Below are 55,689 nucleotides of genomic sequence, written 5' to 3' on the forward strand. Positions count from 1 at the left end.
GGGTCACGCCGACGCGCTGGCCTAGGGCGCTCGCGACGTCCTCGCCGAGGGCGAGGAGGTTGAGCCGGTGCGCGAGGAAGAATGCGAGCACGGCGCCGACGAGCAGGAACGGCCAGAGCACGCCCACGGTCCCGAGCTCGCGCCCCGTCAGCGAGCCCACCGCCCAGAAGCGGTACTGGTTGAACGCCTCGGTGTCCTGCAGCAGCACGAGCGCGATGAGCGGGGTGATGAACGCCGTGACCGCGGCGCCGACGAGGGCGAGCCGCACGGGCTCGCCGCGGCCGATCGAGAACACCGCGACAGCCGCGAGCCCGGCCCCGGCGAAGGCGAGCCAGATGTAGCCGAGCGGGTCGACGATCCCGACGAAGGAGATGCCCAGCACGACCGCCAGCGAGGCCCCGGCGTTGATGCCGAGGAGGCCAGGGTCGGCGATCGGGTTGCGGGTGACGCCCTGGATCACCGTGCCGGCGAGGCCGAGCGCGACGCCCGCCGCGAGCCCGATGACCGTGCGCGGCACGCGCAGCTGGAGCACGACGAACTGATCGGGGTCCGCGGTGTCGGGCGAGAAGATCGCCCGCCAGACCTGCGCGGGGTCCATCGCCCGCACGCCGAAGGCGAGGCTCGCGAGCACCATCAGCACGAGCACGACGGCCGCGACGGCGAAGACGAGCGCAACCCGGCCGGGCCGCGAGCGGCTCGCCCGGCGCGCGGCGGGCTCGTGCTGGTCCGTGGTGACGGCACCGACGGCGCGCATCACTCCAGCTCGGCGCGACCGCGCCGCCAGTAGCCCATGAACGCGACCTGGCGCCGGTCGAGGCCGGCGTCGCGCACGAGGAAGCGGCGCAGGGCCGTGATGACGGATGCCTCGCCCGCGAGCCACGCGTAGCAGGCGCCGTCGAGGCTCCGCCCCTCCGGCACGTCCCAGAGCGGCACGTCGTCGCCGTCGGCCCGCTCCGCTGCGGCGAGCGCGGCGGCGGCCGAGGCATCCGTCGCGGGAGCCGAGGCACTCGGCGTCGTGGCCCGCGCGACCCAGTCGCGCACCGCCGGCACCAGGCGCTCGCCGTGCACCGAGTCGGCCGCCGAGCGGGCGAGCCAGCGCACCTCGACCGCGGCGGGCGCGGCGACCGGGAGCACGTCCTCAGCGCTCGGCACCTCGATGAGGGCGGCGCCCGAGGCGTCCGCAGGAAGCTGTTCGAGGATCGCGCAGATCGCGGGCGCCGCGGTCTCATCGCCGGCGAGCAGCACGGTGTCGACGATGCCCGGGCGGAAGTCGATGCCCACGGCGCGGTCGGGGCTGCGCTCGTCGGGCCCGATGATGATGAGCTCGTCGCCGGCGGTCGCGCGGGCGGCCCAGGCCGAGGCCGGTCCGAGGTCGCCGTGCAGGGCGAAGTCGACGTCGACCTCGCGGAGGTGCGGGCGCACGGCGCGCACCGTGTAGGTGCGGAACACGTTGCGCCGATCGGCGGGCAGCTCACGCCAGGCGCGGTACCAGTCCTCCCCCTCGGGGAAGTCCGCGAAGCCGCGGCCCTCGATGGGGAACACGAGCTTCACCCGCTGATCGAGGCCCGCGGTGCCGAAGTCGGCGAGCTCCTCCCCCGCGAAGGTCACCCGGACGAAGTGGGGCGAGAGGCGCTCGGCGCGCGCGACGGCGGCACGGAAGCTGCGGTACGCCGGTCGCGGCCGGATGATCGGCTCTGCCACTGAGGTAAGCATTACCTAAGTCTGACACACGACGCCGCCGGCGTGAAGCGATGTGTCGGGATCGGGTGCCGCGACCCGCTCACCAGACCGGCGGGCGCCGTCCCACGACGCCGGCACGGCGCTCGAACTGCGCCGCGATCGACAGCAGCACCGCCTCGCCGCCCGGCCGGCCGATCAGCTGGACCCCCATCGGCAGCCCTTCTTCGGTGAACATCACCGGCACGGTGATCGCGGGCAGCCCCGTGACGTTCACGAAGGAGGTGAACGGCGTGAACGCGACCTGCTGGGCGAAGTTGCGCTCGCCGTCATCCGCGTCGTACCAGCCGACGGGCCGCGGGGTCATCGCGAGCGCGGGGGTGAGCACCGCGTCGTAGCTCGCGAGGCGGCGGATGACGCGCTGCTCGTAGTCCGAGAGCCACGACAGCGCCGCGACGAGCTCGGTCGCGGGCAGGGCGCGGCCGCGGCGGAGCAGCCAGCGGGTCAGCGGCTCGAGCAGCTCCTCCCCCTCGCCCTGCACCGGAATGCCGCCGGCGCCCGCCTGCCAGACGGCGCGGAAGGCCTCGGCGTAGCCGGGCTCCGACGCCGGGGGCACGGCCTCGACGCCGTGGCCGAGCCGGTCGGCGAGCTCGATGCCGCGCTCGAGGGCCGCGTGCGCCTCCGGCTCGACGACGATCTCGGTGAAGTCGTCCCACGGCGTCTCGGTCATCACGCCGAGCTGATAGCGCCCCTCGCCGCGGATGGCCGCCCCGAGGAAGGGCCCGTCGGAGCCGGGCGCGCGGAGGGCGAAGGGATGCTCCGCCGGGTAGCCGGCCGGGGCCACCAGCCCGTCGAGCAGCAGCGCGGCGTCCGCGACGGTGCGCGCGATCGGGCCGGCCACGCCGAGTCCGGCCAGGCTGCCGATCCCCGAGCCGCCCGGGACCCGCCCGCGCGAGGGCTTCAGCCCCACCAGCCCGCAGGAGGCGGCGGGGATGCGGATCGAGCCGCCGCCGTCCGAGCCCGGGGCGAACGACAGGAGCCCCGCCGCGACCGCCGCCGCGGCGCCGCCGCTCGAGCCGCCGGCACCGCGCGAGAGATCCCAGGGCGTGCGCGCGGGCGGGAAGGCGATCCCCTCGGTGTACGACGGCAGCCCGAACTCGGGCGTCGCCGTCTTGCCGAGACTCACGGCGCCGGCCCGGTCGACGTCGCGCACGAGCGCGTCGGACTCCACCGGCACGAAGTCGGCGAAGGCGCGGGAGCCGAAGCGGGCCGGCATCCCCGCGCGCAGCTGCAGGTCCTTGTCGGCGAGCGGCATGCCCCACAGCGGCGCGGTCTTCGGCATCTCCCGCTCGACGTGGCGCGCACGTTCGAGCGCGGCATCCGCGTCCACATGGGCGAAGGCGCCGAGCTCGGGGCCCAGCCGCTCGATGCGGGCGAGGAAGTGCGCGGCGAGCTCGCTGGGCGAGACGTCGCCGCGCTGCAGCAGCTGGTGCAGTTCGAGGGCGGTCGCGTCGTGCAGTTCCACCGGGTCGCTCATCCGTCGAGCCTACGACCGTCCGCGGCGCTCGCGCTCAGCGCAGGTTCTTCTGCAGCAGCACCGTGCCGAGCCAGCGGTCGAACTTGAAGCCGACCCGACCCATTCGGCCGATCTCGACGAAGCCGAACTTGTCGTGCAGGGCGAGCGAGGCCTCGGCGCCCTGATCGGCGATGACCGCGATCATCTCGCGAAGCCCCGCCGCTGTCGCGGCGTCGATGAGGGCCGTGAGCAGCGCCCGCCCGAGGCCCTTGCCGGATGCCGCGGGGCCGAGGTAGATCGAGTTCTCGACCGTGTAGCGGTACGCGCGCCGCTGCCGCCAGGGCGCGGCGAGCGCGTAGCCGAGCAGCTGACCGGACGGCGACTCGGCGACGAGGAACGGCAGGCCGAGCTTGTCGAGCATCGCGTACTTCTGCCGCCACTCGCGCAGGCTCATCGCGTCCTCGTCGAACGTCACGGTCGAGTTCGTGACGTAGTAGTTGTAGATCTCGCGCACGCTCGGCAGATCGGCCGAGGTCGCCGGCCGAATGACGTACTCGAACGGCGGCTCGGCGGGCTCCGCCGGACGCAGGTGGGGCGGCGGCACGCGCCGCTGCTGGTATTCCTCCTCGAGCATGGCGGTCAGCCTACGCGCTCGGTGTTGCGGGCGCGTTTCGGCGGCTGAGTCGCCTGAGGCGGCCGAGGCCGACGAGGCGGCGCGGCTCAGTCGGGCAGCGACCAGTCGACGGGGGCGCCGCCCTGGGCCTCGAGCAGCGCGTTCGCCCGGCTGAACGGCTTCGAGCCGAAGAAGCCGCGCGAGGCGGAGAGCGGGCTGGGGTGCACCGACTCGATGGTCGGGGTGTCGCCGAGCAGCGGCTTCAAGGATTGCGCGTCGCGGCCCCAGAGGATCGCGACGAGCGGCGTTCCGCGGGCCACGAGGGTGCGGATGGCGTGGTCGGTGACCGCCTCCCAGCCCTTGCCGCGGTGCGAGGCCGGCGTTCCGGGGCGCACGGTCAGCACCCGGTTCAGCAGCATGACGCCGTTGCGGCTCCAAGCGCCGAGGTCGCCGTGCGCGGGCGGCTCGACGCCGAGGTCGTCGCGGAGCTCCTTGTAGATGTTGCCGAGGCTCCGCGGCACCGGTCGCACGTGCGCCTCGACGGCGAAGCTCAGCCCGATCGGATGCCCCGGCGTCGGGTACGGGTCCTGCCCGACGATGAGCACCCGCACGTCGCCGATCGGCTGGGAGAAGGCGCGCAGCACGCGGTCGCCCGCCGGGAGGTAGCCGCGACCGGCGGCCTGCTCGGCGCGCAGGAAGTCGCCGAGCTCGGCGATGCGCGGGGCGACCGGCTCGAGGGCGGCAGCCCAGCCCGGGTCGATGAGCCCGGCCTCGGCGAGCTCCGGCAGGGTCTTCGCGGGGGGCATCAGGCGCCGATCGTCGAGACGAGGACGCCGCCGTCGCCGGGCAGCACGCGCCACACGCTGCCGTCGCCCTCGACGCGCAGCCCGCCCTCGCCGACGATGAGCACCGTGCGCTCGTCGATGCCGAGGGCGCCGTCGATGAGCCCGGACTCCACGGCGGCCACGAGCCGGGACAGCGTGCCGCGCTGCGCGACGTGCGCGTCGATCGCGACGTCGACGAGGCCGATGCCGGCCTCGACTTCGAACTCGGGGCCGGGCTCGGCCGGATCCTCGGGCGCGACGAGCACGCCGTCGATGCGCGAGCCGCCGCCGAGCGCGCCCTCGGCGGCGATCATCGCGCCGGCGGAGACGCCGAGGTAGGGCACGCCGCCCGCGACCTGGCGCCGCAGCTCGCCGAAGAGCGGCTCGAGCCCGGCGCGCACCTGCTCCACGATGCCGCCGCCGACGAGGATGCCGTCGACGTCCGCGATCGCGGTGAGCGCGAGCGGCTCGCCGCCGAGCGAGCTCGTCACGTGTGCCTCGACCTCGCCTGCGGCGGCCAGCACCCGGTGCAGCACCTCGGCGCGTTCCGGGCCGCCCGGGTGGATCGACACGATCGCGACGCGGGGCGCGGTGCGGCCAGCAGCGCGGGCGCGCGCCGCCGCCTCGGCGAGGAACGGGGCGTACAGCGGGGCGTCCACCGACTCCAGCGCGCCGCCGCCCAGCAGGTGCACGCTCACGCGGTGACCTGCACCGGCGGCTGCGCCGACCAGGGGAAGACGATCCAGTCGTCGGTCGCCCGGTAGCTGTAGTCCGGCACGAGCACCGTGCGCGACTTCGTGTAGAGCGTCGCGGTGCGCACCTCCGAGCCGACGTCGGTGAGCAGTTCGAGCACCTTCGCGAGCGTGCGGCCCGAGTCGGAGACGTCGTCGACGAGCAGCACCTTCAGGCCGGCGAGCGCCGGGGCGTCGAGCATCGGCGGGTGCACGATCGGCTCGGGCAGCACCTGCTCGATGTCGGTGTAGAACTCCACGTTGATGGAGCCGCACTGCTTGGTGCCGAGCGCGTAGGAGATCGCGCCGGCAAGCAGCAGCCCGCCGCGCGCGATCGCGATGACGACGTCGGGCCGGAACCCCGAGCCGAGCACGTCCGCGGCGAGCGTCCTCGCCGCTTCGCCGAACTGGTCCCAGCCGAGGATCTCGCGACGCACATCGGGTTCGCCGATGGCCGCGTCATTCGCGTCGAAGGTCATCCTGCAAGGGTACGGCGTCGGGGGCCGCCCCGGCATCCGCGGGCCGCCGCTCGCCCGGGGGCTCGCGCTCCTCGCGCGGGTGCTCGCGCTCCTCGCGCGGGTGCTCGCGCAGCTGCCCGAGGCGCTCGGTGAAGAGCGACACGATCGTGGCCGAGGCGGTGCCGACGATCGCGATCCCGCCGATCATCAGCATGACGGCGAAGATGCGACCGGGCACGGTCACCGGGTACATGTCCCCGTAGCCGACGGTCGCGATGGTGACGCAGGCCCACCAGATGGCGTCGCCGAAGCTCTGAATCGTCGCGCGCGGGTCGTCGCGCTCGGCGTTCAGCGTGGCGAGCGCGATGAAGACGATGAACACGACGGCGTAGACGAGCATCGAGGAGACGATCCGCGCCCGGAACGCGTCACCGCCGTGGCCCCGGAAGTAGCGCACGCGGTGCACGAGGCTCACCACCCGCAGCGCTCGGAACACGGGCAGCACCGCCGAGAGCACATCGAGCGGGTGGTGCACGAGGAAGGCCGTGCGGTGCCCGCGCGGGGTGAGCGCCCAGCGCACGACGACGTCGACGACGAAGGTCGCCCAGGACAGGATGAGCAGCAGCTGCAGCGTCAGCACGAGCCAGGACGGCAGCGCCTCCGCGAGCACGAGGGTCGCGTAGGCGACGAGGAAGCCGATGCCGAGCACCACGAGCGGTCCGGTCGTGCGGTCCTCCCAGGCGCGGCGGCGGGCGGTCTCCTCGTCGCGCTCGCCCCCGCCCGTCCCGCTCATCGCCCGGTCCGCACCTCGAGCGGGCCCCGCGCCAGCAGGTGCGGGGCGGCCTGCGCCACCGGCTTCACGACGACGAGGTCGAGGTCGACGTGCCGCGGCTTGCCCATCGCGTCGGCGATGACCGCGGCGACGTCCTCGGCGGCGAGCGGCTCCGCGACCCCGGCGTAGACGGCGTCCGCCTTCTCCCGGTCGCCGCCGTACCGCACGAGCGAGAACTCCTCGGTGCGCACCATGCCCGGCGCGACCTCGACCACGCGGATCGGTTCGCCGTTCAACTCCAGCCGGAGCACCGCGGTCACGGCGTGGGCGGCCGACTTCGCGGCGTTGTACCCGCCGCCGCCCGCGTACGGCACATGCCCGGCGACCGAGGTGACGTTGACGAGGTCGGCGACCCCGCGCTCCGCCGCCCCCTGGCGCAGCAGCGGCAGGAGCGCCGCGGTGACGCGCTGCAGCCCGAGCACGTTCACCTCGAACATCCAGCGCCAGTCCTCGGGATCGGATGCCTCGACGGAGGCGACGCCCTTCGCCCCGCCCGCGTTGTTCACGAGTCCGTGCACGGGCCCGCCCCGGGCGAGCTCGGCGGCGAGGGCGTCGACGTCGTCCTGCCGGGTCACGTCGCAGACCGCGAACGCGCACCCCGTCTCCTCGGCGAGCGCGCGCAGCCGGTCCTCCCGCCGCGCGACGGCGACGACCTCCCAGCCTTCGGCGCGGAGCGCCCGCACCGTGGCCTCGCCGATGCCCGAGCTCGCCCCGGTGACCACTGCCCGCCTGCCGTTCATGCGCCTATTCTGCCCGTGCTGGGAGAATGGGGCGATGCCTTCCACGCCGACGACGCCGACGAAGTCCCAGCCGCACGCGAAGAAGCGGGTGCCGCTGTGGGACAACGCGAGGTGGATCGCGATCGTCCTCGTCGTCGTCGGCCACGGCATCCTGCCGCTCATCGGCGAGTCGAACTCGGCGTACAGCGTCTACCTGTTCATCTACTCCTTCCACGTGGCGGTGTTCGTGACCGTCGCCGGCTACTTCGCGAAGTCGGGGCCGCCGACGGCGCGCTCGATCCGCCAGGTGATCACCGACATCGTGCTGCCGTACCTGATCTTCGAGACGATCTGGACGGCGCTGCGGTTCCTGCTCGGCACAGGCGTCGGGCTCGACTACGCGACGCCGTCCTGGACGCTCTGGTTCCTCATCGCGCTCGCGGTGTGGCGGGTCGTGCTGCTGTACCTGGTCCTGCTGCGGGCGCCGCTGCTCATCGCGATCGCGATCTCGGTCGCCGCCGGCTACTCCGAGACGATCGACTCGACGCTCGCCCTCAGCCGCACCTTCGGCATGCTGCCCTTCTTCGTCTTCGGCTGGAAGCTGCGTCAGTGGCGCATCACGGGGCGCTGGCTGGCCCTGCCCGCCCGGGTGGCCTGGCGCTGGCGGGCGGGGGCGATCGCCCTGTTCGCCGCGGTCCTGATCGCCATGCCGACCGCGATCGAGTGGTGGCGCGACGTCAAGCTCCGACGATTCCTGCTCTACGACGAGTCCTACCCCGACCTCGGCTACGACGAGCCGTGGACGGGCGCCATCCGGCTCGGCCTGCTCCTCAGCGCCATGGTGCTCGCCATCGCCTTCCTCACCCTCATGCCGCGCGGGGCGCACTGGTTCACACCGTTCGGAGCGGCCACGATGTACATCTACCTGCTGCACAGCTTCGTGCTCTTCCCGCTCCGCGAGTCGGGCGTGCTCGAGGGCGATCAGCCGTTCTGGGTGCTGCCGGCGATGATCGTCTTCTGCGTGGGCATCTCGATCGTGCTCTCGCTGAAGCCGGTGCGCCGCCTGTTCCGTCCGCTCGTGGAGCCGCGCGCCCGGTGGCTGTTCCGCCCCGAGTCCTCGACGGCGACCGGCACGATCGTGCTGCCGCCGGAGGCGCTCCCGCCCGGCGCCGCCGGCCCGAGCGGCACCGCCCCGCCCCCGACGCCGCCCGCGCCGCGCGACTGAGCCACGCGACCGAGCCGACCGGCCAGCGGTTACGCCGTGTGTCGGGTCGCGTTGCCCGGCCTGCGCGCCCCGCCTAGCGTGGTCGCAACACGGCCGGGCCACCCGAGCCGGCCGAACCGAAGGAGAGCTCGATGAGCAACGCAGCCGACTGGCGCTTCGAGACCAAGCAGGTCCACTCCGGCGCCGCCCCCGACCCGATCACGAAGGCCCGCGCGACCCCGATCTACCAGACGACCTCGTACGTCTTCGACAACGCCGAGCACGCGCAGAACCTCTTCGCGCTCGCCGAGTTCGGCAACATCTACACCCGCATCCAGAACCCGACCCAGGCGGTCGTCGAGGAGCGCGTCGCCGCGCTCGAGGGCGGCACGGGCGCGCTGCTGCTCGCCTCCGGCCAGTCGGCGGCGACCTTCTCGGTGCTGAACATCGCGCAGGCCGGCGACCACATCGTCTCGTCGAGCTCGATCTACGGCGGCACCTACAACCTCTTCAAGTACACCCTCGCGAAGCTCGGCATCGAGACCACCTTCGTCGAGAACCAGGACGACGCCGAGGAGTGGCGCCGCGCGGTGCGCCCGAACACGAAGCTCTTCTTCGCCGAGACCATCGGCAACCCGAAGATCAACGTGCTCGACATCGGCCTCGTCGCGGGCATCGCGCACGACGCCGGCATCCCGCTCGTCGTCGACAACACCATCGCGACGCCGTACCTCATCCGCCCCTTCGAGCACGGCGCGGACATCGTCATCCACTCGGCGACGAAGTTCCTCGGCGGCCACGGCACCACCATCGGCGGCATCATCGTCGACGGCGGCAAGTTCGAGTGGTCGAAGAACGTCGAGAAGTTCCCGGGCCTCACCGAGCCCGACCCCTCGTACCACGGCGCGAGCTACACGGCCGCGGTCGGCGACGGCCTCGCCTACATCATCAAGGCCCGCGTGCAGCTGCTGCGCGACCTCGGCGCCGCGATCTCGCCGAACAGCGCATGGCTGCTCATCCAGGGCATCGAGACGCTGTCGCTGCGCATCGAGCGCCACGTGCAGAACGCGCAGGAGATCGCCGAGTGGCTCGACGACCACCCGGACGTCGCGAGCGTGAACTACTCGGGCCTGCCCTCGAGCCCGTGGTACGCGGCCGCGAACAGCTACGCTCCCAAGGGCGTCGGCGCGGTGCTCTCCTTCGAGCTGAAGGGCGGCGTGGACGCCGGCCGCGCGCTCGTCGACAGCCTCTCGCTGTTCTCGCACCTCGCGAACATCGGCGACGTGCGCTCGCTCGTGATCCACCCGGCCTCCACGACGCACTCGCAGCTCACGCCCGAGCAGCAGCTCACGAGCGGCGTGACGCCGGGCCTCGTGCGCCTCTCGGTCGGCATCGAGAACATCGACGATCTGAAGGCGGACCTCGAGGCCGGCCTCGCCGCCGCCCGCGCCGCCTCGGAGGCGCTGCGCGCGTAACGCGAAGCCCAGCACGACCCGGATGCCGCAGGCCGACGCCTGCGGCATCCGTCGTCTCCGCGGGATTCCCGTTCCAGCGGATGCCGCGACCGTAACAATGCCCGCGCGCCCCGACCGCTCGGGGAGAATCGAAGGCATGGACTGGCAGACGCAGGCGGACGTCGTCCCGGCGAGCATCGTGCCGGAGGCGCGGGCGCACAGCCTGCTCGGCCGGGCCCCGGCGACCGGCGCCTGGCGCATCGGCGACCCGGTCGGCGACCGCCGCTTCGCCGAGATCGGCACGGTCCGGCTCGAGTCCGGCGAGACGCTGCCCGAGGTCACGATCGCCTACGAGACGTGGGGCGAGCTCTCCCCCGCCCGCGACAACGCCGTGCTCGTGCTGCACGCCCTCACGGGCGACAGCCACGTCCTCGGCTCGGCGGGCCCCGGCCACCCGAGCGCCGGCTGGTGGGAGGACGTCGTCGGCCCGGGCCGGGCGATCGACACCGAACGCTGGTTCGTCGTCGCGCCGAACGTGCTCGGCGGCTGCCAGGGCTCGACCGGCCCGGCCTCGCTCGCGCCCGACGGCGTGGAGTGGGGCGGGCGCTTCCCGTTCCTGACGATCCGCGACCAGGTCGCCGCCCAGCAGGCGCTCGCCGACGAGCTCGGCCTCGACCGCTTCGCCGCCGTCGTCGGAGGCTCGATGGGCGCGATGCACGTGCTCGAATGGGCGATCACGGCGCCCGAACGCGTCGAGCGGATCGCCGTGCTCGCCGGTCCGCCCGCCGCGACCGCCGACCAGATCGCCCTGAACTCGGTGCAGCTCGAGGCCATCCGCTCCGACCCGGCCTTCGCCGGCGGCGCGTACTACGACGCGGCCGACGGCGAAGGCCCGAGCCGGGGCCTCGCGCTCGCCCGCCGGATGGCGATGCTGAACTACCGCACGGCGACCGAGCTCAACGACCGCTTCGCGCGCAGCTGGCAGTCGGGGCTCGACCCGCTCGGGGGCGGCGGCCGTTTCGCCGTCGAGTCGTACCTCGACTTCCACGGCAACAAGTTCACCCGCCGCTTCGACGCGAACAGCTACCTCGTGCTCACCGAGGCGATGAACTCGCACGACGTCGGGCGCGGGCGCGGCGGCGCGGCGGCGGCACTCGCCGGCATCGAGGCGAAGAGCCTCGTGCTCGGCATCGAGAGCGATCGGTACTTCCCGCTCGCCGGACAGCGCGAGATCGCGGCGCAGCTGCGCGGCAGCGTGCACGGCCCGGATCCGGTCGTCCTGGACTCCGAGTACGGGCACGACGCCTTCCTCATCGAGTCCGACGCCGTGGGCCGCGCCATCGCGGCGCTGCTCGCCGCCTGAGCCGCCGGCCGGCGTGCTTCGCCGCTCGAACGAGCGCCGCCGGCCCGCTCTGCACTAGGGTTCGACTATCGGGCTTCCGTCGCGGGCGCCCTTGTTCGGCTGAGGAAGATCGTGCATCGCATCCACAACGAACGCGACCGGCTCCTCGCCCGGATCGCGCGGCTGACCGGCCTGTCCGGGTGCGCCGGAGCGGTGCTGTGCCTGCTCGTCCCCGACTCCACCGGGCTCGTCGCCCGGATCGCCGCCATCGTGCTGAGCCTGCTCGTGGCCGGCGCGATCGTGCTGCACACCGAACGCGGCGAGCTCGGCCCGGCGCTCGGCGCCGCGGCCGCGGGTGTCGCCGCCATCCTCCTCGTCGGCCTCGACACCCCGGGGCCGGCCGGGTCGACGGCGATCGCCGCGATCGCGGGAGCCGCGACCGCCTCGCTCGCGCTGACCCTCGTCCCACGACGGCACGGGCAGCTCATCGTCGCGAGCCTCGCCGCACTCGTCGTCGTCGCCGTCTGGATCGGCGCCGTCGCCGGCCGCGGCTCGCTGCTCCCCATCGTCGCCGCCGTCGCGGGCTGGGCGGCGTGCGGGCTGCTCGCGACCTGGACGGCGCGGGCGATCGACCGGGCGGCGGACCGCATCTCCGAGGTGGGCCGCGCGCACGAGGCGGAGCGGCTCGCGAGCGAGGCGGAGTCGCAGCAGCGCCAGGACGCCCGCCTGCTGCACGACACCGTGCTCGCGACCCTCAGCCTGCTCGCGCATTCCGGCGTGGGCGTCGGGCAGGCCGCCCTGCGCGACCAGGCACGCGACGACGCCCGTCTGCTGCGCCAGCTGCGCCTCGGCGTGCCGCTGGAGGTCGGCTCGCACCCGATGTACGCGCCGGAGGCCGACGAGGACGCGCTCGGTTCGACGTTCGAGTCGGTGCGCCAGCGCTTCGCCCGGATGGGGCTCGACGTGAACTGGCACGGCGCCGGCCAGCTGCTGCTCCCTCGGGACAGCCTCGACGCCCTGCTCGGCGCGCTCGGCGAATGCCTCGAGAACGTGCGCCGGCACTCCGGGGTGAACGAGGCGGACGTCACGGTCACCGACGACGAGCGCGCGGTGCGCGCGATGATCACCGACGCCGGCAGCGGCTTCCAGACCGACGCGGTCGAGCCCGGCCGCCTGGGCTTCGCCGAGTCCGTCGTGGGCCGCCTGCACGCCGTCGGCGGCCGGGCCCGGGTGTTCTCCTCCCCCGGCGCCGGCACGACCGTCATGCTCGAGGTGCCGAAGCCGTGAGCGGACTGCACTCGACCATCGAACGCTCGTTCCGGCGTCCGGCGCGCTCGGCCCGCGCCGCCGTCGACATGCGCGAGCGGCACGGCGGGCGGCGGATGTCGGCCGGCATCACGATCGCCGCCGCGGTGCTCGTCGCCGGGCACTTCGCGCACCTCCTCGTCACCGCCGGCGCGTATCCGGCCGGTCGCGACCCGTGGGCGGCCTGGATCGCGCTCGCGGTCGTCCTCGCCGGAGGGGTCGTCTCCCGGCTGTTCTCGCCGCGCATGCCGAGCTGGGTCTACCTCGCGCTGTTCACCGCGCTCGCGGTGCCCGTGGGCCTCGATCTCGTCGCGACCCAGGGTCTGCTGCACCTCGGCGTCACGCCGACGGCGGCCGCGGCCTCCGCGGTCGTGCTGATGCCCGTCACGACGCTGCGCGGTCATCGCGTGCCCGTCGTGGTCGCCGGGGTCGTGGGCGCCGCGATCGCGATCGCGGCCCTGGTGCAACTGCCCGCCGCGGGCTCGCTCGTCGTCGTGGGCGTCGCGGTCGCCGTCTCCGCCGTGCTCCCCGTCGTCGTCGCCGCGCTCGCGATCGTCGGCTTCCGCCGACTCGTCGGACGCGAACTCGACCTCTCGCTCGTGCAGAGCACGGTGCAGACCCCCCGCAGCGCCGTCGGCATGCGCGCCTCGGAGGAGCTCGCGCGCCTCGACTTCGACGCCGAGTCGCTGCTCGAGGACGTCGGCTCCGGGCGGCTGCCGATCCCGCTGCCGACCGATGCCGCGCTGCGGGCCGGCGCGCTCGCCGCGAAACTCCGCGTGCGCCTCATCGAGGGGCGCAGCGACACCTGGCTGAAGCACGCCGTCACCGAGTCGGCGTACCTCAGCCGCCGCGTCACGATCGACGACCCCGACGGCGACGCGGGCGTGCTCGCTCCGGCGCAGCGGGATGGGCTCCTGCTCGCGCTCTGGCTGATCGCGGGCGAGCGCCGCCCGCGCCGCGCCGCCGGTGCGAGGGTCGTCGTGCGGGTGCGCAGCGAGCCGTTCGACGACGACGAACGGGGTCCGCTCGCGATCGAGATCGAGGTCTCCGGCGTGGCGCGGCGTCATCTGGACCCCGCCATCTGGGATGCACTCGGTAGTCTCGGAAGTCACGAGGTCGTGTCCGCGTCGGATTCGATCAGGATCGAACTCGTCTGCCCGGTCGACCCGAACGCCCCGGCAGCCGCTTCGGCGCCCCGTAGCGCCCGAACGAGGGGAAGATGAATGCCTGAACCGGCCGCACCGATCCGCCTGGCGATCGTCGACGATCACCGCATGCTGCTCGGCGCCCTATCCGAGTGGCTGCGGGGTGCAGCGCCCGACATCCAGCTCGTGGCCGCGGTGCCGTCCTGGTCGGAGCTGCTCGCGCATCCGGAGTTCCCGGCCGACGTCGTGCTCCTCGACCTCGATCTGCGCGACAACATCCCGGTCTCGCTCAAGCTGTCGATGCTGAAGTCGGCCGGCGTGCAGACGATGCTGATGAGCACCTACTCGGAGCCCGCGGTGGTCCGCGAGGCGCTGAACGCGGGCGCGCTCGGCTACCTCGTGAAGTCGGAGCCGGTCGAGACGATCGTCGAGGCGATCCGTGCGGCGCGGCTCGGCGACTCGTACATCACGCCCGAGCTCGAAACGACGCTCGCCGACGCCGACGCCGTGCAGGCGCCGAAGCTGTCGGCGCAGGAGCGGCGCGTCATGGCGCTCTACGGCGCCGGGCAGCCGGTGAAGGCCGTCGCGTTCCAGCTCGGCATCTCCGAGGAGACCGCGAAGAGCTACCTCAAGCGCATCCGCGAGAAGTACCGCGTCGCCGGCTACGACGTCGGCACGAAGGTCGCGCTCCGCAAGCGCGCCATCGCCGACGGCATCCTGCTGCAGACCGACTGACGCGAGTCGCGGCCGGCGTCGCGCGAGCGGTCCGCGCCGCGCGACCGGCCCGCACGGCGCCTCAGTCCCGATCGGCCGCCGCGACCGCCCCGGTCGCGTAGGGCACGTCGACGCCGCGGCCGATCCGCCGTCGGTCGAGCGCGAAACTCGCGAACGCGAGAGCGATACCCGCGAGCGTGAGCGCGAAGCCGACCCAGATCGGGGCGAGGTAGCCGAGGCCGCCGGCGATCACGAGGCCGCCGAGCACGGCGCCCATGCTGTTGCCGACGTTCAGCGCCGAGTGGTTCAGCGCGGCGGCGATCGACTGGCTGTCGCGGGCGACGTCCATGAGGCGGGTCTGGATGGTCGGGGCGAGCGCCGAGGACGTGACGCCGACGAGGAATACTCCCCCGAAGAGGCCGAGCGGATGGCTCGCCGTGAGCGCGAGCAGCAGCAGGGCCGCCGCGAGGGCGACGAAGAACAGGTACATCGTGCGGCGCACGCTCCAGTCGGCGAGCCGGCCGCCGATGAGGTTGCCGACGGTCATGCCGAGGCCGGTCGCGACGAGCACGAACGGCACGAACGCGGCCTGGAGCCCCGTCACCTCGGTGGCGAGCGGGGCGATGTAGCTGTACATCGCGAAGAAGCCACCGAAGCCGATCGCGCCGATCGCGATCGCGAACCAGACCTGCGAGCGGCGGAAGGCGCCGAGCTCGCGGCGGATGCTCGCCGCGGGGTCGCCCGCCTGCCACGGCACGGCCGCGGCGATCGCGAGGAAGGTGAGCACGAAGATCACGGCGACGGCGAGGTAGGCGACCCGCCAGCCGGCGAGCTGGCCGAGCCAGGTGATGCTGGGCACGCCGACGACGTTCGCGATGGTGAGCCCGGAGAGCACGAGTGCGACGCCGCGGGCGCGCTTGCCCGGCCCCATCAGGCTCGCCGCGACGAGCGAGGCGATGCCGAAGTACGCCCCGTGCGGCAGGGCGGCGACGAAGCGCGCGACGAGCACGAGTCCGAAGCTCGGCAGCAACGCCGAGGCGAGCGTGCCGAGGGCGAACCAGGCGGCGAGGGCGAGCAGCAGGCGCTTGCGCGGCCACTTCGCGGCCGCCGCGGCGATCGTGGGCGCCCCGACGACGACACCGAGCGCGTACGCGGAGATGAGCCAGCCGGCCTGCGCGTTCGCCTCGTCGGGCGAGGTGGCGGCGAGGCCGGGCAGCAGATCGCCCGCGATGTCGGGCAGCAGGCCCATCGCGACGAACTCGGTGGCGCCGATGCCGAAGCCGCCGAGGGCGAGCGCCAGCAGCGCGAAACGAAGACGGGCCGGCGACAATGTCGTCGGCCCGGAGGAGTCGGGGATCACCCGGCGATTCTGCCACGCCTCGAATCGATTCGACAAGCGGATGGCGTCATCCGCCGCCGCGCACCGCGGCGGACCGGGCCCTACGCCTCGTCGATCGCCTGCTCGAGCCGCTCGACCTTGGCGTCGAGCTCCCCGGCGTAGCCCGGGCGGATGTCGGCCTTCAGCACGAGCGAGACCCGCGAGCCGTACGCGCCGACGGCCTCGGTCGCCCGCCGGACCACGTCGAAGACCTCGTCCCACTCGCCCTCGATCTCGGTGAACATCGAGGTGGTGCGGTTCGGCAGCCCGGACTCCCGGACGATCTTCACCGCCGCCGCGACGGCGTCGTGCACCGATCCGTCGCTCCGGCCCGTGCCGCTCGGCGCGACCGAAAATGCCACCAGCATGGGGTCCTCCTAGCCGGGCCGCGAGGCGAGCTCGTGCGCCGGGAGCGCGACCCGGCTCCCAGCCTGCCACAGCCGCCGCAGCGCCCACGCGAGCAGCAGCGCGAGCAGCACCACCTTGCCCGTCAGCAGCAGCACGAAGGCGGGGTCGGCGACGAGCAGCCAGCCGTACCAGTACGGATAGATGACGTGGGTGAGCAGTGCGGCGCCGGCCGCGAGCAGGGCGGGGACCGCGAAGCGCGCGGGGCGCAGCACGAGGCCGAGCACGATCGGCGCGGCCAGCCAGGCGACGAACTGCGGCGAACCCACTTTGTTGCCGAGCAGCAGCACGACCACGAAGGCGAGTGCGAGCGGGGGCAGCAGCCGGCCGAGCGGCGCGCCGCGGCGGGCGGCCCGGATGCCGACCGCGAGCACGCCCGCCACGCCGACGGCGAGCAACGGCGTGGTGATCCAGGCGGCGGTCTCGACGCCGGGCCCGTACACCTGGTACGTCAGGATCTCGCGGTCGTAGGCGATGCGGACCCCGGGGGCGCCGGCGACGATGGCCCACAGCCACGGCACCGCGAGCGGCGCCTCGACCTGAAGGCCCCGGCCGGCCTGCTCGCCGATGAAGCCGATCGCGTTCCCGCCCGCTCCGGCGACGAGGCTCACGGCGAGGATACCGAGGCTCAGCGCGAGCGCGATCATCGCGACCTCGGCCCGCCGGCGGAGCGCCACCACCAGAGCGGCGACGAGGGCGGCGGGCCAGACCTTGATCCACGCGCCGATCGTGAGCAGCACGGCGGCGGCCCGAGGCCGGCCGGCCGCCCAGAGCAGGCCGAGCATCGCGAAGGGCACCGTGACGGCGTCGATCCGGCCGAGCGCGATGGGCCCGAGCAGCGCGAGGAAGCCGAGCCACCACCAGGCGGCGATCCGGCGGTGACGCGAGAGCGTCGCCTGGCCGAGCAGCACCGAGAGGGTGAGGCCGTTCAGCACGGTGACGAGCACGAGCCACGTCTCGCCGAACCACTCGCCGCCGAACGCGAGGGAGGCCGCCATCGGCGCGAAGGCGAGGATCGGGTACACCCAGGGCAGGTCGATGCCCATCCGCGCGTAGCCGTGGGCCGCGTTCTCGGCCCAGATCCGGTAGACGCCCGTCACGTCGCCGAGCGGCAGCCCGGGCGCGAAGAGGTTCAGCGCGACGAGCCCGACGTGCACGAGCGCGAAGGCGATCCAGATCGCGCCGCGCCCGGCGAGGAGGCGGCGGATGCCGCGGCTCGATCGACGATCCCCCATCCCCCGATCCGGCATGGCTCAGAGCCTAGCCGCGCCTGGGCGTCATACGACGCCATCGGGCTGCGGAACGCGGCGAGTTCGGCCAAGCTTGAGACATCCCGATCGGAAGGCCCCGCCATGACCCGTCGCACGCTCACCGCCGTCGTCCTCGCCGCCGCAGCGGCCCTCGCCCTCGCCGGCTGCACCGCCGGCGGCGACCAGGGCCCCACCGGCCCGAGCGCCGAGGGCTACGTGACCGACGGCAAGCTCACGATCGGCACGGGCCAGCCCGCGTACTTCCCCTGGGTGATCGACGACGCCCCCGAGTCCGGCGAGGGCTTCGAGTCGGCCGTCGCCTACGCCGTCGCCGACGAGCTCGGCTTCGCGAAGGAGGACGTCGTCTGGGTGCGGTCCACCTTCGAGCAGGCCATCGCACCGGGCCCGAAGGACTTCGACTTCAACCTGCAGCAGTTCTCGATCACCGACGAGCGCAAGCAGGCGGTCGACTTCTCCTCGCCCTACTACGAGACCACCCAGGTCGTCGTCACGGTCGACAGCTCCCCTGCCGGGGGCGCGACCACGATCGCCGAGCTCAAGCCGTTCCTCATCGGCGCGCAGACCGGCACCACGAGCCTCACGGCGGTCGAGCAGACGATCGCGCCCGACGGCGGCGCGCAGATCTTCAACACGAACGACGACGCGAAGCTCGCCCTGCAGAGCGGCACCGTCGACGCGATCGTCGTCGACCTGCCCACCGCCTTCTACCTGACGGGCGCGGAGCTCGACGGCGGCAAGATCATCGGTCAGCTGCCCTCGACGGGCGGAGGAGACCAGTTCGGGCTCGTGCTCGCGAAGGACTCCCCGCTGACCGAGAAGGTCACCGCCGCGGTCGACGCGCTGCGCGAGAACGGCACGCTCGACGAGCTCGCGGCCAAGTGGCTCGGCGGCGACGACACGGCGCCCGTCCTCCAGTGACCCGCGTGGCCGCTCCGGCCGGCTCCGTTCCGGCGGCCGCATGAGCGCAGTATCCCCCGACGACGGCGCCTGGCGGCCGAGCGAACTCGAGCTCGGCCGTCGGGCGTTCCGCCGTCGGCAGACCTGGCGCTCGGTGCTCGTGAGCGTGCTCAGCACGCTCGTCTTCGCCGGGCTGCTCGCCTGGGCGGTGCTGGGCTCGCCCGGGTGGGCACGGGTCGCGGAGACCTTCTTCGATCCCGGGGTGGCGCTCGCCTCCCTCCCCCGCATCGCCGAGGGGCTCCTGCTGAACCTCCAGGTGCTCGTCTTCGCGGCCATCGGCGTGCTACTCGTCGCCATCACGCTGGCGACCCTGCGCACCCTCCGTGGCCCGGTGTTCTTCCCGCTGCGTGCGATCGCGGCCGGCTACACCGATCTGTTCCGCGGGGTGCCGCTGCTCATCGTGCTCTACCTCGTCGGCTACGGCGTGCCGGCGCTCGAGTTCTTCCCGCGCCTGCCGGCGGCGGTGTGGGGCACGATCGCGATCATCCTCGTGTACTCGGCGTACGTCGCCGAGGTGTTCCGGGCCGGCATCGAGGCGGTGCACCCCTCGCAGCGGCTCGCCGCCCGCTCGCTCGGCCTCAGCCACGCGCAGACGATGCGCCGAGTGGTGCTGCCGCAGGCGATCCGCAAGGTGACGCCGGCGCTCATGAACGACTTCGTGGCGATGCAGAAGGACGTCGGGCTGATCTCGGTGCTCGGCGCGGTCGACGCGGTGCGGGCCGCGCAGATCGAGACGGCGCACTACTTCAACTTCACGCCCTACGTCGTGGCGGGGCTGCTGTTCGTCCTCCTGGCGCTGCCGATGGTGCGGCTGACCGATTGGGTGACGGCGCGGATGCGGCGGCGCGAGCAGATCGGGAGCATCGTATGAGCCGGGCCGCAGCCGAGGCGCAGCCGCCCGCCGTCCCCGAAGGCGAGCGCGAGCCGGTGCTCACCCTCACCGGCGTCCGCCGCGCCTACGGCGAGCACGTCGTGCTCGACGGGGTCGACCTCGAGGTGCGCGCGCACGAGGTCGTCGCGCTCATCGGCGCCTCCGGCTCGGGCAAGTCGACGCTGCTGCGCACCGCGAACCTCCTCGAGCCGATCGACGACGGCGTGATCCGCCTCGCGGGTCGCGACATCAGCGACCCCCGGGTGGATGCCGACGCGGTGCGCGCGCGGATCGGCGCCGTCTTCCAGCACTACAACCTCTTCCCGCACCTGAGCGTGCTCGACAACGTGACCCTCGCCTCCCGCCTGGTGCACCGCCTGCCGAAGGCCGAGGCCGAGCGCCGCGGGCGGGAGCTGCTCGCCTCGATCGGCCTGGCCGACTTCGCCGGCGCCTACCCCGACCGCCTCTCGGGCGGGCAGCAGCAGCGCGTGGCGATCGTGCGCGCCATCGCGACCGGTCCCGAGCTGCTCCTCCTCGACGAGGTGACGAGCGCGCTCGATCCCGAGCTCGTCGGCGAGGTGCTGGCCCTCGTCCGCTCGCTCGCCGACGGCGGCACGACCATCCTGATGGCGACGCACGAGATGGCGTTCGCGCGCGACGTCGCCGACCGGGTCGTGTTCCTCGACGGCGGCCGCATCGTGGAGCAGGGGCCGTCGCGGGAGTTCTTCGCGGCGCCGCGCGAGGAGCGCACGCGCGCGTTCCTCGCCCGCGTGCTGCCCGGCTGACGCCGCCGGCCCCGGGGTCGGGCGTCACGAGCCGGGCGCTCAGCCCGCGAGCTGCCCGATCACCCGCTGCAGCTGCGCCGTGAGGTCGGAGGCGACGATCGGCCCGCCGTCGACCGCGGCGACGGCGCGCTCGGCGGCGAGGCCGTGCACGAGCACCGCGGTCGCGGCGATCGGCGCGAGCGCGTGCGCGTCGTTCGCGAGCCGCTCGTGCGAGGCGGCGACGAGCGCACCGAGAATGCCCCCGAGCACGTCGCCGGAGCCGGCCGTGGCGAGCCGATGGGTCGGCGCGGTGACGGTGATCGCCGCGCCGTCCGGGTCGGCGATGTGCGTCACCGCGCCCTTCAGCAGCACGACGACGCCGATCTCCCGCGCGGCGCGCGCCGCCCATGCGGCCGGGTCGCTGCGCACCTCTTCGACGCTCGTGCGCACTTCCCGATCGGCGAGCAGGGTGGCGAGCTCGCGGGCGTGCGGGGTGATGACGGTGGGCGCTGAATGCGCGCCGACGAGGTCGAGGGCGCCCGCGTCGAGCACGACCGGGACGCCGGAGGCGAGCGCATGCTCGAGCTCGCCGATGAGCACGAAGGATCGGCGCGCCGGGTCCATGCCCGAACCGAGCAGCCAGGCCTGCACCCGGCCGGCGGTCGTGACCGCCTCCGGCGCGCGGGCCAGCACGAGCGCCCGCACCGGACGCGGCCCGGTGTAGCGCACCATGCCGACGCCGCTGCGGGTGGCGGCCTCGACGCCGAGGAGCGCCGCCCCGGGGTACTCGTGCGAGCCGGTGACGACCCCGAGCACGCCGCGCGAGTACTTGTCGTCGTCGGCCGTGGGCGGCCGCAGCCACTCCGCCGCGTCCGCAGCCCGCCATTCCTGCCATCCGCCAGCGCTCATGCTCCAACGATAGGTTGGCGGGGATGACTCCGACAGCCCTCGCCCCCATCGCCCTCTCCCCCGCCGTCGTCGTGTTCGACTACGGCGAGGTCATCTCCCGCGAGCCCGGCCCAGCCGACCGCGCCGCCCTCCTCTCCCGCGCGCGCGTCTCGCCCGAGCAGGAGGCCGCCTTCTGGCGCGAGTACTGGGCGCACCGCGAGGGCCTCGACCAGGGCACCCACTCGATCGCCGACTACTGGTCGGCGGTCGCCGCCGGGCTCGGCACCGAGTTCTCCCCGATCGACGTGCACGAGCTGTGGGCGATCGACCACCGGGGCTGGCTGAGCGTCGACCCGGGCACCCTCGCCGTGCTGCACGCCCTGCAGGCGGGCGGCACGCGCCTGGCCCTGTTGTCGAACGCGGGCGCGGACTTCTCGGGCTGGCTGCGGCACGGCTCCTTCGCTCCGCTGTTCGAGCGGGTCTTCGTGAGCGGCGAGCTCGGCCTCGTGAAACCGAACGCCGACATCTACGAGCACGTCATCGCCGAGCTCGGCATCGCGCCCGAGGAGTTCCTCTTCGTCGACAACCGGGCCGAGAACGTCGAGGGCGCGCGAGCGGTCGGCGGCGACGGGCACGTCTTCACCGATGCCGCCGGACTCGAGCGCTGGCTCCGCGGCCTGACCGCCGTCTGAGCGCGGCTCAGCTCGGGCCGCTCCGGGCGCGCAGCCGCTCGACGAGCGCCGCCGATTCCCCCGCCGGCTGACTAAGCGAGAAGATGTTGCCCTCGCTGTCGCTGAACCAGGCCGCGCGCTCCTCGCCGAGGTCGGCGACGCCGTCGACCGTGCTGAGGCCCGGGAAGTCGTACTCGTGGAAGGTGATGCCCGCTGCGCGGAGCGCGGCCATGTCGCGGTCGAGGTCGTCGGTCAGCAGGTTGAAGGCGGTGTTCTGCGCGGTGCCGGCGAAGCCGGTGCGGTAGACCATGACGGGCACGCCGCCGATCTCGTAGAACAGCGTCTCGCCCTCGGGCTCGCCGCCGATGGGCTCGCGGCCGAGCACCTGCGCCCACCACTGCCTGGCGCGGTCGAGGTCGTGCGCCGGCAGGACCGCCGTCGCCAGGATCGTCTCGAACATGAGTGAACCTCGATTCCTCGGGTCGTGCTCAGTCTACGCCCGGTCGGCCGCGCCCGACGCCGGATCTCCCCGCCCCGACGCGGAACGGCGACCCCGCCTCCGCGGGGTCGCCGTCCGGTCGCGGTGGCGTCAGCCCCGCCGGGTCGCGTCCTGCACCTCGCCGACGAGTTCCTCGATGATGTCCTCGAGGAACACCACCCCCGTCGTCGCGCCCTCCCGATCGAAGGCGCGGGCGACGTGCGTGCCGAGCCGGCGCATCGTCGACAGCGCGTCCTCGACCTCGGTGCCGTCGAAGACCGACACCAGCCGGCGCACGCGCTTCGCGGGCAGCGGGTCGTCGAACTCGTCGTCGTCGAGGTCGATGACGTCCTTCAGATGCACGTAGCCGTCGGGCTCGCCGTCCGCGCCGAGGATGACGTAGCGCGAGAAACCGTGCTTGGCGACCGCGCGCTCCACGTCGCGGGGGGTCGCCCCCGGCGGGAGACTGACGAGCGAGTCCATCGGCACCGCGACGTCGGAGACGCGCTTCGTCGTGAACTCGAAGGCCGCGCTCAGCGTGCCGCTCGCGTCGTCCAGCACGCCCTCGCGGCGGGACTGGTCGACGATGGTCTGCACCTCGTCGAGCGTGAACGTCGAGTTCGCCTCGTTCTTCGGCTCGACGCCGAAGAGCCGCAGCACCCCGTTGGCCGTCGCGTTCAGGGCGACGATCGCGAACTTCAGCACGCGCGCGATGAACACCAGCGGCGGGGCGAGGAGCAGCACCGCGCGGTCCGGCACCGAGAACGACAGGTTCTTCGGCACCATCTCGCCGAACACCACGTGCAGGTAGCTCACGAGCACCAGCGTGATGATGAAGGCGACGGTGCCGATGACCTCTTCGCTCCAGCCGGTGAGGGCCAGCGGGATCTCGAGCAGGTGGTGGATCGCCGGCTCCGAGACGTTCAGGATCAGCAGCGAGCAGATCGTGATGCCGAGCTGACTCATCGCGAGCATGAGCGTCGCGTGCTCCATCGCCCAGAGGGCGGTCTTGGCGCTGCGCTTGCCCTGTTCGGCGAGCGGTTCGATCTGCGATCGCCGCGCCGAGATGACGGCGAACTCGGCGCCCACGAAGAAGGCGTTCGCGAGCAGCAGCACGAACAGCCAGGCGAGTCCGGCCCAGTCGCTCATCGCTCGCCCCCTTCCTCGTCGGCCGTCGGGAGCGGGGTCGGGATGAACCTCACCCGGTCGACGCGGCGGCCGTCGAGCCGGCGCACCTCGAGCCGGCCCTCGTCGATCTCGACCTCGTCGCCGACGACGGGCAGCCGCCCGAGCGAGGCGGTGATGAAGCCGGCGACCGTCTCATAGTCGCCGTTCTCGGGAACGCGGATGCCGGTGCGCTCCTCGAGCTCGTCGGGGCGCAGGATGCCGGGGAAGCTGATCTCGTCGCCGCGGCGCACGATGCCCGCGCGCGTGCGGTCGTGCTCGTCGGCGACCTCGCCGACCAGCTCCTCCACGAGGTCCTCGAGCGTCGCGACCCCGGCGGTGCCGCCGTACTCGTCGACGATCACCGCCATCTGGAACCCGCGCGCCCGCAGCTCGCCGAGCAGCGAGTCGAGCTTCATCGTCTCCGGCACCCGGAGCGCGTCGGACTGCAGGGCCGAGGTCGGCACCTCGCCGCGGCGCTCGCGGGGCACGGCCACGGCCTGCTTCACGTGCACGACGCCGACGATGTCGTCGAGGTTCTCGTCGTACACCGGGAAGCGGGAGAAGCCGGTCTGGCGGGCCAGCTCGATCACGGCCTCGGCCGGTTCCAGCCGCTGCACCGCGGCGAGCCGCGGGCGCGGCGTCATCACGTCGGAGGCGTCGTGCCCCGAGAAACGCAGCGTGCGGCCGAGCAGCGTCGCCGTGTCCTGCTCGAGCACGCCGGCGCTCGCCGAGCGGCGCACGAGCGAGCTCAGCTCCTCGGCCGAGCGGGCGCCGGAGAGCTCCTCCTTCGGCTCGATGCCGAAGGAGCGGATGACGGCGTTCGCGCTGCCGTTCAGCACCGCGATCGCGGGCCGGAAGACCCAGGTGAACGCGGTCTGGAACGGGATGACGACCTTCGCCGTCGCGAGCGGCAGCGCGAGCGCGAAGTTCTTCGGCACCAGCTCGCCGACGAGCATCGACAGCAGCGTCGCGATGACGACGGCGGTCGTCGCCCCCACGGGCCGCACGAGCTGCTCGGGGAGCCCGATCGCGGTGAGCGGCCCCGCCAGCAGCGAGGAGATCGCGGGCTCCATCGTGTAGCCCGTGAGCAGCGTCGTCAGCGTGATGCCGAGCTGCGCGCTCGAAAGGTGGGTCGAGGTGATCTTCAGCGCCTGGATGGTGAGACCCAACCGGGTCTCACCCCTGGCGCGACGCGCCTCGAGGTCGGCGCGATCGAGGTTGACGAGCGCGAACTCGCTCGCAACGAACAAGCCCGTGCCGATCGTGAGAAGCACACCGATGCCGAGCAGAATCCACTCAGACACGGGCACCTCCCCGACGCGTCACGGGCGAGGGTCTATGGCCGGGCGGAGTCGCAGAAGGAGGTTCGTCCATGGTGCGGCCAGTATATCGGCGGCGTCCCGCTCCGAGACTGGGAAGCCGCCGCATCCGTCACCAGCTGACCGGCAGCGCCTTGCCCTCCTCGTAGCCCGCCGCGGACTGGATGCCGACGAGCGCCCGGTCGCGGAACTCGGCGAGCGAGCGCGCCCCGGCGTAGGTGAAGGAGCTGCGCACGCCGGAGGTGATCATGTCGAGCAGGTCCTCGAGCGAGGGGCGGAGCGGATCGAGGTAGATCGCCGAGGAGGAGATGCCCTCGGCGAAGAGCTCCTTGCGAGCGAGCTCGTACGGCGAGAGCCGGTCGAAGCGCTCGCGCACGGCCTTCGTGGAGGCCATCCCCCAGCTCTCCTTGTACAGCCGGCCGTCGGCGTCGGAGCGGAGCACGCCGGGCGCCTCGATCGTGCCGGCGAACCAGGAGCCGATCATCACCGACGCGGCCCCCGCGGCGAGCGCGAGCGCGACGTCGCGCGGGTAGCGCACGCCGCCGTCGGCCCAGACCTTCGCCCCGAGGCCGGCCGCCGCCTCCGCGGTCTCCAGCACGGCGGAGAACTGCGGGCGGCCGACGGCGGTCATCATGCGGGTCGTGCACATCGCGCCGGGACCGACACCGACCTTCAGCACGTCGGCGCCGGCCTCGACGAGGTCGGCCACCGCCTGCTCGGTGACGACGTTGCCGGCGACGATGGGCAGTCCCAGTTCGAGGTCGCGCACGCGGCGGACCGCGGCGACCATGCCCTCCTGATGACCGTGCGCCGTGTCGAGCACGAGCATGTCGACGCCGGCCGCGGCGAGCGCGCGCGCCTTCGCCTCGACGTCGCCGTTGATGCCGACCGCGGCGGCGACCCGGAGCCGGCCGTCGCCGTCGACGTTCGCCTCGTAGATGGTGCCGCGGAGCGCGCTGCGCCGGCTGAGGGTGCCGACGACCTTGCCGTGCCGGAGCACGGGCGCGAAGTCGAGCTCGGCCTCGACCATGAGGTCGAAGGCGCGGCGCGCGGTGTCGACGTCGTCGGCGTCGAGCGCCGCGCTGCCGCCGTGCACGAGGTCGCCGAGCCGCGCGTCGGGCAGCGCGGTGGCGAGGCGCTCGGCCAGGATGCAGCCGCGGAACTCGCCGTGTTCGTCCTCGAGCACGAGGCCGTGGCCGGCCGCGGCGGGCAGGGCGACGAGGGCGTCGGCCACGGTCTGGTCCGGCGAGAAGCGGTGCGGGATGTCGAAGCTCGCGGATTGGGCCTTGACCCAGCGGATGGATTCTGCAAGGTCCTGCAGGTGCAGGTCCTGCGGGAGCACGCCGATGCCCCCGCGGCGGGCGAGCGTCGCGGCCAGGCGCGGGCCCGTGATCGAGTTCATGTTCGCCGAGACGACGGGGATCGAGCCACCGGAGCCGTCGTCGGGGGCGAGTGAGACGTCGAGCCGGCTCGGCACGGCCGAGCGGCTCGGGACGAGGAACACGTCGGAGTACGTCAGGTCGTGCGTGGGCGCCGTGCGGTAGAACTCCATGGCTCCCACGGTACTGCCAGGCGCGGCGTCCTCGGCCGGGCCGCAACGGGTTTAGGCTTGGGTGGGTGATCGGGGCGCGGTCGCGAGCGCGGCCGGTCCGATCTCCGCGGAATCCTTTCATCAACGGAGAGAGTGGGCGAGAGGCTGTGTCGAGCCAATTGACCGGGGCGGGTGCCGAAGAGACGGCGTCGGGCGAATTCGGAGCCAACGAATGGCTCGTCGACGAGATGTACGAGAAGTACCTCGCCGACCCCGATTCGGTCGACGAGACCTGGCGGCCGGTGCTGGAGCACTACCACCGCTCGAAGACCGCCGAGCGCGCCGCCGCCGCACCGGCCCCCGCGGCCGAGGCCTCCGCCGCACCGGCGCCGCCGGCCGCGCAGGCCGCGACGAACGGCGCAGCGGCCCCCGCCGCGCCGTCGAACGGCACCGGGCCCACCCCGACCACGCCGACGCCCGTCATCGGGCAGACGCCGGCGGCGCGCACCACCTCCCGGGCACCGCGCTCCGAGCCGGTCCCGGCCGATGTGCCCGTCACGAGCCCGCAGCCCGTCGTCGCCTCCGAGCGCGAGGACGAGGTCGTGACCCTCAAGGGCATGCCGAAGACCCTCGCGGCGAACATGGACGCCTCGCTCACCGTCCCCACCGCGACGAGCGTGCGCACCGTCCCCGCGAAGCTCATGATCGACAACCGCATCGTGATCAACAACCACCTGCGGCGCACCCGCGGCGGCAAGATCAGCTTCACCCACCTCATCGGCTGGGCGCTGATCCAGGCGCTCAAGGAGTTCCCCAGCCAGAACGTCTTCTACGCCGAGGTCGAGGGCAAGCCCTCCCTCGTGAAGCCCGCGCACGTCGGGCTCGGCATCGCGATCGACCTGCCCAAGCCCGACGGCACCCGCGCCCTCCTCGTCCCCGCCATCAAGCGCGCCGAGACGATGACCTTCAACGAGTACCTCGCCGCCTACGAGGACCTCGTCTCGCGGGCCCGGCAGAACAAGCTGAAGGCCGACGACTTCCAGGGCGGCACGATCTCCCTGACGAACCCCGGCGGCATCGGCACCGTGCACTCGGTGCCGCGGCTCATGAAGGGCCAGGGCTGCATCATCGGCGCCGGCGCCCTCGAGTACCCCGCCGAGTTCCAGGGCGCGAGCGAGAAGACGCTCGCGAACCTCGCGATCGGCAAGACGATCACGCTCACCTCGACCTACGACCACCGGGTCATCCAGGGCGCCGGCTCCGGCGAGTTCCTGAAGAAGGTGCACGAGCTCCTGATCGGCCAGCGCGGCTTCTACGAGGGCATCTTCGCCGCCCTCCGCCTGCCGTACGAGCCCATCCAGTGGGCGCCGGACATCGCGGTCGACGTCGCGAGCGCGATCGACAAGACCGCCCGCGTGCAGGAGCTCATCAACGCGTTCCGCGTGCGCGGCCACATGATGGCCGACACCGATCCGCTCGAGTACGTGCAGCGCACGCACCCCGACCTCGACATCGCGAGCCACGGCCTCACCTTCTGGGACCTCGACCGCGAGTTCGTCACCGGCGGCTTCGGCGACCGGCGCAAGGCGCTGCTCCGCGACATCCTGGGCGTCCTGCGCGACTCCTACTGCCGCACCATCGGCATCGAGTACATGCACATCCAGGACCCGGTGCAGCGCGCCTGGATCCAGAACGAGGTCGAGCGCCCGTACGAGAAGCCGACCCACGACGAGCAGATGCGCATCCTCGGCAAGCTGAACGAGGCCGAGGCGTTCGAGACGTTCCTGCAGACGAAGTACGTCGGCCAGAAGCGCTTCAGCCTCGAGGGCGGCGAGTCCGTCATCGCCCTGCTCGACGAGATCCTCCAGGGCGCCGCGAAGGCGGGCCTCGACGAGGTCGCGATCGGCATGGCGCACCGCGGTCGGCTCAACGTGCTCACGAACATCGCCGGCAAGACCTACGGCCAGGTGTTCCGCGAGTTCGAGGGTGCGACCGCCGGGCAGGGCTCGGGCGACGTGAAGTACCACCTCGGCACCGAGGGCACCTTCACCGCCGACGGCGGCCAGCAGGTCCCCGTCTCGCTCGCCGCGAACCCCTCGCACCTCGAGGCCGTCGACGGCGTGCTCGAGGGAATCGTGCGCGCGAAGCAGGACCGCAAGCCCATCGGCACCTTCTCGACCCTGCCGATCCTGGTCCACGGCGACGCGGCGATGGCCGGCCAGGGCGTGGTCGTCGAGACCATGCAGATGTCGCAGCTGCGCGGCTACCGCACGGGCGGCACGATCCACGTGAACATCAACAACCAGGTCGGCTTCACCACCGTGCCGGGCGACGCCCGCTCCTCGATCTACTCGACCGATGTGGCGAAGACGATCCAGGCGCCGATCTTCCACGTGAACGGCGACGACCCCGAGGCGGTCGTGCGGGTCGCGGAGCTCGCGTTCCGCTACCGCCAGGAGTTCAAGCGCGACGTCGTCATCGACCTCATCTGCTACCGCCGGCGCGGGCACAACGAGGGCGACGACCCCTCGATGACGCAGCCGCTCATGTACAACCTCATCGAGGCCAAGCGCAGCGTGCGCAAGCTCTACACGGAGGCGCTCGTCGGCCGCGGCGACATCACCGAGGAGGAGTACGAGAACGCGCACCGCGACTTCCAGGACCGCCTCGAGCGGGCCTTCGCCGAGACGCACGCGGCGCAGACCGGCGCCATCCCGGTGATCGGGGCCACCGAGTCCGTCGCAGAGCCGGAGCCCGCGAGCGGCGAGCTCGAGACGACGGGCGTCGCGCTCGAGGTCGTGCACGCCGTCGGCGACGCCTTCGGCAACAAGCCCGACGGCTTCACCGTGCACCCCAAGATCCAGCAGCTGCTCACGAAGCGCGTCGACATGAGCCGCAACGGCAAGATCGACTGGGGCTTCGGCGAGCTGCTCGCCTTCGGCTCGCTCCTGCTCGAGGGCACCCCGGTGCGCCTCGCCGGTCAGGACGCCCGCCGCGGCACCTTCGTGCAGCGTCACGCGGTCATGCACGACCGGGTGAACGGCCAGGAGTGGCTGCCGCTCATGAACCTCGCCGAGAACCAGGGCCGCTTCTACGTCTACGACTCGCTGCTGAGCGAGTACGCGGCGATGGGCTTCGAGTACGGCTACTCGGTCGAGCGCCCCGACACGCTCGTGGCGTGGGAGGCGCAGTTCGGCGACTTCGCGAACGGCGCGCAGACCATCATCGACGAGTTCATCTCCTCGGCCGAGCAGAAGTGGGGCCAGCGCTCGAGCGTCGTGCTCCTGCTCCCGCACGGCTACGAGGGCCAGGGCCCCGACCACTCGAGCGCCCGCATCGAGCGCTACCTGCAGCTCTGCGCCGAGAACAACATGACGGTCGCCCGTCCCTCTACGCCGGCGTCGTACTTCCACCTGCTGCGCCGCCAGGCCTACGCGCGGCCGCGCAAGCCGCTCGTGGTCTTCACCCCGAAGGCGATGCTCCGCCTCCGCGGCGCCACGAGCGAGGTGGCCGACTTCACGCAGGGCCGCTTCGAGCCGGTGATCGACGATGCGCGCATCACCGACAAGTCCGCCGTCAAGCGGGTCGTGTTCATGTCCGGCAAGCTCTATTACGACCTCGCGGCGGAGCTCGAGAAGTCGCCGAACCCCGAGATCGCCCTCGTCCGCCTCGAGCAGCTCTACCCGCTGCCCGCCGGCGAGCTGAAGGCGGTCGCCGACTCCTACCCGAACGCCGAGCTGGTGTGGGCGCAGGACGAGCCGGAGAATCAGGGCGCCTGGCCGTACTTCATCATCGAGACGAACAAGCTCGGGCCGCGCGAGGTGCGGGTCATCTCGCGGGCGGCCGCGGCCTCCCCCGCGACCGGCTCCGCGAAGCGGCACGCCGCCGAGCAGAGCGAGCTCGTGCAGCGCGCGCTCAGCCTGTAGCTCGCGAGCGATGCGCCGAAGGGGCGCGGATGCCTCGGCATCCGCGCCCCTTCCGCGTTCCGGCGAGCGAGCCGCGCCGGCTCAGCGCGCCCCGCGGGCCAGCTTCGACGGCCACCAGATGGACCGACCCAGGTCGTACGCGAGTGCGGGCACGAGCAGGGTGCGCACCAGGAAGGTGTCGAGCAGCACGCCGAACGCGACGATGAAGGAGATCTGCGCGAGGAAGAGGATCGGCAGCACGCCGAGCGCCGCGAACGTCGCCGCGAGCACGAGGCCCGCGGAGGTGATCACGCCGCCCGTGAGGCGGAGGCCCCGCAGCACGCCCTCGCGGGCCCCGAAGCGCAGCGACTCCTCGCGCACCCGGGTCATCAGGAAGATGTTGTAGTCCACCCCGAGGGCAACGAGGAACACGAAGCCGAACAGCGGCACACTCGGGTCGGCGCCCGGGAAGTGGAAGATCCCCTCGAACACCCAGGCCGAGACGCCCAGCGCCGCCGTGTAGGAGAGCACGACGCTCGCGATGAGCAGCAGCGGCGCCACGATGGCGCGCAGGAGCAGCATCAGGATGAGCAGGATCGCCGCGAGCACGAGCGGGATGATGAGCGTGCGGTCGGCGATCGCCGCGTCGTTCGTGTCGAGGGCCACCGCCGTCGGACCGCCGACGAGCGCATCGGCCGACACCGCGTCGAGCGCATCGCGCAGCTCCCGCACGGTCTGCTCGGCCGCCGCCGAGTCCGGGGCGTCGTCGAGCGTCGCCTGCAGCAGCACTCGCCCGTCGACGACGGTGGGCTCCGGCGCCGGCGTGCCGGGCGGGCCGAACGCGCCGATGCCGTCCGCCGTCACGGGAGCCGTGCCCGAGGGCGAGTCGGCGGAGACGACCGCGACGCTCGCGACGCCGTCCGTCGCGAGGGCGGTGTCGGCCATCGCCTGCAGCTCGTCCTCCGGGCCGACGATCGCGGCGGGCGCGCCGGAGCCGCCCGGGAAGTGCTCGGCGAGGAGCGCCTGCCCGTCGCGCGCCTCGGACTGGCCGAGCACGAACTCGCTCGACGGCACCCCGTCGGCGTCGAGCCTCGCGAGACCGAGCGACATGCCGGCGAGGAGCAGCACGGACAGCACCCAGACGAGTCGGGGCCGGCGGCTCACGAGACGCGCGAGGCTCGCCCAGAGGCCCGTGGCGGGCAGCTCGGGCTCCGCGGCGGCGCCGTCGGCCGAGGCATCCGGCCGGTGCAGCTTGCGCGGCCAGAAGGCCGCCCGGCCCGCCCAGAGCAGGAGCGCCGGCAGCAGCGTGAGCGCGGCGAGGAGCGCCGCGACGATCCCGATGGCCGCGACCGGGCCGAGCGCCTTGTTCGAGTTGAGCTCGCTGAACAGCAGGATGAGGAGCCCCGCGATGACCGTGCCGCCCGAGGCGACGATCGGCTCCCAGGCGCGGCGGAGCGCGGTCATCGTCGCCGCCCACTTGCCGGGCTCGGACTCGAGCGCCTCGCGGTAGCGCGCGGTGTAGAGCAGCGCATAGTCGGTGGCCGCGCCGATCACGAGGATGAAGAGGATGCCCTGCGTCTGGCCGCTCAGCAGGAGCGCGCCGCTGCGCGCGAGCGACACGACGGCGAACACCGAGGCGCAGAGCGCCGACAGGCTCGTGAAGAGCACGATGAACGGCAGCAGGAGCGAGCGGTAGACGATCACGAGGATGACGAACACCGCGGCGAGGGCGACGGCGAGCAGCAGGCCGTCGATGCCGGCGAAGGCGGCGACGAGGTCCGCCGTGAAGCCCGCCGGGCCGGTGACGGCGCTCGTGACGCCGTCGAGCTGGTGCTCGGCGACGAGTTCCCGCACCTCGCCGACGACCTCGTCGACCCCGCCCTCCGCGCCCGAGTCGACCGGGACGACGAACTGCGCCGCGGCACCGTCCTCGGACGGGATGACGGGCGAGGTCTCCCCCGCGCCGTCGACGCCGGCCACGAGCCCCCGGACGTCGTCGATCTCGGCGAGGGCCGAGGCATCCAGCTTCGCGCCGTCGTCGCTCGCGTACACGACGATCGCGGGCACCTCGTCGCCCGCGCGGAAGTCCTCCTGGAGCGACTGCACCTCGGTCGCCTCGGCGCTCGCGGGCAGGAACTGGGTCTGATCGTTCGTCTGCACCTCGGAGATGGCGCCGAACGAGGCACCGCCGATGCCGAACGCGGCGGTCCACAGCAGGATCAGGACGGCGGGCAGCAGCACGCGGAGCCAGCGCGGCACTCCGGAGCGGACGGGTCGAAGCTCTGCATCGTTCATGATGCTCTCGACGTTAGGCCGCCGGCGCCCCGCCGCGCGTCCATCGAAAGGTTGGCCGCGTGCGGGCGGTTCGACTCGCCGGTCTCGCCTAGTCGGCGAGGACGGCGTGCGTCTGGATCTCGCGGATCCGCGTGAGCACGACGGTGCGGAGCTCGTCAGGGGCGCTCTCGCGGCACGCCCGCTGCACGACCTCGGTGATGGTGATGCCGACCTTCAGCTCGCCGGAGCACTCGGGGCAGTTCTCCATGTGCGCACGGATGTCGGCGGCATCCTCGCTGCAGAGCTCGTTGTGCAGGTACTCCTCGAGCTCGGCCCGCGCCTTGTCGCAGCCGCAGTCGTTCATTTCTTGCTCCTGGTGGGGTTGGCCGCCGACCGGATGCCCTGCTCGAGGGCGTAGTCGGCGAGGGACTCGCGAAGCATCCGCCGGCCACGGTGCAGGCGGCTCATCACGGTCCCGATCGGGGTGTTCATCATGTCGGCGATCTCCTGGTAGGAGAAGCCCTCGACGTCCGCGAAGTACACGGCGAGTCGGAAGTCCTCGGGGAGCGCCTGCAGCGCGTCCTTCACGGCGCTGTCGGGCAGGTGGTCGATCGCCTCCGCCTCCGCGGAGCGGCTCGTCGCGGCCGTCGTCGACTCGGCGCCGCCGAGCTGCCAGTCCTCGAGCTCGTCGATCGTGCCCTGGTAGGGCTCCCGCTGCTTCTTGCGGTAGGTGTTGATGAAGGTGTTCGTGAGGATGCGGTACAGCCACGCCTTCAGGTTCGTGCCCTGCTTGAACTGCGCGAACGCGGCGTAGGCCTTCACGAAGGTCTCCTGCACGAGGTCCTGCGCGTCGGCGGGATTCTTCGTCATCCGCAGCGCAGCGGCGTACAGCTGATCGATGAAGGGCAGCGCCTGCTCCTCGAACAGCTCGCCCAGCGGGCGCTCGGCCTCGACCATGGGCTCGTCGATCTCATCACCGGTCATCACCGGCCATCCTAGATCGTCGACCCGCTCGGCCGTCGTCCGCTCCAGCAGTGCGAGGCTCACCTGCACCCTCTCCTCCCGCGCCCGCACGGACGCTACTGTTGATAACCGATGCAGATCACGCCATATTCCGAGCCCGAGTTCGACCCGTACGGCGACGCGCGCCGCACCGAGCCCGACCCGGGCTGGCTCGCGCCCACCGCGAGCCGGCCGCTGCAGGCGACGCTCTCGGTCCCCGGCTCGAAGTCGCTGACGAACCGGGAGCTCGTGCTCGCCGCCCTCGCCGACGGCCCTTCGGTGCTGCGCGCCCCGCTCTGGTCGCGCGACAGCGAGCTCATGATCGAGGCGCTGACCGCCCTCGGCGTGGGCTTCGAGCGCCTGCCCGGCCGCGGCGGCTTCGGCGACGATCTGCGCGTCACTCCCGCCGAGGAGCTCCTCGGTTCCACCACCGTCGACTGCGGCCTCGCCGGCACCGTCATGCGGTTCGTGCCGCCGGTGGCCGCGCTGGCCCTCGGGCCCACGACCTTCGACGGTGACGAGGCCGCCAGACGGCGGCCGATGTCCGGCGTCATCGACGGCCTGAAGGGGCTCGGCGTCGACCTCGACGACGACCGCCGCGGCACGCTGCCGTTCACCGTGCACGGCACCGGCCGCATCGTGGGCGGCGCCCTCGAGATCGATGCTTCGGCGTCCAGCCAGTTCGTCTCCGGGCTGCTGCTGTCGGCGCCGCGCTTCGAGCAGGGGCTCGACCTCCGGCACACCGGCGAGCGACTGCCGAGCATGCCGCACATCGAGATGACGGTCGCGGCGCTCGCCCGGCGAGGCGTCGTCGTCGAGTCGCCGGAGCCCGGCCGCTGGGTCGTGGCGCCCGGCCCCATCGCCGCCGTCGACGTCGACATCGAGCCAGACCTCTCGAACGCCGCGCCGTTCCTGGCCGCCGCGCTCGTCGCGGGCGGCGAGGTGACGATCACGGGATGGCCCGGCGCCACCACCCAGGTCGGCGCCCAGCTCGAGACGCTGCTGCCCCGCTTCGGCGCCGCGGTCGAGCGCAGCGGCGACCGGCTCACGGTCCGGGCTCCGGGGGCGGCGGCCGGTGGGATCCGCGCCGTGGAGCTCGATCTCGGCGAGGCCGGCGAACTCGTGCCCAACCTCGTCGCGATCGCCGCCTTCGCCGACGGCCCGTCGACATTCACCGGGATCGGCCACATCCGACACCACGAGACCGACCGGCTCGCCGCGCTCGCCGCCGAGCTGAACGGCCTCGGCGGGCGGGTCACCGAGCTCGACGACGGCCTGCTGGTCGAGCCGGTGCCGCTGCACGAGGGCGCCTGGCGCGCCTACGCCGACCACCGGATGGCGACGAGCGGCGCGATCGTCGGCCTCGCGGTGCCCGGGGTCGTCATCGACGACATCGCCTCGACCGGCAAGACGCTGCCGCAGTTCCCCGAGCTCTGGGGCGGGCTGCTGCGATGAGCTGGTGGGACGCCGACGACGAGGACGACGAGCCCGAGTTCGACGAGTCCGATGTCCGGGTGCGTCCGAGCCGCCGTGGCAGCCGGCCGCGCACGAAGCAGCGCCCGGAGCACGCGGACGCCGTGCAGGGCCGCGTGCTCGGCGTCGATCGCGGCCGCTACGCGGTGCTGCTCGAGGAGGGCGGCCCCGACGAGCGCGAGGTGACCGCCGCGCGGGCGCGCGAGCTCAAGCGCAAGTCCGTCGTGACCGGCGACCTCGTCGACGTGGTGGGCGACACGACGGGCGACGAGGGGACGCTGGCCCGCATCGTCCGCATCGGCGAGCGCACGAGCCTGCTGCGGCGCAGCGCCGACGACACCGACGCCGTCGAGCGCATCATCGTGGCGAACGCCGATCAGATGCTCGTCGTCGTCGCCGCCGCGAACCCCGAGCCGCGCACGCGGCTCGTCGACCGCTACCTGGTCGCCGCCTACGACGCCGGAATCACGCCGCTCCTCTGCATCACGAAGACCGATCTGGCCGACCCCGAGCCGTTCCTGCAGAGCTTCGCCGGCCTCGAGCTGCCCGTCTTCCGCTCCGCGGCCGAGGACATGCCCCTCGACGAGATCCGTGCGGCCCTCGTGGGCCATCGCACGGTGTTCGTCGGGCACTCGGGCGTCGGCAAGTCGACGCTCGTGAACGCGCTCGTGCCGAGCGCGGAGCGCGCCACCGGACGGGTGAACGACGTCACCGGTCGCGGCCGGCACACCTCCTCGTCGACGGTCTCGCTGCGCCTCGAGGCATCCGACGGCGACGGCTGGGTGATCGACACGCCGGGCGTGCGCTCGTTCGGCCTCGGGCACGTGGACCCCGCGAACATCCTGCGCTCGTTCACCGATCTCGCCGAGATCGCGGAACGCTGCCCCAGGGGGTGCACCCATCTGCCCGACGCGCCGGACTGCGCGCTCAACGAAGCCGCGGCCGACGGCGAGCTCGACGAGACGGGCCTCGCCCGGCTGGACTCGCTGCAGCGACTGCTGGAGACGTTCTCGACCGCGCCGGGCGGCGCCGATCGCGGCGGACACTGATCGCTGCGGACACTGATCGAGCCGAGCACCGGACGGGGTGGTGTCGTCGGGTGCTCGGCTCGATGGAGGTCGTGTCGCGGCGTTCAGCCGGCGCGGCGGGCGCGAGCGGCGCGGCGCTTCAGGGCGCGGCGCTCGTCTTCGCTGAGGCCGCCCCAGACGCCCGAGTCCTGACCGGTCTCGAGGGCGTACTGCAGGCAGATCTCGGTGACCGTGCAACGGGCGCAGACCGCCTTCGCCTTCTCGATCTGGTCGACGGCCGGACCAGTGTTCCCCACCGGGAAGAACAGTTCGGGGTCGGCGGTGAGGCAGGCGGCTTTGTCGCGCCAATCCATGGAGATGCTCCTTGTTGCTACTCGTCGCAGTCACACTCGCGCGCTCTCGCGCGGCCATTTCGTTCGTACGTACTCCTGTGCGCACGAACTCGGTGGCGGTGTTGCGGGGGGAAAGCCAAGTCTCGGGAAGTAGGATCATGATTGATCGGCTCACCACCCTGTGAGCATCAACTCGGCCTTGTAAATCGTGGCATAGCGACGGGGTCGAATCAATAGCCGTGTATGGGATATCGCTGTGAATCAGAGCTCCGACCGCCCCGCCTCAGCCGAGGAACCTCCCGCTGATCAGGGGGTCCCCCGCGCGGCGCTCGCGATCGTGAACGTGCTGCTCGTGCTCGAGGCGCTCGCCGTCGCGGGCGTGCTCGTCTGGCTCGTCGTCGACCTGCTGACCCTCGCCCCCTCGTCCTATGCGACCGCGGTCGCGCTCATCGTGCTGGTCGCGATCGGCGCCGTGTTCACCGCCGCCGTCGCCGTCGCCTCGATCCGCCGCGCCGGATGGTCCCGCGCGGGCGCCATCGTCTGGCAGGTGCTGCAGGTGTCCGTCGCCGCCGGCGCCTTCCAGGGGCTGTTCGCCCGCCCCGACATCGGCTGGGCGCTGCTCATCCCCGCGATCGTCGTCGTGGTCCTCATGCTCGCCCCGTCGGTGCGCCGCGCCTACGGCAACGCCGGAGCGGCGCCGGAGCACTGAGCTTCCGGCGCCGCCCCGGCGGTGTGCGGCGGTGGCTCAGCCGTCGAGGCCGAGCTCGCGGCGGATGCGCGCGATGTGCCCGGTGGCCTTCACGTTGTAGAGGGCCTTCGCGATGCGGCCCTCCTCGTCGATGACGAACGTCGAGCGGATGGAGCCGACGACGATCTTGCCGTAGAGCGACTTCTCGCCCCAGACGCCGTAGGCCTGCTGGACGGCGAGGTCGGGGTCCGCGAGGAGGGTGAAGTTCAGCCGGTCCCGCTCGGCGAAGCGCTTGAGCTTCTCGACCTCGTCCTTGGAGACGCCAAGCACCCGGATGCCCGCGGCCTTGAAGGAGTTGAGGCTGTCGCGGAAGTCGCACGCCTCGGTCGTGCAGCCCGGGGTCATCGCCTCGGGGTAGAAGTAGAGCACCACCTTGCCGCCGCGGAGCGACGAGAGCGTCACCGGGGTGCCGTCCTGGTCGTCGAGCGTGAAGTCGGGGGCGAGATCGCCGGGGGCGAGTCGTGCATCGTTCATACCGACCATGGTAGGCCGCCTCCGCCATGCCCGCCCCGCGCCGGGTGCCACGCTCGCCGCCCGGGCACCGGATGCCTCGCCACCACCGGCGGCTCGTCGGCGGAGAGTCCGCTCAGGCCGGCGCGATCCAGCGCAGCGGCACCTCGATGGTCACCTCGGTGCCCGTGCCGACGACCGTGTGCCAGTCGATGGTGCCGCCGAGCTCGCCCTGGATGAGCGTGCGCACGATCTGCGTGCCGAGCCCCTCCCCGACGCGGCCCTCCGGGAGCCCCGATCCGGTGTCGCGCACCTGCACCGTGAGCAGCTGCTCGGATCGGTCGGCGACGACCTCCACCTCGCCCACCTGGCCGGCGAGGCCGTGCTCGACGGCGTTCGTGACGAGCTCGGTCAGGGCGAGCGCGAGCGGGGTCGCGTACTCGCTCGGGAGCACGCCGAAACTGCCGGACCGCTTCGGATGCGCCGTCGTGTTGTGGGCGGCGGCGACCTCCGCGACGAGCAGCAGCGCGCGGTCGAACACCTCGTCGAAGTCGACGTTCTGCGAGAGCCCGGTCGACAGCGTGTCGTGCACGACGGCGATGGCCCCGACCCGGCGCATCGCCTGGGTCAGCGCCTCCCGGGCCTCGTCGGAGTGCGTGCGGCGCGCCTGGATGCGCAGCAGCGACGCGACCGTCTGCAGGTTGTTCTTCACCCGGTGGTGGATCTCCCGGATCGTCGCGTCCTTCGTGATCAGCTCCTGCTCCTGGTGGCGGAGCTCGGTGACGTCGCGAGTGAGCACGATCGCGCCGATGCGCGCGCCCTTGCGCCGGATCGGGATGGCCCGGAGCGAGACCGTGACGCCACGGGACTCGACGTCCGTGCGCCAGGGTGCGCGGCCGGTGACCACGAGCGGGAGCGACTCGTCGATGACGAGCTTGCCGGCCAGGAGCCGCGTCGTGACATCGGCGAGCGACTCGCCCTCGAGCTCGTCGTCGAAGCCCATGCGGTTGAACGCCGACAGCGCGTTCGGGCTCGCAAAGGTCGTGACCCCGTCGACGTCGAGGCGGATGAGCCCGTCGGAGGCGCGCGGGGCGCCCCGGCGCGGGCCGGTCGGCGCGCCGAGGTCGGGGAAGTCGCCGGAGGCGATCATCTGGAAGAGCTCGCCCGCGCAGTCGTTGAAGGTGAGTTCCTGGCGGCTCGGCGTGCGCGTCGCGCCGAGGTTCGTGTGCCGGGTGATTACCGCGACCGGCTCAGGCGCGACCTCGGTGCTCGACTCGGCGAGCCGCCGCATGACGGGCACCGCGCGCACCCGGGTGGGCATCTCCTCGTACCAGTCGGGCGCGGAGGAATCGATGATCTCCGCGCTCGAGTAGGCCTGGGTGACGAGGTCCCGCCACTGGGGCTTGATGCGCTGGCCGACGAAGTCGCGGTAGAAGAGCGTCGCGGCGCTCGACGGGCGCGCATGCGCGACGGCGACGAAGTCGTCGTCGCCCGACGGCACCCACAGCACGATGTCGGCGAAGGCGAGATCGGCGAGCAGCTGCAGGTCGCCGACGAGCATGTGCAGCCAGTCGACATCGGCCTGACTGCTGCGGCCCTGGGCGAGGACGAGTTCACTGAGGGTCGACACGGTTCAAGCGTAGTGCGGCGCACGTCGTCGCACGCGATCCAGGAGTCGTGTTCCGGGCGCGCCGCCGCCGAGCGCTCCCGGCTCGCCCCTGACTCCGAGGAGCCGCTCCGCCGTGTACTCGCGAACCGCCGTGGCGAGGGCCGAGCGGGGCGCAGCGTCTCGGAGCGCCCGCGCCCGCAGGATCGCGGCGTCGGCGCCGCGGACGTCCTGCGGGAGGAGCCACGCCCGCTCGATGCCGCCCAGCCGATGCAGCGTCGACCGCACCTGCCCGTAGGCGTCGAAGCCGAGCGCCCCGGGGCGGACGCGGTTGACGAGCACGTCGATCTGCGCCGGGTCGACGTGCTCCGCGAGCTCCGCGCAGCCTCGGAGGAGTCGGCCGAGCCCCAGCGGATCGGCGAGCCCGACGGCGGTCACCCGGTCGGCGGCCTGGAGCGCGGCGAACGTCGCGGCGTTGCGCCGCGGCGCGAACTGATCACTCGTGAGCTCCTCGTCGCGCTCGAGACTGAAGCCCGTGTCGATGACGACCGTGTCGGCCTGCGCCGAGATCGCCGCGATCGCCGTCGCGACGCGCTCGGCGCCGAGCTCCGGCCAGCGGGCGGCGCCGATGAGCCCCGTAAACACGTCGAATTGCGCGCCGCTCGTCGTGCACGGTTGCGCCAGTCGCTCGAGTTCGGCGCGGTCGAGCGCTCCCATGCCGGCGAGCCGGCACGCCGCGGCGAACCCCGGCGTCTCGTCGAGGAGCCCGAGGGCGGCCGCCGTCGCTCCGCCGTACGGATCGGCGTCGATGAGGGCGACCCGTCCACCGGCCGCCGCCAGCTCCGCAGCGACGTTCACGGCGATCGTCGTGCGCCCCGGTGCGCCGGCCGGCCCCCAGACCGCGATCGTCCGAACGGCCGACGGGCTCGGCGGTTCGGCATCCGGAGCGGCGCGCCCGACGACGACGGGCTCGAGCTCGGACCAGCTGAGCTGCGAGCCGAGCACCTCATGGAGGCCGGTCGACCGTGCCGCGGCGCGCTGCCGGTCGTCGTCGGCGAGCGCGATGACCCGGATGCCGAGGGCATCGCAGGCGCTCAGCAGTGCTCGGTCGAAGGTGCCCTCACCGGCGCCGACGAGGACGACGTCCGGGGCGTGCTCGCCCACGCCGGCGCGCAGTTCGGCCCAGCTGCTCGCCCGCGCGACGAGCTGATGCCCGTGCTCGATCGCGTCCGGGAGCAGCCGGCGCTCGAGCTCCGGCGAGAGTGCGACGGCGAGCCGGACCATCAGGCCGCTCGCCGCGCGGGGACGAGGTCGATCGCGTCTCCGGCGGAGAGCGACTCCAGCAGGAGCGGCAGACGCTCGCGGTCGAGCCGCAGCTCGACGAGCGGGCCGTCGGCGCCGGGCGAGTCGACCGCCAGTACGGACACGACCTCCGCACCCGGCACGAGCACCACGGGAGGCTCGAACCCGCGCTCGATCGCGCCGGCCACCCAGACGTCGACCACGCTGCCCGGCTCGACCTCGGCCGGGAGCGCACCACGGCTCGGCACGACGACCGTCGCGACGGCGTCGTCGGCGGCCGATCCGATCGCCTCGATCGGGATGAGCTCGCCCGATCCGACGGTGCGGGTCAGTACGGCGTCGGCCGGCGGCACGGTCTCGGCGGACAGGTACCGCGTCGTGTGCTCGCCGAGGACGACCCGCACGCGCTGGAGCCCCTCGAGTTCCAGCTTCGAGCCCGCCGGAATGGTGTCGCGCGCCGTGTAGACCTCGACCGAGCGATCGAGTCCGCCCACGATCGCCCAGACGCCCAGCACCGATCCGACGACGAGCACGACGCCCGCCGCCAGCCTGAGGTCGATGCCTCTCCCCCGTCGAGCGCGCCAGCCCATTCGTTCTCCTACTCCCTCGTTCGCGCGGCCGGTGCCGGCGTTCGCCGACGGCACCACGATCCCCGCCCGGTCACCCCATCGTCGCGACGGCGCCGACTGCCTGCCCGGAGTTATCCACAGACCGCACGTTCGACGCCCGCCGGGTCGATAATCGAGGGCATGACCTCACCTGGATCGACTGGCGAGCTCGGGCGGTTCCTGACCCTCGCCGATACCGCGGAGCTCCTCGCCGTCGACGTGGGCGTCGTCGACGCCCTCATCGGCTCCGGCGAGCTGCCGGCCATCCGGGTCGGCGAGCACGGCCCCTGGCGCGTCGAACGCGCGCAGCTCGAGGTCTGGATCGACGAGCAGTACGAGTCCGCCCGTCGTCACGCAGCCTGGAACGAGGGCGAGTTCGCGAACCTCGCGGAGCTCTCCGGCGTGCGCCGCGGCAGAGTTCACCCGGTCGACTGAGCTCATTCGGCACTCGCCACGCGGGCCGAAACCACCACCGGATCATTTCGGGATGCCAATTGCTCGACGATCCCCGATCGGCCCGCGAGCCGACCGGACGCTCAGAATTCGACCGTCGAGATCCGTTCGAACGGCACCAGCCGATACGCCTTGACCTCGGCCTCCCGTCGCGGCGTGCCGGCCGGATGAACGGCGAGTTCCAGGTGGTCGCCGCCGACGCGATCGATGGTGCCGTGCCAGCTCGCGCCACCGACCCCGTGCACGAGGACGGGGGCACGGCGACGTGCGAGATCGCGGAGGACGAAGCCGAAACCGATGCGCGCGGCGAGCGCCGTCGGCGACTCCGGGAGAGCCACGAGGCTCGCCGCGAGATCGTCCCGATCCGCCAGGATCGCCGTGATTGCGGGGATGCGCACGATGAACTGCCCGAGTCCCGGCGGCTCCGGTCGCGCCGCCACCCAGTCCCGACCGAACGACGTCAAGCCGAGCGACAGCGTGCGTCCGTCGACGAGTTCGCAGCGCAGGGGCCGCCCGGCCTCGTGCAGCGCGCGCATCCGTTCGCGCAGGGAGAGCCGACCGAGCCGATGGCGTTCCTCCTCGAGCGCGAGGGCCCGCTCCTCCTCGCGCTGCTCGTGATCGATCTGCGCTGCGAGGTCGTCGATGAGCCGTTCGAACCGCATGCCGGCGACCATAGTCCGCCCGTCCGCGATGCCACCGGACACTCTCCACAGGGCCGCTGTTCGCTTGACAGGGATTCCAGGCCCCGTCTAGCGTTCAAGCACGGGTCCCCCTCCTCCCCCATTCGGGGGTGATCCGGTCGTCGGGCTGTGCTCGGCGATCGCCACGATCCAGGAGCAGCATGGTCCCGCACTTCGAACCGGCGCAGCCCGCCGAGCCCTTCCACGACCACGTCCCGTTCGATCGCGACGACTTCTTCGGTCCACAACCGGCCGGCCGCGCTGAGCTCCCCGATCCGATGCCGGTGCTTCGCAACCTCGCGCACTGCGTCGTCGAAGCGCTCGCCGGGGCGCGGGAGCTCGAGCAGCTCGCGCGCTGGGTCACCGACGACGTCTACCGCGGGCTCGAGAAGCGGGTCGCCCTCGCCGCACGTGCCCGCCGCGTGCGCGGCGCACGCCCGCAGCGCCCGGTCTTCGCGATCGGCACGATCCGGGCCAGCGAACCCGCCGACGGCGTGGTCGAAGCGGTCGTGCTCGTGCACCAGCGTCCCCGTACTCGCGCCATCGTCATCCGGCTCGAGGGCTTCGACGCCCGGTGGCGGGCGTCCGTGCTCGGCGTGCTCTGAGCGCGTCCCACCGGACCGGCCGGGGCGAGGCGTGGCATGGACACGACGAGGGCCGCGCATCCTCGGATGCGCGGCCCTCGTCGAGTGATCCCTAGCGGCCCTTGCGGTCCTGGGCGCGCCGCTCGGCCCGGTTCTGCGGGGAGGCCTCGCCGGTAGCCTGCCCGAAGGCGCCGCGCGCACCGCCCTGGGCGGGCGCGTCGCCGGCCCCCTCGCTCTGCGACTCGGCGACCGCACGACGGAGGCGCTGCGTCGCCGCCTGCTGCAGCTGACCGCGCTGGTTCCGCACTTCGGCCTCGCCCGAGTCGCTCGGCGCGGTGTAGCTGAGCTTCTCCTCGGGGGTCGCCTGACGGCCGAGCCCCTTCGCCTCGATGTTCGGCCCGGCGACGCCGCCCTGCTGGGCGACCTCGACCTCGAGGTTGAACAGGAAGCCGACGGTCTCCTCGCGGATCGAGCCCATCATCTGCTGGAACATCGCGTAGCCTTCGCGCTGGTACTCGACCAGCGGGTCGCGCTGCGCCATGGCGCGCAGGCCGATGCCGTCCTTCAGGTAGTCCATCTCGTACAGGTGGTCGCGCCAGCGGCGGTCGATCACCGAGAGCACGACCCGGCGCTCGAGCTCGCGCATCGCCGGGCTGCCGAGCTGCTCCTCGCGGCGCTGGTAGGCGAGCTTCGCGTCGGAGAGGATCTCGCGGCGGATGAAGTCGCGGTTGACCCGGCCCTTCTCGCCCGCCTCGGCGACGACCTCGTCGATGGTGATGTCGATCGGGTAGAGCGTCTTCAGCTCGGTCCAGAGCGCGTCGAGGTCCCACTCGTCGGGGTTGCCCTCGGCCGTGTGCTGGTCAAGGACCTCGTCGATGACGTTCTCGAGGAAGGCCTGCGTGCGCTCGTGCAGGTCGTCGCCCTCGAGGATGTGCCGGCGGTCGGAGTAGATCGCCTCGCGCTGCCGGTTCAGGACGTCGTCGTACTTCAGCACGTTCTTGCGGATCTCGGCGTTGCGCGCCTCGACCTGGGACTGCGCCGAGCGGATGGCCCGGGAGACGACCTTCGACTCGATGGCCACGTCGTCGGGCACGCCCCGGGCCATGATGCTCTCGGCCGCGCCGGCGTTGAAGAGCCGCATCAGGTCGTCCGTGAGGGAGAGGTAGAACCGGCTCTCGCCGGGGTCGCCCTGACGCCCCGAGCGACCGCGGAGCTGGTTGTCGATGCGTCGCGACTCGTGCCGCTCCGTGCCGAGCACGTAGAGGCCGCCGGCCTGGAGGACCTTCTCGCCCTCGATGTCGACCTCGCGCTTGACCTCGGCGAAGACGTCGTCCCAGGCGGCCTCGTACTCCTCGGGCGTGTCGACGGGCGACAGACCCTTCTCGTGCATCCGCTGGACCGCGATGAACTCGGCGTTGCCGCCGAGCATGATGTCGGTGCCTCGACCGGCCATGTTCGTGGCGACGGTGACGGCGCCGTGGCGGCCCGCCTGCGCGATGATCGCGGCCTCGCGCGCGTGGTTCTTCGCGTTCAGGACCTCGTGGCGCACGCCCTTCTTCGCGAGCAGGCGCGAGAGGTACTCGCTCTTCTCGACGCTGGTCGTGCCGACGAGGACCGGCTGTCCGTTCTTGTGCCGCTCGACGATGTCCTCGACGACCTGCGCGAACTTCGACTCCTCGTTCTTGTACACGAGGTCGGGCTGGTCGATGCGCTGCATCGGCTTGTTCGTCGGGATCGGGACCACGCCGAGCTTGTAGGTCGACATGAACTCGGCGGCCTCGGTCTCGGCCGTACCGGTCATGCCCGAGAGCTTCGAGTAGAGGCGGAAGTAGTTCTGCAGGGTGACGGTCGCGAGGGTCTGGTTCTCGGCCTTGACCTGCACGCCCTCCTTCGCCTCGATCGCCTGGTGGATGCCCTCGTTGTAGCGACGGCCGACGAGGATGCGGCCGGTGTGCTCGTCGACGATGAGCACCTCGCCGTTCATCACGACGTAGTCCTTGTCCTTCTTGAACAGGGCCCTGGCCTTGATCGAGTTGTTCAGGAAGGAGATGAGCGGCGTGTTCGCCGACTCGTAGAGGTTGTCGATGCCGAGGTAGTCCTCGACCTTCTCGATGCCGGGCTCGAGCACGCCGACGGTGCGCTTCTTCTCGTCGACCTCGAAGTCCTCGCCGGGGACGAGGCGCTCCGCGAGGCGGGCGAACTCGGTGAACCAGCGGTTCGCCTCGCCCGAGGCCGGACCCGAGATGATGAGCGGCGTGCGCGCCTCGTCGATGAGGATCGAGTCGACCTCGTCGACGATGGCGAAATAGTGCCCGCGCTGCACCATGTCGGACGCCTGCCACGCCATGTTGTCGCGCAGGTAGTCGAAGCCGAACTCGTTGTTCGTGCCGTAGGTGATGTCGGCGGCGTACTGCTCGCGGCGCTGCTGCGGCGTCTGGCCGGAGAGGATGCATCCGGTCGTCATGCCGAGGGCGCGGAAGACGCGGCCCATGAGCTCCGACTGGTACGACGCGAGGAAGTCGTTCACCGTGATGATGTGCACTCCGCGGCTGGTGAGGGCGTTGAGGTACGCCGCGGTCGTCGCCACCAGCGTCTTGCCCTCACCGGTCTTCATCTCGGCGATGTTGCCGAGGTGCAGCGCGGCGCCGCCCATGAGCTGCACGTCGAAGTGGCGGAGGCCCAGCGTGCGCCGGGACGCCTCGCGCACGGCGGCGAACGCCTCGGGCAGCAGGTCGTCGAGCGACTCGCCGTTCGAGTAGCGCTCGCGCAGCTCGACCGTCTCGTGCTTCAGTTCCTCGTCGCTGAGGTCCTTGAAGTCGTCCTCCAGGGCGTTGATCGCCTTCGCGTAGTTCTCGAGACGCTTGAGGGTACGGCCCTCGCCGACGCGCAGGACCTTTTCCAGAATCGAAGCCACGAAATGCTCTCCCAGTGTCGTCGGCCGCACCCGCTCGGGTGGAGGGCGCGCCCGCTGCCGCCTGTGCAGACGGTCATCATAGCCATGCTAGTGGGCAGCGAGCTGGACACGAGCCGGATGCGCGCCGGTCGCGACCGGTGCGTCCGCCGGCCCGGATCGCAGCACCCGGCGCAGAGCGCGGGGCATCCGGCCGGCGACCGGATGCCCCGCGCGATCGTGCGTCTAGGAGGCGACCGCCTCGCGACCCTTGGTGACCGGGTCGTCGATGGCGGCGCCGGCCTGCTCGTCGATGCCGATCACTCCGTAGTCCCAGCCCTTGCGCCGGTAGACGACGCTCGGCCGGCCCGACTCGGAGTCGACGAAGAGGTAGAAGTCGTGCCCGACGAGTTCCATGAAGTAGAGGGCCTCGTCGACGGTCATCGGTGCGGACGCGAACACCTTCCGGCGGATGACGACCGGGGTGTACACCTCGTCTTCTCCGTGCTCGTCCTGCTCCTCGACGACGGGGATGCTGCCGGTGCGGACCCGTTCGAGCACTTCGGCGCCCGCGGCCTGCACGCCGACCCCGGTGAACCCGGCGTCCGCAGCCTCGCGCAGCGAGGTGTGCCGGTGGGCGCCGCCGCGGTGCACCTTCTTGCGGTCCTTCGCCCGCCTGATCCGTTCGAGCAATCGCCCGAGCGCCACGTCGAACGCGGCGTACTTGTCGCTGCCGTCCGCCTCCGCCCGGACGACGGGGCCGCGGCCGACGAGCGTGAGCTCGACGCGGTCGGGGCCCGGGTTCCCGTTCTTCTCGCTGTGGCGCACGAGCTTCACATCGAGCGCGATCGCCCGCTCGGCGAGGTGCGAGACCTTCTCGGCCTTCTCAGTGACGTAGGCACGGAATCGATCGGTGACCCCAAGGTTGCGTCCGACGATGTTCAGTTCCATTACGGCCTCCATCTCCCGGCGTGTCACCCGGTTCTGAAGGGTGGTTGGACCACGCCTGTGCTGCCACCGTAGCCCGCTTCGGGCCGCTTGTCACGGAGAGTTCGCCGAAGATCTCCTGCGATGTTCATCGGTGGCGGCGCGGGGTCTCGGCGAGCACGGCGAAGCCCGCGACCCGACCCCCGGCGGCCTCGATCGCCGCCGCGGCGGCCGCGAGCGTGGAGCCGGTGGTGAGCACGTCGTCGACGAGCAGCAGGGTCCGCCCCGCCGCTCCCCGCGCGCGGAGCCAGCCGGCGGAGTTGCGTCGTCGCGCCTCGGCGTCGAGCCCGGCCTGGTCGAGGTGGGCGGCGACGGGCCGCAGTACGCGGACGGACCGCAGCCCGAGCTGCGCGAGCAAGCGTTCGACGGGCCGGTAGCCGCGCGCCCGCAGCGCCGCGGGCGTCGACGGGATCGTGCAGAGCTCGATCCCGTCCGACCCTGCCGGCGCGGCGATCGCCAGCAGCGCGGCGGTGATCGCCGCGCCGAGCGCGGGCGCGAGTGCCGCGGCCGTGTCGGTGCGGCCGGCGTCCTTGAACGCGCCGAGCACGGGCCGGACCACCCCGCCGAAGGAGAGGCCCGCCCAGGCGGCGAGGGCCGCGCCGCCCGTCTCGCGGACGACGAGCCGCGGGGCGGGGACGAGCTCGCGCAGGCACGTCGCGCAGACGGATCGGTCGAACGTCCCGCACCCGGCGCAGGAGACCGGCAGCGCGAGCGCGACGGCCTCGGCGAAGGCGGCGCCGACCCGTGATCGATCCATGCCTCGAGGATCCCAGCGAGCCATCCGCCCGTTCGCCGCAACCGCCATTCCCGGGGAGAAGTGCCATCGTGTGAGAGCCGGGGAGGACGGCTCGGGCTCAGCCCGCGAGCTGGGTGCCGAGGGATACGGCTCAGCCCGCGAGCTGGGTGCCGAGGAAGCGCAAGCCGCTCGCCCGGACCTGCCACCCGACGCCGCTCACCGTCTCCAGCTCGCCGTCCCTCGTGAGCACGCGGTACTCCCTCGGACTGGCCGCCGCGTCGAGCTGGATACCGCCGGCGGGGCCGTCGCGGCGCGTCGCGAGGCCGCCGAGCACCTGGCTCACGATGCCGCTGCCGCCCTCCGTGGCGGTGAGCGACGCCACCGTCGTCTGGTCGAGCCAACTGACGTCCTCCGCGTCGCCCGTCTCCCCCGCGAGCACCAGTTGCGCGGTCCCGAGCGACTGCGGGACGCCGTCGCCGGTGCGCGCGACCGCCACCGCGACGAAGCTGCTCGTCGCGCCGTCGTCGAGCAGGGCGATGAGCCTCGTGCCGTCGGGCGCCAGCTCGAGCGCCGCGATGCCGCTCGACGCCCACGGCGGGGTGATCGCCACGGCGCTGCCGTCGGGCCCGGTGACGCGGATCTCCCGCGGCGAGCCGGCCGGCACGGTCCAGATGTACCCCTGGCCGTCGATCGCCGGCGCGATCAGCCCGGCGCGGTCGTCGACGCGGACGGGCTGGGCCTCGAAGTCGACCCGGTACACGTCTCCCTCGACGGAGCGCACCGCCGCCGCCTGGGCGTCGGGCGCGAGCGCCGCGGCGGTCGGCAGCAGCGAGGCGATCTGATCGGAGAGGCCGGGGATCGGCTCGATCTCGCCACCGCCCGCCGCGAGTCGGCCGAAGTTCGTCCCGTCGTAGACGACCGCACGGGTGTCGGCGACGGGGTCAGTTGTGGCGGTGAAGGCGAGGGGGCCGGTCTGCACTGTGCCGTCGAGGGAGAGCTGGACGTCGTCGACGTTCGGCACGGAGGCGAGGCTCTCGCGCAGCTGGAAGCGCATCCGCTGCGCCGCCAGCTCGTCGTCCACCGGCACGCCTTCGAGGGAGACGTCAGCCACGCCCCCGTCGATCGGCACCGCGTCCGGGTCGAGGCGGACCCCCTCCGGGAACGCGGACACCACCCCGGCGTCGAGCCAGTCCGCCGGCCCCGCGAGGAGCGCGCGGACGATGCTCGTCTGCACCGACTCGCGACCGGCGAACCAGCGCACGTCGGGGACGGCGAAACGGAAGTCGACGTCGTAGAAATAGAGGGTGTGGGTGCGGTAGACCCGCGAGAAGTTCGATTCGTCCATCAGCACGCCGGCCGGGGCCTCGCTGATCCGCCACTCCGCGCCGACCTTCACGAAACGGTAGTCGAGCTGGATCGGCGCCTGCGACTGCGCCGCCTGGTACTGCCCGTTGGCGGCGAGCTCGGCCGCGGGCACGGCGTCGATCTGCAGGCGGGTGTCGTCGACGCGGACCGTGTCGCGGTCGGCGAAGCGATCGATCGTCGCCCCCTCGCCCGGCTGCCACTGGTCGGCGAACTGCGGGGCGAGGTACTGCCTGGCCACGGCGTAGTTGCTCCGCGGACTCGTCGCGGCGTTGATGAAGCCGCGGAGGATCTCCTCCTGGCTGGCGCCCTCGGTCGGCGACGGCGCCTGCAGGTCGAGCTCGAGCGTCTCCTCCCCCGTTCCCGGGCTGCCGGCGTTCACCCCGCCTGAGCTCGGCAGGGATGCGCAGCTCGCGAGCAGCAGCGCGGCGAGCGCCGCCGCGGCGAGCGCGAGACGCTTACGCATCGGGCACCCCCAGGCTCTTCGTGTCCGTGGTCACCGTGTTCGGCGCACCGGGCCCGACCGCTTCCGGGTCGACCGGTGCGAGCGGGAGCGGCGACTCGGCGAACTCCCCGCCCGCCTTCCTCGGGATGGTGAGCCGGAAAACGGTCCCCACGCCCGTGCGCGACCAGAGGTCCAGCGCCCCGCCGTGAGCCACCGCGTCCTCGAGCGAGATCGCGAGCCCGAGCCCGGTGCCGCCGATGGTCCTGGTGCGACTCGGGTCCGCTCGCCAGAAGCGGTCGAAGACGTGCGACTGCTCCTCCTCGCTCATGCCGAGCCCGTAGTCGCGGACGCTCAGCGCCACCGCCTGCTCGTTCGAGTCGACCGCGATCACGATCGGTCTCCCCTCGCCGTGCTCGATCGCGTTGCCGAGGAGGTTCCGGACGATGCGGCGGATCCGCCGGGGATCGACCTGCGCGTCGAGGTGGCCGCCGGGCGCATCGAGCCGCAGCTCGCTGCCCCGCTCCTGCGCGAGCTCGTGCATCGACTCGATCGCATCGCCGGCGAGGTGCACGAGGTTCGTGGGCTCCGTCGCGAGCTCGACGGAGCCGGCGTCGTAGCGGCTGATCTCGAGCAGGTCGGCGAGGAGCTGCTCGAATCGGTCGGTCTGGGTGTGCAGGAGCTCCACGGTCCTCGCGGTCGGGCCGGGGAAGTCGTCGCGCTGCCCGTAGAGCACGTCACCGGCGAGCCGGATCGTCGTGAGCGGCGTACGCAGCTCGTGCGAGACGTCGGAGACGAAGCGCTGCTGCACGACGGAGAGCTCGGCGAGCTCCCGGATCCGCGCCTGCAGGCTGTCGGCCATGCCGTTGAACGAGGCGGCGAGGGTGGCGAGCTCGTCCTCGCCCTTCTCCGGCATCCGCACGCCGAGGTCGCCCGCGGCGAGCCGCCGACTCGTCATCGCCGCGGTGCGGATCGGCTCGATGACCCAGCGGACGACGAGGAGCGTGACGACCGCGAGGAGCGCGAGGAGCGCGATCGCCCCGACGACGCCGGTGGCCTGCATCTGGTCGAGAGTCTGCTGGGCGTCGGCGAAGTCGTAGCCGATGTACAGCTCGTACCGGCCGGCGCCCGGCACCTGCAGATCGGAGCCGACGACCACCCCGGGGTCCGTGCCGCCCGCGCCATCGTCGAGGGCCACGGACTGCCAGAACTGGCCGCCCGGGTTCTCCTGCACCCGCTCGCGCAGTTCGTCGGTCAACACGGCTTCGAGGCCGGGGGCGATGCTGCCGAGCGGGGCGATCGTCGACGGGTCCTGCTCGGGCGCCCGGTAGACGCCGATGAGCGAGCTCCCCGAGCTCGACTGCACGATCTTCACCGTCGAGTCCATGAGGGACTGCATGGCGGCCTGGTCGGACGCGTCCGAGGGATTGAGGATGCGCTGCGCGGCGGCCGTGGCGTTGTTCGAGGAGCCGAGCACCTGGTCGAGCTGCGTCTGGAACAGGTTCGAGGCCACGCTGAAGCTGATGTACAGCCCGATGACGAGGATCGCGAGGCCGGACAGCGCGAGGGTGATCAGCACGGTGCGGAACTGCAACGAGTGGCGCCAGAGTGACGCCAGCCGCCGCGGGATGCCTCGCCAGCGGCCGATCCGCAGCGTCGCCGGCGCCGCCTCGGCCGTGCTCATGGCCTAGGTGGTGGCGCCGGCGCGGTAGCCCACGCCGCGCACGGTCATGACGATGCGGGGGTTGTCCGGGTCGTGCTCGACCTTCGCGCGGAGGCGCTGCACATGGACGTTCACGAGCCGGGTGTCGGCCTTGTAGTGGTAGCCCCAGACCTGCTCGAGCAGCATCTCCCGCGTGAACACCTGCTGCGGCTTCGCCGCCAGGGTGTGCAGCAGGTCGAACTCGAGGGGCGTCAGATTGATGCGCTCGTCGCCGCGCCGCACCTCGTGCCCGGCGACGTCGATGACGAGGTCGCCGACGCCGAGCGTCTCGGGCGCCTGCTCGGGCGCCGGGCGCAGTCGCGTGCGGATCCGCGCGATGAGCTCCTTCGGGTTGAAGGGCTTCACGATGTAGTCGTCGGCGCCGGACTCCAGCCCGCGCACCACGTCGGCCGTGTCGCTCTTGGCGGTGAGCATGATGATCGGCGTACCGGACTCGGCCCGGATGCGGCCGCAGACCTCGATGCCGTCCATTCCCGGGAGCATGAGATCGAGGAGGACGAGGTCGGGTCGCGCCTCGCGGAACGCCTCGACGGCCTGCGCGCCGTCGCTGCAGAAGATCGGCTCGAAGCCCTCCGAACGCAGCACGATGCCGATCATCTCGGCGAGGGCCGTGTCGTCGTCGACGACCAGGATGCGTTGGGACATCGATTCACATCTCCGCTCGGGCCGGGGCTTCTGCGACGTGGCCGGTCGTCCCAGCGTAGCCGTTCGACGGCGGCGGGGGCGGGATCCGAGTGCTCGCGCGCCCGCCTGTGCACGGCGGCGACGCGTTCCGTTCCGGATGTGAAAGCATGGGAAGACCGCCGGAAGGAGCCCGTTCGTGACCGATCCGCAGTGGCAGCCGCCCGCAGAGGGCGCGTGGCCGCCGCCGGCGAACGGCGGCCCGGTTCCCGGTCCCTGGTCAGCCCCCGGCGCGCCGCAGTGGGCGAACGGCCCCCAGCAGGCCTACGGCGCCACACCCCCGCCCGGATACGGCGCGCCCCAGCCGGGATGGACGCCGCCGCCGAAGCCGGGCCTCCTGCCGCTCCGACCGCTCGGCTTCGGCACGCTGATGTGGGCGCCGTTCCGCACGCTCCGGCGCAATCCGGGGCCGGTGCTCGGCAGCGGGCTGATCGTGCAGCTCGTCGTCGCGCTGACCACCGTCGGCGCCTTCGTCCCGTTCTTCTTCGCGATGACCGCGCGTCTCGGCTCCGCGAGCGTCGCCGACCAGGACGCGATCACCGCGGGGGCGGTCGGGGGCTTCCTGCTGCTGATGCTGATCCCCATGGCGCTGTCCATCGTCGGCAGCGCGTTCCTGCAGGGCATCATGGTCGTCGAGGTGGCGAGCAGCACGCTCGGCGAGCGGCTCCGCTTCGGCGAGCTGTGGCGGCGCACGGCCCGACGCATCTGGCCGCTCATCGGCTGGACCCTGCTCGTCGCGATCGCCGTCGTCGTCGCGATCCTCGCCGTCGTGCTCCTCGGCGTCCTCGTGGGCGTCGGCTTCGCCTCGGTCACTTCGGGCGGAGTCGGCGGCATCGTCGCGACCGTCCTCATCGTCGGCGTGGTCGCGCTCGGCGTCGTCGCGCTCGGCGTCTGGCTCGCCGTGAAGCTGTCCCTCGTCCCGAGCGTCATCGTCATGGAGCACGTCGGCGTCGGCCGCGCGATCGCCCGCTCGTGGCAGCTCACGAACAGGTACTTCTGGCGCACGTTCGGCGTCGAGGCGCTCGTCGCCGTCATCCTGTACTTCGCCGCCCAGCTCGTGACGACGCCGGTCACGCTCATCGGCGGCATCATCGCCGGCCTCATCGATCCGACCGGCACGGGCAGCGGGGCGGGCGCGATCATCGCCGTCTACGCGATCTCGATGGTGCTCTCGCTCGTCATCGGCGCGGTCACGGCCGTCGTCCAGTCCGCCGTCGTCGCCGTCGTCTACCTCGACCTCCGCATGCGCAAAGAGGGGCTCGACCTCGTCCTGCAGCGGCACGTCGAGCTCCGCGAGGCCGGCTCCCCGGTCGGCGACCCCTTCGTGCCGTCAGCGGCACCGCTCGCGAGCTCGCCGGGCTGGGCCTGAACCGCCGTGCGCATCGAGATCCCGGTCGACCCGGGTGCCGAGGAGGCCCGGCGCTGGCTCATCGACGAGCTCGCGAAGCCCGAGTACCGTGCGGCCGAGCCGAGCTGGTTCGACCGGCTGATGCAGCGCATCGGCGAGTGGCTGGGCGAACTCTTCTCAGGGGCAGGCGGGGTGCCGCAGCCCTTCGTCATCGGGATCGTGGTCCTCATCGTGGTCGTCCTCGTCGTCATCGGGCTGCTGGTGTTCGGCGTGCCCAGGCTCCGGCGACGGCGCGCCGCGCAGGTCCCGTTGTTCGAGGACGGCGACGTCCGCGGGCTCGACGAGCTCCGCAGGGCCGCCGCGCTCGCCGCGCAGCGCGGCGACTGGCCCCTCGCCATCGAGGAGCGGTTCCGGGCGCTCGCCCGCGGCCTCACCGAGCGCGAGCTCGTGCGCGTCCATCCCGGCACGACGGCGCACGCGATCGCCGCGGCGGCGACGACACCGTTCCCCGAGCACGCCGCCGGGCTGCAGCAGGCCGCGCGGGCGTTCGACGAGGTCCGCTACCTGGGCCGCAGCGGCGGCGCAGCCGAGTACGAGCAGCTGACCGCGCTCGAGACCGTCATCGCGACGACCCCGCCCGTCGACACGGTCGCGCACGGACCGGCGGTGCCGGTGTGAGCGGCCCGAGCGCGCCCGAGGCCGTTGCGCCGGCGACCGCGACGGACACCGGGGCCCGGGCGGCGACCTCGCTCACGCCGACCCTGCGCGGCGGCCTGCACCACGCCCGCACCTGGATCGCCATCGCGGCCGTCGCGGTGCTGGGCGCCGTCGTGCTGCTCGTGCTCCAGGGCCGGGTCAGCGGCGGTGGCACCCCGCTCGGCGCCGACAATCCCGGCCCAGCTGGGGCGAAGGCGGTCGTCGAGGTGCTCCGCGCGCAGGGCGTCGAGGTCGGCGAAGTCTCCACCTTCGACGATGCGCGAAGCGCTGCCCGCGACGGCGCGACCGTCGTGGTCGCCGACGCGGCGGGCTTCCTCGAACCCGAACGGCTCGCCGAGCTCGCGGGCTCGGCCGATCGCCTCGTGGTCATCGCCCCCGACTTCGCCTCGCTCGACGCGCTCGCCGACGGCGTGCGGCTGGCTGGCTCGGCGAGCGGACCGCTGGAGCGCGCGGGCTGCGCCCTTCCGGCGGCCGAGCGCGCCGGGACCCTCTCCGATGGGCAGCGTCTGCTCCGAATCGACGACGAGGCCCGGGCCGCGGGCTGGCAGGGCTGCTTCCCCGACGGCGAGTTCGGCGTCGCCCTCGCCGAGGGGCCGAGCGACGGCGGACGGATCACGGTGGTCGCGGCCCCGACCGCGTTCGCGAACGACACGATCGACGAGGCCGGCAACGCGGCGCTCGCACTCGGCCTCCTCGGCGAGACGGCGGAGCTCACCTGGTACGTGCCGGGCCTCGAGGACGTGGATGCCGCCTCCGCCCCGACGCTCGGCGAGCTCACCCCGGGTTGGGTGACGCCCGTCATCCTGCTCACCATCGCGCTCGTCGTCGCGGCGGCGGTGTGGCGCGGCCGCCGTTTCGGACCGCTCGTCGCGGAGGACCTGCTCGTCGACGTCCCCGTCGCCGAGACCCGCGAGGGCCGCGCGCGCCTCTACGAACGCAGCTCGGTTCGCACCCACGCGCTCGACCAGCTGCGGATCGGCGCGCTCGGCCGTCTGCTCGGCGTGCTGAAGCTGCCCCGCTCCGCCGACGCCCGTGAGATCGCCGTCGCCGCCGCTCTCGCGACCGGACGGGACCCCCACGCCACCGAGCGGCTGCTCGTCGACGAGGAGCCGGCCGACGACCGGCGGCTCGTCGAGCTCGCCGCCGCGATCCACGAGCTCGAGGCCGAGGTGCGGCGCACCCTGCGACCCGACGCGGACCCCACGCAGACCACCGAACGACCAGGAAGGCCCTCATGACCGACCCCATCCAGACGGATGCCGAGCTGCGCGACGCCCTCAACCGGGTGCGTGCCGAAGTGGGCAAGGCCGTCGTCGGCCAGGACGGCGCGATCACCGGCCTCATCATCGCCCTGCTCGCCGACGGCCACGTCCTGCTCGAGGGCGTTCCGGGCGTCGCGAAGACCCTGCTCGTGCGCACCTTGAGCCGCACGCTGCGACTCGAGACGCGCCGGCTGCAGTTCACTCCCGACCTGATGCCCGGCGACGTCACCGGCTCCCTCGCCTACGACCCTCGGTCGGGCGAGTTCGCGTTCCGCGAGGGCCCGATCTTCACGAACCTGCTCCTCGCCGACGAGATCAACCGCACCCCGCCGAAGACCCAGTCGGCGCTGCTCGAGGCGATGGAGGAGCGGCAGGTCTCCGCCGACGGCGTCACCCGCCCGCTCCCGGACCCGTTCCTCGTGGCCGCGACGCAGAACCCCATCGAGTACGAGGGCACCTATTCCCTGCCCGAGGCGCAGCTCGACCGCTTCCTCATGAAGCTCGTCCTCGAGGTGCCCGAGCGCGACGCCGAGTTCGCGATGCTCCGCCGTCACGCCGACGGCTTCTCCCCGCACGACCTCGAGGCGGCCGGGGTGCAGCCCGTGCTCTCGGCGGGCGAGCTCTCGGCCGCGCGCGCCGCGGCCGGCCGGGTGGGCGCCTCCGACGACGTCCTCGCGTACCTCGTCGATCTGGCCCGGGCGACTCGGCGCGCGCCGTCGCTCCGCCTCGGGGTCAGCCCGCGAGCGGCGACCGGCCTGCTGGCCGCGGCGAAGGCCTGGGCCTGGTTGACCGGCTACGAGCGCCTGACCCCCGACCACGTGCAGGCCATGCTGCTGCCGGTCTGGCGTCACCGCGTCCAGCT

The 55,689-nt window shown here is 72.8% G+C and carries 52 protein-coding genes (2 of these 52 only partly in view); 20 read left to right on the forward strand and 32 right to left on the reverse strand.

The genetic code is table 11. The features are described from left to right. The 9 genes from QSJ60_RS14030 to QSJ60_RS14070 form a co-directional block, all read right to left on the reverse strand. Positions 1 to 754 carry the 5' portion of a FecCD family ABC transporter permease gene (locus QSJ60_RS14030; RefSeq protein WP_285463982.1) on the reverse strand. Its footprint begins 296 nt before the window's first position, so 754 of the gene's 1,050 nt are visible here — the first part of the coding sequence; the start codon lies at positions 752 to 754; the stop codon falls past the left edge of the window. Further along, positions 754 to 1,713: a siderophore-interacting protein gene (locus QSJ60_RS14035; protein ID WP_285463983.1), complete on the reverse strand. Its 960-nt coding sequence runs from the start codon at positions 1,711 to 1,713 to the stop codon at positions 754 to 756. Before QSJ60_RS14035 ends, QSJ60_RS14030 begins: the two co-directional genes overlap by 1 nt. Positions 1,714 to 1,780: 67 nt before the next feature. Continuing rightward, on the reverse strand, positions 1,781 to 3,214 hold the full coding sequence (locus QSJ60_RS14040) for an amidase (protein WP_285463984.1): 1,434 nt from the start codon (positions 3,212 to 3,214) through the stop codon (positions 1,781 to 1,783). 34 nt (positions 3,215 to 3,248) lie between these two features. Further along, positions 3,249 to 3,827, reverse strand: a complete 579-nt coding sequence (locus tag QSJ60_RS14045) for a GNAT family N-acetyltransferase (RefSeq protein WP_285463985.1) — start codon at positions 3,825 to 3,827, stop codon at positions 3,249 to 3,251. Between the two features lie 86 nt (positions 3,828 to 3,913). Next, the gene (locus QSJ60_RS14050; RefSeq protein WP_189086350.1) at positions 3,914 to 4,612 is read right to left on the reverse strand and encodes a uracil-DNA glycosylase; all 699 of its coding nucleotides are present in this window, start codon (positions 4,610 to 4,612) and stop codon (positions 3,914 to 3,916) included. Further along, positions 4,612 to 5,328, reverse strand: a complete 717-nt coding sequence (locus QSJ60_RS14055) for a Type 1 glutamine amidotransferase-like domain-containing protein (protein ID WP_285463986.1) — start codon at positions 5,326 to 5,328, stop codon at positions 4,612 to 4,614. Before QSJ60_RS14055 ends, QSJ60_RS14050 begins: the two co-directional genes overlap by 1 nt. Beyond that, entirely contained in the window at positions 5,325 to 5,840 is a 516-nt protein-coding gene (locus QSJ60_RS14060) for a phosphoribosyltransferase (protein ID WP_243568797.1), read from the reverse strand. Before QSJ60_RS14060 ends, QSJ60_RS14055 begins: the two co-directional genes overlap by 4 nt. After that, complete coding sequence (locus QSJ60_RS14065; RefSeq protein ID WP_285463987.1) at positions 5,821 to 6,612, reverse strand: potassium channel family protein; 792 nt, start codon at positions 6,610 to 6,612, stop codon at positions 5,821 to 5,823. The genes QSJ60_RS14060 and QSJ60_RS14065 overlap by 20 nt, the downstream gene beginning before the upstream one ends. Further along, complete coding sequence (locus tag QSJ60_RS14070) at positions 6,609 to 7,391, reverse strand: SDR family oxidoreductase (protein WP_230766057.1); 783 nt, start codon at positions 7,389 to 7,391, stop codon at positions 6,609 to 6,611. Before QSJ60_RS14070 ends, QSJ60_RS14065 begins: the two co-directional genes overlap by 4 nt. A gap of 34 nt (positions 7,392 to 7,425) precedes the next feature. On the opposite strand from QSJ60_RS14070, the gene QSJ60_RS14075 reads away from it, so the two are divergent. From QSJ60_RS14075 to QSJ60_RS14100, 6 genes are all read left to right on the forward strand, one after another. Next, on the forward strand, positions 7,426 to 8,595 hold the full coding sequence (locus tag QSJ60_RS14075; protein ID WP_285463988.1) for an acyltransferase family protein: 1,170 nt from the start codon (positions 7,426 to 7,428) through the stop codon (positions 8,593 to 8,595). 131 nt (positions 8,596 to 8,726) lie between these two features. Continuing rightward, positions 8,727 to 10,049, forward strand: coding sequence for a bifunctional o-acetylhomoserine/o-acetylserine sulfhydrylase (locus tag QSJ60_RS14080; RefSeq protein WP_189086344.1), 1,323 nt, complete (start codon positions 8,727 to 8,729; stop codon positions 10,047 to 10,049). Between the two features lie 136 nt (positions 10,050 to 10,185). Next, on the forward strand, positions 10,186 to 11,391 hold the full coding sequence (metX, locus tag QSJ60_RS14085) for a homoserine O-acetyltransferase MetX (RefSeq protein WP_285463989.1): 1,206 nt from the start codon (positions 10,186 to 10,188) through the stop codon (positions 11,389 to 11,391). Positions 11,392 to 11,502: 111 nt separating this feature from the next. Further along, on the forward strand, positions 11,503 to 12,657 hold the full coding sequence (locus QSJ60_RS14090; RefSeq protein ID WP_285463990.1) for a sensor histidine kinase: 1,155 nt from the start codon (positions 11,503 to 11,505) through the stop codon (positions 12,655 to 12,657). Further along, positions 12,654 to 13,898, forward strand: a complete 1,245-nt coding sequence (locus QSJ60_RS14095; protein ID WP_230766047.1) for a hypothetical protein — start codon at positions 12,654 to 12,656, stop codon at positions 13,896 to 13,898. Before QSJ60_RS14090 ends, QSJ60_RS14095 begins: the two co-directional genes overlap by 4 nt. Next, a complete protein-coding gene (locus QSJ60_RS14100; protein WP_189086340.1) occupies positions 13,899 to 14,555 on the forward strand; it encodes a response regulator transcription factor in 657 nt (218 codons plus the stop codon). A gap of 61 nt (positions 14,556 to 14,616) precedes the next feature. Here QSJ60_RS14100 and QSJ60_RS14105 read toward each other — a convergent pair whose 3' ends face one another. From QSJ60_RS14105 to QSJ60_RS14115, 3 genes are all read right to left on the reverse strand, one after another. After that, entirely contained in the window at positions 14,617 to 15,894 is a 1,278-nt protein-coding gene (locus tag QSJ60_RS14105) for an MFS transporter (protein WP_285463991.1), read from the reverse strand. 80 nt (positions 15,895 to 15,974) lie between these two features. Continuing rightward, complete coding sequence (locus QSJ60_RS14110) at positions 15,975 to 16,280, reverse strand: thiamine-binding protein (protein WP_230766043.1); 306 nt, start codon at positions 16,278 to 16,280, stop codon at positions 15,975 to 15,977. A 9-nt stretch (positions 16,281 to 16,289) separates the two neighbouring features. Further along, positions 16,290 to 17,567, reverse strand: a complete 1,278-nt coding sequence (locus tag QSJ60_RS14115) for a glycosyltransferase family protein (RefSeq protein WP_285463992.1) — start codon at positions 17,565 to 17,567, stop codon at positions 16,290 to 16,292. A 102-nt stretch (positions 17,568 to 17,669) separates the two neighbouring features. Here QSJ60_RS14115 and QSJ60_RS14120 point away from each other — a divergent pair, with 102 nt between their 5' ends. From QSJ60_RS14120 to QSJ60_RS14130, 3 genes are read left to right on the forward strand one after another with little or no spacing between them, the layout of a single operon-like run. Then, positions 17,670 to 18,506, forward strand: a complete 837-nt coding sequence (locus QSJ60_RS14120) for an ABC transporter substrate-binding protein (RefSeq protein WP_285463993.1) — start codon at positions 17,670 to 17,672, stop codon at positions 18,504 to 18,506. Between the two features lie 40 nt (positions 18,507 to 18,546). Then, entirely contained in the window at positions 18,547 to 19,416 is an 870-nt protein-coding gene (locus QSJ60_RS14125) for an amino acid ABC transporter permease (protein WP_285463994.1), read from the forward strand. After that, positions 19,413 to 20,201, forward strand: a complete 789-nt coding sequence (locus QSJ60_RS14130; protein ID WP_230766035.1) for an amino acid ABC transporter ATP-binding protein — start codon at positions 19,413 to 19,415, stop codon at positions 20,199 to 20,201. Before QSJ60_RS14125 ends, QSJ60_RS14130 begins: the two co-directional genes overlap by 4 nt. 39 nt (positions 20,202 to 20,240) lie before the next feature. Here QSJ60_RS14130 and QSJ60_RS14135 read toward each other — a convergent pair whose 3' ends face one another. Further along, positions 20,241 to 21,089, reverse strand: coding sequence for an ADP-dependent NAD(P)H-hydrate dehydratase (locus QSJ60_RS14135; protein WP_285463995.1), 849 nt, complete (start codon positions 21,087 to 21,089; stop codon positions 20,241 to 20,243). Positions 21,090 to 21,112: 23 nt separating this feature from the next. Here QSJ60_RS14135 and QSJ60_RS14140 point away from each other — a divergent pair, with 23 nt between their 5' ends. Then, positions 21,113 to 21,760: an HAD family hydrolase gene (locus QSJ60_RS14140; protein ID WP_285463996.1), complete on the forward strand. Its 648-nt coding sequence runs from the start codon at positions 21,113 to 21,115 to the stop codon at positions 21,758 to 21,760. Positions 21,761 to 21,767: 7 nt separating this feature from the next. Here QSJ60_RS14140 and QSJ60_RS14145 read toward each other — a convergent pair whose 3' ends face one another. The 4 genes from QSJ60_RS14145 to guaB1 all read right to left on the reverse strand — a co-directional run bounded on the left by QSJ60_RS14145 (position 21,768) and on the right by guaB1 (position 26,255). Beyond that, the gene (locus QSJ60_RS14145; RefSeq protein WP_230766028.1) at positions 21,768 to 22,199 is read right to left on the reverse strand and encodes a VOC family protein; all 432 of its coding nucleotides are present in this window, start codon (positions 22,197 to 22,199) and stop codon (positions 21,768 to 21,770) included. A gap of 129 nt (positions 22,200 to 22,328) precedes the next feature. Next, positions 22,329 to 23,366 carry a hemolysin family protein gene (locus QSJ60_RS14150; protein WP_285463997.1) on the reverse strand — a complete coding sequence of 346 codons (1,038 nt, stop codon included), beginning with the start codon at positions 23,364 to 23,366 and terminating at the stop codon, positions 22,329 to 22,331. Then, positions 23,363 to 24,688 (reverse strand): hemolysin family protein, encoded by a 1,326-nt coding sequence (locus tag QSJ60_RS14155; protein WP_285463998.1) that lies wholly within the window; start codon positions 24,686 to 24,688, stop codon positions 23,363 to 23,365. Before QSJ60_RS14155 ends, QSJ60_RS14150 begins: the two co-directional genes overlap by 4 nt. Before the next feature lie 127 nt (positions 24,689 to 24,815). Beyond that, a complete protein-coding gene (gene guaB1 / locus QSJ60_RS14160; protein ID WP_189086327.1) occupies positions 24,816 to 26,255 on the reverse strand; it encodes a GMP reductase in 1,440 nt (479 codons plus the stop codon). A 146-nt stretch (positions 26,256 to 26,401) separates the two neighbouring features. Between guaB1 and QSJ60_RS14165 the strand changes: the two genes are divergently transcribed. After that, a complete protein-coding gene (locus tag QSJ60_RS14165; RefSeq protein ID WP_230766020.1) occupies positions 26,402 to 30,160 on the forward strand; it encodes a multifunctional oxoglutarate decarboxylase/oxoglutarate dehydrogenase thiamine pyrophosphate-binding subunit/dihydrolipoyllysine-residue succinyltransferase subunit in 3,759 nt (1,252 codons plus the stop codon). A gap of 81 nt (positions 30,161 to 30,241) precedes the next feature. On the opposite strand, the gene QSJ60_RS14170 is transcribed toward QSJ60_RS14165, so the two are convergent. The 3 genes from QSJ60_RS14170 to QSJ60_RS14180 form a co-directional block, all read right to left on the reverse strand. Further along, positions 30,242 to 32,434, reverse strand: coding sequence for an MMPL family transporter (locus QSJ60_RS14170; protein ID WP_285463999.1), 2,193 nt, complete (start codon positions 32,432 to 32,434; stop codon positions 30,242 to 30,244). A gap of 88 nt (positions 32,435 to 32,522) precedes the next feature. Continuing rightward, positions 32,523 to 32,777 carry a mycothiol system anti-sigma-R factor gene (rsrA, locus tag QSJ60_RS14175; protein ID WP_230766015.1) on the reverse strand — a complete coding sequence of 85 codons (255 nt, stop codon included), beginning with the start codon at positions 32,775 to 32,777 and terminating at the stop codon, positions 32,523 to 32,525. Then, positions 32,774 to 33,397: a sigma-70 family RNA polymerase sigma factor gene (locus QSJ60_RS14180; protein WP_285465335.1), complete on the reverse strand. Its 624-nt coding sequence runs from the start codon at positions 33,395 to 33,397 to the stop codon at positions 32,774 to 32,776. Before QSJ60_RS14180 ends, rsrA begins: the two co-directional genes overlap by 4 nt. Before the next feature lie 111 nt (positions 33,398 to 33,508). Between QSJ60_RS14180 and aroA the strand changes: the two genes are divergently transcribed. After that, the gene (gene aroA / locus QSJ60_RS14185; protein WP_285464000.1) at positions 33,509 to 34,870 is read left to right on the forward strand and encodes a 3-phosphoshikimate 1-carboxyvinyltransferase; all 1,362 of its coding nucleotides are present in this window, start codon (positions 33,509 to 33,511) and stop codon (positions 34,868 to 34,870) included. Continuing rightward, positions 34,867 to 35,937, forward strand: coding sequence for a ribosome small subunit-dependent GTPase A (gene rsgA / locus QSJ60_RS14190; RefSeq protein WP_285464001.1), 1,071 nt, complete (start codon positions 34,867 to 34,869; stop codon positions 35,935 to 35,937). Before aroA ends, rsgA begins: the two co-directional genes overlap by 4 nt. A gap of 83 nt (positions 35,938 to 36,020) precedes the next feature. Here the strand turns inward: rsgA and QSJ60_RS14195 are convergent, their stop codons facing one another. Further along, positions 36,021 to 36,269 (reverse strand): WhiB family transcriptional regulator, encoded by a 249-nt coding sequence (locus QSJ60_RS14195; protein WP_055859573.1) that lies wholly within the window; start codon positions 36,267 to 36,269, stop codon positions 36,021 to 36,023. A 235-nt stretch (positions 36,270 to 36,504) separates the two neighbouring features. Between QSJ60_RS14195 and QSJ60_RS14200 the strand changes: the two genes are divergently transcribed. Continuing rightward, entirely contained in the window at positions 36,505 to 36,957 is a 453-nt protein-coding gene (locus tag QSJ60_RS14200; RefSeq protein WP_229781798.1) for a hypothetical protein, read from the forward strand. A gap of 36 nt (positions 36,958 to 36,993) precedes the next feature. Here QSJ60_RS14200 and bcp read toward each other — a convergent pair whose 3' ends face one another. From bcp to QSJ60_RS14220, 4 genes are all read right to left on the reverse strand, one after another. Then, complete coding sequence (gene bcp / locus QSJ60_RS14205; RefSeq protein WP_285464002.1) at positions 36,994 to 37,470, reverse strand: thioredoxin-dependent thiol peroxidase; 477 nt, start codon at positions 37,468 to 37,470, stop codon at positions 36,994 to 36,996. A gap of 112 nt (positions 37,471 to 37,582) precedes the next feature. Next, on the reverse strand, positions 37,583 to 39,076 hold the full coding sequence (locus QSJ60_RS14210; protein ID WP_285464003.1) for a sensor histidine kinase: 1,494 nt from the start codon (positions 39,074 to 39,076) through the stop codon (positions 37,583 to 37,585). 3 nt (positions 39,077 to 39,079) lie between these two features. After that, positions 39,080 to 40,336 (reverse strand): CpaE/TadZ family protein, encoded by a 1,257-nt coding sequence (locus QSJ60_RS14215; protein ID WP_285464004.1) that lies wholly within the window; start codon positions 40,334 to 40,336, stop codon positions 39,080 to 39,082. Beyond that, complete coding sequence (locus QSJ60_RS14220; protein WP_285464005.1) at positions 40,336 to 40,944, reverse strand: hypothetical protein; 609 nt, start codon at positions 40,942 to 40,944, stop codon at positions 40,336 to 40,338. The genes QSJ60_RS14215 and QSJ60_RS14220 overlap by 1 nt, the downstream gene beginning before the upstream one ends. Positions 40,945 to 41,103: 159 nt before the next feature. Here QSJ60_RS14220 and QSJ60_RS14225 point away from each other — a divergent pair, with 159 nt between their 5' ends. Continuing rightward, the gene (locus tag QSJ60_RS14225) at positions 41,104 to 41,397 is read left to right on the forward strand and encodes a helix-turn-helix domain-containing protein (RefSeq protein ID WP_230766001.1); all 294 of its coding nucleotides are present in this window, start codon (positions 41,104 to 41,106) and stop codon (positions 41,395 to 41,397) included. A gap of 101 nt (positions 41,398 to 41,498) precedes the next feature. Here QSJ60_RS14225 and QSJ60_RS14230 read toward each other — a convergent pair whose 3' ends face one another. Next, the gene (locus QSJ60_RS14230) at positions 41,499 to 42,077 is read right to left on the reverse strand and encodes a hypothetical protein (protein ID WP_285464006.1); all 579 of its coding nucleotides are present in this window, start codon (positions 42,075 to 42,077) and stop codon (positions 41,499 to 41,501) included. A 179-nt stretch (positions 42,078 to 42,256) separates the two neighbouring features. On the opposite strand from QSJ60_RS14230, the gene QSJ60_RS14235 reads away from it, so the two are divergent. After that, entirely contained in the window at positions 42,257 to 42,700 is a 444-nt protein-coding gene (locus QSJ60_RS14235) for an Rv3235 family protein (RefSeq protein ID WP_230765997.1), read from the forward strand. 91 nt (positions 42,701 to 42,791) lie between these two features. Here the strand turns inward: QSJ60_RS14235 and secA are convergent, their stop codons facing one another. From secA to mtrA, 6 genes are all read right to left on the reverse strand, one after another. Then, the gene (gene secA, locus QSJ60_RS14240; protein ID WP_189086314.1) at positions 42,792 to 45,593 is read right to left on the reverse strand and encodes a preprotein translocase subunit SecA; all 2,802 of its coding nucleotides are present in this window, start codon (positions 45,591 to 45,593) and stop codon (positions 42,792 to 42,794) included. Between the two features lie 222 nt (positions 45,594 to 45,815). Beyond that, positions 45,816 to 46,520, reverse strand: coding sequence for a ribosome hibernation-promoting factor, HPF/YfiA family (gene hpf / locus QSJ60_RS14245; RefSeq protein ID WP_230765995.1), 705 nt, complete (start codon positions 46,518 to 46,520; stop codon positions 45,816 to 45,818). A 124-nt stretch (positions 46,521 to 46,644) separates the two neighbouring features. Further along, positions 46,645 to 47,313: a ComF family protein gene (locus QSJ60_RS14250; protein ID WP_230765992.1), complete on the reverse strand. Its 669-nt coding sequence runs from the start codon at positions 47,311 to 47,313 to the stop codon at positions 46,645 to 46,647. A gap of 130 nt (positions 47,314 to 47,443) precedes the next feature. Beyond that, entirely contained in the window at positions 47,444 to 49,120 is a 1,677-nt protein-coding gene (locus QSJ60_RS14255) for an LpqB family beta-propeller domain-containing protein (RefSeq protein WP_230765990.1), read from the reverse strand. After that, positions 49,113 to 50,780: an MtrAB system histidine kinase MtrB gene (mtrB, locus tag QSJ60_RS14260; RefSeq protein WP_285464007.1), complete on the reverse strand. Its 1,668-nt coding sequence runs from the start codon at positions 50,778 to 50,780 to the stop codon at positions 49,113 to 49,115. Before mtrB ends, QSJ60_RS14255 begins: the two co-directional genes overlap by 8 nt. A gap of 3 nt (positions 50,781 to 50,783) precedes the next feature. Continuing rightward, positions 50,784 to 51,464: an MtrAB system response regulator MtrA gene (gene mtrA, locus QSJ60_RS14265; protein ID WP_189086309.1), complete on the reverse strand. Its 681-nt coding sequence runs from the start codon at positions 51,462 to 51,464 to the stop codon at positions 50,784 to 50,786. A 175-nt stretch (positions 51,465 to 51,639) separates the two neighbouring features. On the opposite strand from mtrA, the gene QSJ60_RS14270 reads away from it, so the two are divergent. The 4 genes in view from QSJ60_RS14270 to QSJ60_RS14285 are tightly spaced (at most 6 nt apart) and all read left to right on the forward strand, a layout consistent with a single transcriptional unit that may run on beyond the window. Beyond that, the gene (locus tag QSJ60_RS14270) at positions 51,640 to 52,869 is read left to right on the forward strand and encodes a DUF7847 domain-containing protein (RefSeq protein ID WP_285464008.1); all 1,230 of its coding nucleotides are present in this window, start codon (positions 51,640 to 51,642) and stop codon (positions 52,867 to 52,869) included. A 6-nt stretch (positions 52,870 to 52,875) separates the two neighbouring features. Further along, the gene (locus QSJ60_RS14275; protein WP_285464009.1) at positions 52,876 to 53,526 is read left to right on the forward strand and encodes a DUF4129 domain-containing protein; all 651 of its coding nucleotides are present in this window, start codon (positions 52,876 to 52,878) and stop codon (positions 53,524 to 53,526) included. After that, entirely contained in the window at positions 53,523 to 54,803 is a 1,281-nt protein-coding gene (locus QSJ60_RS14280; RefSeq protein ID WP_285464010.1) for a DUF4350 domain-containing protein, read from the forward strand. The genes QSJ60_RS14275 and QSJ60_RS14280 overlap by 4 nt, the downstream gene beginning before the upstream one ends. After that, on the forward strand, positions 54,800 to 55,689 hold the 5' portion of the coding sequence (locus QSJ60_RS14285; RefSeq protein WP_189086305.1) for an AAA family ATPase. The gene runs 82 nt beyond the window's last position; only the first 890 of its 972 coding nucleotides appear in the window; it begins with the start codon at positions 54,800 to 54,802; the stop codon falls past the right edge of the window. Before QSJ60_RS14280 ends, QSJ60_RS14285 begins: the two co-directional genes overlap by 4 nt.

Source organism: Agromyces sp. NBRC 114283, assembly GCF_030268405.1.
GTDB lineage: Bacteria > Actinomycetota > Actinomycetes > Actinomycetales > Microbacteriaceae > Agromyces > Agromyces mediolanus.

Bases quoted from the DNA above. Each gene is read 5' to 3' on its own strand.
- QSJ60_RS14075 (WP_285463988.1), top strand. From the start codon at position 7,426: ATGCCTTCCACGCCGACGACGCCGACGAAGTCCCAGCCGCACGCGAAG.
- guaB1 (WP_189086327.1), bottom strand. From the start codon at position 26,255: ATGGAGTTCTACCGCACGGCGCCCACGCACGACCTGACGTACTCCGAC.
- mtrB (WP_285464007.1), bottom strand. From the start codon at position 50,780: ATGAGCACGGCCGAGGCGGCGCCGGCGACGCTGCGGATCGGCCGCTGG.
- QSJ60_RS14150 (WP_285463997.1), bottom strand. From the start codon at position 23,366: ATGAGCGACTGGGCCGGACTCGCCTGGCTGTTCGTGCTGCTGCTCGCG.
- bcp (WP_285464002.1), bottom strand. From the start codon at position 37,470: ATGAACGATGCACGACTCGCCCCCGGCGATCTCGCCCCCGACTTCACG.
- QSJ60_RS14100 (WP_189086340.1), top strand. From the start codon at position 13,899: ATGCCTGAACCGGCCGCACCGATCCGCCTGGCGATCGTCGACGATCAC.
- QSJ60_RS14250 (WP_230765992.1), bottom strand. From the start codon at position 47,313: ATGGATCGATCACGGGTCGGCGCCGCCTTCGCCGAGGCCGTCGCGCTC.
- QSJ60_RS14145 (WP_230766028.1), bottom strand. From the start codon at position 22,199: ATGTTCGAGACGATCCTGGCGACGGCGGTCCTGCCGGCGCACGACCTC.
- QSJ60_RS14235 (WP_230765997.1), top strand. From the start codon at position 42,257: ATGGTCCCGCACTTCGAACCGGCGCAGCCCGCCGAGCCCTTCCACGAC.
- QSJ60_RS14045 (WP_285463985.1), bottom strand. From the start codon at position 3,827: ATGCTCGAGGAGGAATACCAGCAGCGGCGCGTGCCGCCGCCCCACCTG.
- QSJ60_RS14180 (WP_285465335.1), bottom strand. From the start codon at position 33,397: ATGACCGGTGATGAGATCGACGAGCCCATGGTCGAGGCCGAGCGCCCG.
- QSJ60_RS14060 (WP_243568797.1), bottom strand. From the start codon at position 5,840: ATGACCTTCGACGCGAATGACGCGGCCATCGGCGAACCCGATGTGCGT.
- QSJ60_RS14130 (WP_230766035.1), top strand. From the start codon at position 19,413: ATGAGCCGGGCCGCAGCCGAGGCGCAGCCGCCCGCCGTCCCCGAAGGC.
- QSJ60_RS14040 (WP_285463984.1), bottom strand. From the start codon at position 3,214: ATGAGCGACCCGGTGGAACTGCACGACGCGACCGCCCTCGAACTGCAC.
- QSJ60_RS14215 (WP_285464004.1), bottom strand. From the start codon at position 40,336: ATGGTCCGGCTCGCCGTCGCACTCTCGCCGGAGCTCGAGCGCCGGCTG.
- QSJ60_RS14170 (WP_285463999.1), bottom strand. From the start codon at position 32,434: ATGAACGATGCAGAGCTTCGACCCGTCCGCTCCGGAGTGCCGCGCTGG.
- QSJ60_RS14230 (WP_285464006.1), bottom strand. From the start codon at position 42,077: ATGCGGTTCGAACGGCTCATCGACGACCTCGCAGCGCAGATCGATCAC.
- QSJ60_RS14195 (WP_055859573.1), bottom strand. From the start codon at position 36,269: ATGGATTGGCGCGACAAAGCCGCCTGCCTCACCGCCGACCCCGAACTG.
- QSJ60_RS14080 (WP_189086344.1), top strand. From the start codon at position 8,727: ATGAGCAACGCAGCCGACTGGCGCTTCGAGACCAAGCAGGTCCACTCC.
- metX (WP_285463989.1), top strand. From the start codon at position 10,186: ATGGACTGGCAGACGCAGGCGGACGTCGTCCCGGCGAGCATCGTGCCG.
- mtrA (WP_189086309.1), bottom strand. From the start codon at position 51,464: ATGTCCCAACGCATCCTGGTCGTCGACGACGACACGGCCCTCGCCGAG.
- QSJ60_RS14050 (WP_189086350.1), bottom strand. From the start codon at position 4,612: ATGCCCCCCGCGAAGACCCTGCCGGAGCTCGCCGAGGCCGGGCTCATC.
- QSJ60_RS14255 (WP_230765990.1), bottom strand. From the start codon at position 49,120: ATGCGTAAGCGTCTCGCGCTCGCCGCGGCGGCGCTCGCCGCGCTGCTG.
- QSJ60_RS14135 (WP_285463995.1), bottom strand. From the start codon at position 21,089: ATGAGCGCTGGCGGATGGCAGGAATGGCGGGCTGCGGACGCGGCGGAG.
- hpf (WP_230765995.1), bottom strand. From the start codon at position 46,520: ATGGAACTGAACATCGTCGGACGCAACCTTGGGGTCACCGATCGATTC.
- QSJ60_RS14035 (WP_285463983.1), bottom strand. From the start codon at position 1,713: ATGCTTACCTCAGTGGCAGAGCCGATCATCCGGCCGCGACCGGCGTAC.
- QSJ60_RS14225 (WP_230766001.1), top strand. From the start codon at position 41,104: ATGACCTCACCTGGATCGACTGGCGAGCTCGGGCGGTTCCTGACCCTC.
- QSJ60_RS14110 (WP_230766043.1), bottom strand. From the start codon at position 16,280: ATGCTGGTGGCATTTTCGGTCGCGCCGAGCGGCACGGGCCGGAGCGAC.
- rsrA (WP_230766015.1), bottom strand. From the start codon at position 32,777: ATGAACGACTGCGGCTGCGACAAGGCGCGGGCCGAGCTCGAGGAGTAC.
- QSJ60_RS14065 (WP_285463987.1), bottom strand. From the start codon at position 6,612: ATGAGCGGGACGGGCGGGGGCGAGCGCGACGAGGAGACCGCCCGCCGC.
- QSJ60_RS14140 (WP_285463996.1), top strand. From the start codon at position 21,113: ATGACTCCGACAGCCCTCGCCCCCATCGCCCTCTCCCCCGCCGTCGTC.
- QSJ60_RS14220 (WP_285464005.1), bottom strand. From the start codon at position 40,944: ATGGGCTGGCGCGCTCGACGGGGGAGAGGCATCGACCTCAGGCTGGCG.
- rsgA (WP_285464001.1), top strand. From the start codon at position 34,867: ATGAGCTGGTGGGACGCCGACGACGAGGACGACGAGCCCGAGTTCGAC.
- QSJ60_RS14070 (WP_230766057.1), bottom strand. From the start codon at position 7,391: ATGAACGGCAGGCGGGCAGTGGTCACCGGGGCGAGCTCGGGCATCGGC.
- QSJ60_RS14125 (WP_285463994.1), top strand. From the start codon at position 18,547: ATGAGCGCAGTATCCCCCGACGACGGCGCCTGGCGGCCGAGCGAACTC.
- aroA (WP_285464000.1), top strand. From the start codon at position 33,509: ATGCAGATCACGCCATATTCCGAGCCCGAGTTCGACCCGTACGGCGAC.
- QSJ60_RS14115 (WP_285463992.1), bottom strand. From the start codon at position 17,567: ATGCCGGATCGGGGGATGGGGGATCGTCGATCGAGCCGCGGCATCCGC.
- QSJ60_RS14120 (WP_285463993.1), top strand. From the start codon at position 17,670: ATGACCCGTCGCACGCTCACCGCCGTCGTCCTCGCCGCCGCAGCGGCC.